This is a genomic window from Propionivibrio pelophilus DSM 12018, from assembly GCF_059569095.1.
In genome coordinates, this window is record NZ_JCANUT010000026.1 from 1 (window position 1) to 48848 (window position 48848).

Below are 48848 nucleotides of genomic sequence, written 5' to 3' on the forward strand. Positions count from 1 at the left end.
AGTACCTCATCGCCCCCTGGATCAGGATCTGGCACTGGATCAACGCCGCCCTGATCCTCACCCTCAGCGTCACCGGGCTGAGCATCCACTTCGCCGACCCGGCCCTGCCGCTCGTCGATTTCGCGCTGGCCGTGCGCATCCACAACACCGCCGGCGTCCTGTTGATTCTCGCCTACCTGTTCTTCGTCGTCGCCAACATCGTCACCGGCAACTGGTGGCAGTTCATCCCCAAGCCCCCCGGCATTTTGCAGCGCATCCTCCGGCAGGCGCGCTGGTACGGCATCGGCATCTTCCGCGGCGAACCGCATCCGCACGAACCCTCAAGGGACGAACACTTCAATGCCCTGCAGGCCGTCACCTACTGGAGCGTCATGTACCTGCTCCTGCCGGTGATTCTGCTGACCGGGTTGATCTACCTCTACCCGCAGTTCGCCCCCGACACCCTGTTCGGCTTCGACGGGCTGCTGCCGATCGCCTTGCTGCACTACCTCGCGGCGGTGGCCCTGCTGCTCTTCCTGCTCTCGCACATCTATCTGGGCACCACCGGCAAGACCGTCGGACAGATGTTCAAGATGATGATCACCGGCTGGCACGAGCACTGAGGCCGCACCGGTACCGACCAATTGACCTCATAGGAGAAACGAAATGAAAGCATCCCTGATCCTGACCGCGGCCGGCCTGTCAGCCACCTTGCTCAGCGCGCCGGTCCAGGCCGTCGATGTCGCGGCCGCGGAAGCACTGGCCAAGAAGGAGGGCTGTCTGAAGTGCCACGCCATCGACAGGAAGAAGGACGCCATCTCGCTGAAGGACATTGCCACGAAGCACGCGGGCAAGGCGGACGGCGAAGCGAAGATCCTGGCGCAGATCACCACCGGCCAGAAGGTCAAACTGGAAGACGGCACGGAGGAGGAGCATAAGACCGTCAAGTCCAAGGATCAGGCCGCCATCTCCAACATGATCCAGTGGATACTCTCGCTGAAGTAGGCCGTCTGAAGAATCCATTGTTTCTCCTGACGGGCCCCGTTTCGGCGGGGACTGTCCTTTCTCCGGGATCATTCGGGGGCGGTATCCCATCGTGGAAACACGAATTCACCTCGCCGGGGGCATGCGCTAGAATCCGCCGCTTTGAGGCATTTAAGCCAACACTGCATCGAAGGCGCCCGTGTCCAGTTCCGAGAATCCAATCAGTGTCCATTGCCAGCGCATCCGGTTGACCGGGGTTGTCCAGGGCGTCGGTTTTCGTCCGTTCGTCTGGCGCCTGGCCAAGGAATTGCGCCTCACCGGCTGGGTGCGCACCGACGCCAAGGGGCTGGAAATCGAAGTACACGGGCCGGGCGGGCAGATCGACAGCCTGGTGGACCGGCTGCGCCGCGAGGCCCCGCCGTTTTCACGCATCGACTCGGTGCAGCGGCGCCCTGCCGAACCGGACGACATCGCCGACGACTTCGCGATCATCGACAGCCTGGGCGGACGCACGGCGACGATGATCGGGCCGGATACGGCCGCCTGTCGCAATTGCCTGGCCGACATGTTCGATCCGAAAGGGCGGCGCTGGCGCTACGCCTTTACCAGCTGCACCCATTGCGGGCCCCGTTTCTCGATTTGCCACGACCTGCCGTTCGACCGCGAGCGCACCAGCTTCCGGGCGTTTCCGGTCTGCAAGAAATGCCGCGGTGAATTCGAGCGCGCCCATGACCGGCGGCTGCATACCGCGGGTATCAGCTGCCCGAAATGCGGTCCGCAACTCGCGCTGCTCGATCCGCTCGGGAAGCCCATCCACGGTGATGCGCTGGCCAACGCGCTGGCGCTGCTGCAGGAAGGGAAGATTCTGGCCGTCAAGGGCCCGGGCGGCTTCCAGCTGATGTGCGACGCGCGCAACGTGGAAGCGGTCGCCGCGCTGCGCGTGCGCAAGCGCCAGGCGGCGCGGCCGTTCGCGGTGATGTTCGCCAACGCGCTGTCGGCAACGGCCTGCGTGCACGTCAGCGTCGGCGAGCCGGGGCTGCTGAATCTGCCGGAGCGGCCGATCATCCTGTTGCGCAAGCGCCACCGCTGCGACGCCGCACTGCCGGGCGTGGCGCCCGACCTGGCCTGGCTCGGGGTGATGCTGCCGGCGTCGCCGCTGCATTACCTGCTGTTCCACGAGGCCGCAGGCCGGCCGGAGGGCACAACCTGGCTCGACCGGGCCGAGGAACTGGCCCTCGTCGTCACCAGCGGCAACCCGGCCGGCGAACCGCCGGCGATCGGCAACGCGGAGGCCCTGGAGAGGCTCGCCGGGATCGCCGACGCCTTCCTGATGCACGATCTCGAACTCGCCACCGGCGCCGAGGACAGCATCGCCTGTTCCGGGCCCGGCGGACTGCAACTGGTGCGCCGCTCACGCGGCTACGCGCCGCGTTCGGTCAAGCTGCCGTTCGCCACCGCGCCGATTCTCGCCGTCGGCGCCCACGACAAGAGCACGGTCTGCGCCACGCGGGGCAACGAAGCCTTCCTGTCAGCGCATCTGGCCAGTCTTGTCGACGTGTCCTCGACGGAGGCCATCGCCCAGGCGGCCAACCATCTGCTGCAACTGCTCGACGTTGCGCCCTCGCTGATCGCCCACGATCTCGACCCGCGGAGTCCGGCAACGCGTCTGGCTGTCGCGCTGGCGGAAGAGCGCAGCCTGCCGTTGCTGGCGGTGCAGCATCATCATGCGCACGTCGCGGCGATCCTCGCCGAGCATCACGTCGAGGGACCGGTTTATGCGCTGGCGCTCGACGGGTTCGGCGTCGGCAACGACGGGCAGCCGTGGGGCGGCGAATTGCTTCGCGTCGACGGCGCGTCGTTCGCCCGACTGGGACATCTCTCCCCGCTTCGGTTCTGTGCCGGCGACCCGGCGAATGGGCAGCCCTGGCGTCTGGCAGCAGCCGTCCTGCACGCCCTCGGACGCGGCAGCGAAATCGAGCGCCGCTTTGCCACGCAGCCCGAGGCGGCCCAGGCCGCGGCTGATCTGGCGGGCGGTGTCGGCGTGCAGCCGACGACGAGCCTGGGCCGGCTGCTCGACGCGGCGGCGGGACTGCTCGACATCTGCCCGGTGGCGCGCTTCGGCGGACAGGGCGGGCTGCTGCTCGAAGGCCTGGCCGAACGTCAGGGCGAGGTGGCGCCGCTGCCCGGCGGCTGGCGCATCGAAGCCGGCTGCCTCGATCTGCTGCCCCTGTTTGACGCGCTGGCCGACGAGAAGAACGCGCAGCACGGTGCGGCGCTGTTTCATGCGACGCTGGCCGCGGCACTCGCCGAGTGGCTACTCGCGGTCGCGCCGGTCGGCACGACCGTGGCCGCCGGGGGCGGTTGCATGCAGAACCAGGTTCTCGGACGCGGGTTGCGCGACCGCCTGGGCGAAGCCGGTTTCCATCTGATCGAGGCGCGCCGCATTCCTCCCAACGATGGCGGCATTGCCCTCGGACAGGCCTGGATCGCCCAGCACGCGCTTCACGGCGCATCCTGTCCGCCTGGATAACCGGGGTTATTCCGGTCGCTCTGTAAACAAGGTGGCGCCGGACATCCGTTCACCATCACGATGAAAGGCCAACCGCAATGCACAGCATTCCCAAGGTGATGAAAGGTGTCCAACTCATCGGACACGGCGGACTGGACAAGCTGGCGTTCCGCGAGGATATCCCGGTGCCGGTTCCGGGGCCGCGCGATGTACTGATCAGGGTCAGAGCCGCCGGGGTCAACAACACTGACCTCAACACGCGCATCGGGTGGTATTCGAAGTCGAACGGAGACAGCCGTGACGCGGGATGGACAGGCAGCGCCATTCAGCTCCCCAGGATTCAGGGCGCCGATGTCTGCGGGGAAATTGTCGCCATCGGAGAGGAGGTCGAGGCCTCGCTCCTCAACAGGAGAGTGCTCGTCGAGCCGTGCCTGCGAGAAGTCGGCGGCAAGCTGCTGGATCAACCCTGGTATTTCGGCTCGGAATGCGACGGAGGTTTTGCGGAATACACCGTCGTCGCGGCAAGGCATGCCCACCCGGTCGAGAGCGCACTCAGCGATATCGAACTCGCATCGTTCCCCTGCTCCTGCTCCACGGCGGAAAACCTTCTGACCCGGGCCGGGGTCGGTCCCGGGGACATCGTGTTGGTGACGGGGGCGTCAGGCGGCGTCGGATCCGCGGCCATCCAGCTGGCCAAGGCGAGGCGGGCCAAAGTCATTGGCGTAACCTCGACGGAGAAGGCGGCGAAACTTATGAGCCTTGGGGCCGATCGGACCGTCACAAGAAAAGATGACCTTCCACAGGTGCTCGGGAAGAACAGTGTGGATGTGGTGATCGATCTGGTGGCTGGCGAGCAGTGGCCAAGCCTGCTGGAGGTACTGAAACCTTTTGGCCGGTATGCCGTGTCGGGTGCTATCGCGGGTCCGTTCGTGCAACTGGACGTCAGGACGCTTTACCTGAAGGACCTGAGTTTTTTCGGTTGCACGGTTCTTGATGAACCAGTATTCCCGAGGCTGGTCAAGCGAATCGAGGCTGGCGAGGTTTCACCGGTGGTCGCCGGGACGTTTTCTCTACGCCAGATAGCCGAGGCGCAACAAGAATTCGAGAGGAAGCAGCACGTCGGCAAGCTGGTGATCGAGATCAGCGGGGTTAACGCGTAACAAAGGTTGGCTTGTAGCCGAGCGCCAGGCGAATCCGCTCGGCCACCCGTTCGGCGTCGCTGCGGCTGGAGTACGGGCCGAGATGGACGCGGTGGATGCCGCCATTGACCTGGATCTGGATGCCCTCGCTCAGCCAGTCGAGCTCCCGCGCCAGATGCGAACGCAGGCTCTCCGCATTGTCGGCATTGGAAAAGGCGCCCAGCTGCAGGAAGAGGCCCTTCGATCCGCCGTTGACAGTATCGGCGGGTTTTGTCGCTGCCGTTCCGTCGACAGCCAGCTGCGTCATCAATTGTTCGAAGTCGTCATGGTCCGCCGGCGGGGCCGGAGACTTTGCCGGCAGCGGCGCCTGGCGCGCGTCGGCGTAGAGCGGGGAGGTCGGTTCGGTTGGCAGCACGGCCTCGACTTCGACCTGCGTGCTTCCGTTGTTGACGTAGCCGAGTCGATGGGCCGCGGCGTAGGAGAGGTCGATGATCCGGTCGGCGTGGAACGGGCCGCGGTCGTTGACGCGCACGACCACCGACCGGCCGTTGCCGACGTTGGTGACCCTGACGTACGACGGCAGGGCCAGCGTCGGGTGTGCGGCGGTCATCGCGAACATGTCGTACGTTTCGCCGATCGAGGTCTTCTGGCCATGGAACTTCTTGCCGTACCAGCTGGCGATGCCGCGCTGGCGCACGGGCTTCAGGCGGGTGTTCGGCACGTAGGATTTGCCGAGGACTTCATAAGGGCGGTTGGCAAAGCGGTGCAGCGGTTCCAACTGTGGCTGCGCGTCGGGAATGTCGTCGAGGTGGTCGGGAATCTCGTTGCCCGGACCGTCGTCCTTGTAATAGCCTCCGCCGCGTTTCTGGACGACCGTGGACTTGCGCTCCGTCGAACGGGCCCCCGAACCTGAGTCGCTTGTTCGCGTCGGCTGTCCGCCGCATCCCGCGAGGACCAGCAGCAGGCCCACGGCGGCAATCCGCATACCCCATTGCGCGCGTTTCATCTTTCGTGCCTCACTGCCTGACCAGCATCCGGTGCGAGTGGATGCTCATCAGGATGCCGACGCCGAGGAATAGCGTCACCAGCGCCGTGCCGCCGTAGCTCATGAACGGCAGGGGCACGCCGACGACCGGCAGGATGCCGCTGACCATGCCCATGTTGACGAAGGCGTAGGTGAAGAAGCTGAGGGTGATCGAACCGGCCAGAACGCGCGCGAACAGGGTCGAGGCATTGGCGGTGATCATCAGACCACGGGCGATGAGCAGCAGGTAGAGCGCGACGAGGATGCTGTTCCCGACCAGCCCGCGCTCTTCCGAAAACACGGCAAAAATGAAGTCGGTGTGCCGTTCAGGGATAAATTCCAGGTGCGTCTGGGTGCCCTGCAGCCAGCCCTTGCCGAACGGCCCGCCGGAACCGATGGCGATGGTCGACTGAATGATGTGGTAGCCCGACCCGAGCGGGTCGGAGCTCGGGTCGATCAGTGTCATGATGCGTTTGCGCTGGTAGTCGTGCAGCATGCTCCAGATGAGGGGCGCGGCAGCGACACCGCCGGCAAACATGCCGAGGATGATTTTCCAAGGCAGTCCGGCGAAGAAGATCACGTAAAAGCCGGCGGCGCCGACAAGCAGCGCCGTACCGAGGTCCGGCTGCTTGGCGATCAGCGCGAAGGGCACAAGGAGCAGCAGCCCGGCGACGGCGTAGTGGCGCAGGCGCAGCGTAGCCTCGTATTTGTGGAAGTACCAGGCGAGCATCAGCGGCGTGGCGATCTTGAGAATCTCCGACGGCTGGATGCGGGTGATGCCGATCGATAGCCAGCGGCGGGCCCCGTTGATCTTGATCCCCATGAAGAACACCAGCACCAGCAGGACGATTCCGATCAGGTACAGCGGGACGGCGAAGCGCATCAGCTTTTGTGGTGGCAACTGCGCGATGAGCCACATGACCACGATGCCGACGCCCATGTTCATCAGCTGCCCGGCGGTCCGGTTGCTCGCGTAGGCCGTCGCGCTGTAGATGGTCGCCAGGCCGAATGCCATGATCACCAGGGTGATGGTCATCAGCGGGCCGTCGATGTTGCCGACCAGCCTCCTGTGGAAACGGCGCAGCCAGTGGTGCTGCTGCTGGATTATCGGATTAGTGTTCATCGCTCTCCAACGCCGCTTCGTCTTCCTTGGCCGCCCCGAGGGGGGATTTCCCGAGCAGGTGGTAGTCCAGCACCATGCGTGCGATCGGCGCGGCCGACTGGGAGCCAAAACCACCGTTTTCGACCAGCACCGCCAGGGCGATCGTCGGGCGATCAGCCGGGGCGAAGGCGACGAACAGCGCGTGGTCGCGCAGTTCTTCCTTCAGCTTGTGCGCCTTGTAGTCCGCACCTTTGAGGCTGAATACCTGAGCCGTTCCCGTTTTGCCGCCGGATACGTATTCCGCGCCGGCGAAGGCACGGGCGCCGGTACCTTCCTTGTTGACCCCGATCATCGCCTTCTTGATCGTTTCGATGTTCTGCTTCTTCCACGGCAGCACGCGCAGCGGCTCCGGTTCGATCAGGGTCTTTTCGCCGGTGCGGCTGTCGGTGATGTGCCTCACCAGGTGCGGCCGGAACAGCACGCCATCGTTGGCCAGCGCCGCCATGGCCTGAGCGAGCTGGATCGGCGTGTAGGCGTTGTAGCCCTGTCCTATGCCGATCGAGATGGTCTCGCCGCCGAACCACTTCTGTTGCTCGGGCTTGCGGAAGCGGCGCTTTTTCCATTCCGGCGAGGGCAGCACGCCGACCGACTCGCCCTCGATGTCGATGCCGGTCTTGCTGCCAAAGCCGATCGGGGCCATGAAGCGGGCAATGCTGTCGATCCCCATGTCATTGGCCAGCATGTAGTAATAGGTGTCGCAGGATTCCACTATCGACTTGTACATGTCGACCATGCCGTGCCCGCCCTTCTTGTCATCGCGGAAGGTATGTCCGCCGAAGGTGAAGGAACCCGGGTCTGCGATGGCCTGTGCCGGCGTGCGCTTGCCGGTTTCCAGCGCGGCCAGGGCCATGAACGGCTTGAAGGTCGATCCCGGCGGATAGGCGCCGTTCAGCGCGCGGTTGATCATCGGCCGGTTCGGCGAGTTGTTGAGCAGGTCCCAGTCTTCCGAACGGATGCCGTCGACGAACAGGTTGGGATCGAAGGTCGGCGTGGACACCAGCGCCAGGATGCCGCCGGTGGACGGCTCGATGGCGACGAGGGCGCCGCGCCGCTCGCCGAAAGCCTTCTCGGCGATTTCCTGCAGCCTGATGTCGAGCGTCAGGGTCAGATTGCTGCCCGGCGTCGGCGGCGTCCGCGACAGGTTGCGCACCGCGCGTCCGCCGGCGTCGATTTCCACCTTCTCGTAACCGGTCTGGCCATGCAGGTAAAACTCGTAGGACTTTTCCAGGCCGGTCTTGCCGATGTGATCGGTGCCCTTGTAGTTGGAGGATTCGCCTTTCTCCTCGATGGCTTCCAGGTCGTTCCTGTTGATCCGGTTGATATAGCCGATGGCGTGCGCCGCGACCGGCCCGCGCGGATACTGGCGGAACAGGCGCGCCTTGACCTCGACGCCGGGAAAACGGAAGCGGTTGGCCGCGACACGAGCCACTTCGTCGTCGGAGAGGCGGGTGCGGATCGGCAGGCTCTCGAACGAGCGGCTTTCTTCGAGCAATTTGCGGAAACGCCGCGTGTCCTTCGGCTGGATCTCGACCAGCTCGCCGAGTTTTTCGATGGTCGCATCGAGATCGTCGACCTTGGAGGGGGTGATCTCGAGCGTGAAGGCCGCATAGTTGCGCGCCAGGACGCCGCCGTTGCGGTCGGTGATGACGCCTCTGTCAGGGGGGATCGGTACGAGCGAGATCCGGTTGTCCTCGGCGCGGGTGGTGTAATACTCGTGCAGGGCAACCTGGAGGAAGGCAAAGCGTCCGATCAGCGCGCCGAACGCCAGCACGACCGCTCCGGCGGCACAAAACACGCGGAAACGGAAGCGCTGCAGGTCGCCGTCCTGGTGGGCTTGCGAGGTGGCACGAATCAACACGGAGGCAGTCCCGGAGGCGTCAGATCGGACGGTTGTCGTCGCGGTCGACCGGCCGGAACTGCGGCAGCAGCAGCACGAAGGTCAACGGCACCCACAACGCGGCGCCGACGAACGAACCGATGAAATAATCGAGCCCGGGCAGGACGATGCCCGGCATGGCCCGTGCAAGGTATTGCACGCCCTGGACGACAAGCAGCAGGGGAAGGACGTGCAGCGCCTGCTTGGCGAGCGGGAACCAGAGCACCCGTCGTCCAATGGCCGCGCCGGCGTACGCGGCGAGGACGTAGGCCAGCGCGTGCTGCCCGAGCACCCCGGCGTCGGCGACATCCATGATCAGTCCGAGCAGGAAGCCCGTACCCATGCCGACCCGGCGCGGCTCGCGGATGCTCCAGAACAGCAGGACGAGCGCGGTCCAGTCGGGCATCCAGGGCCAGGCGGAGGTCGGCAGGAAGTTCAGCAGCAGCGCGGCGAACAGGCTGAACGCGATGAACCAGGGGCGGACCGGCAGGAGAATTCGCGAGGAATAGAAGGTCGGCTGCATCCGCTCAGTCCTTTTTCAGTCGGCGCTTGGTCGTCGGCTTGGCCGGGGCCTTGCGGGCGGTGGGGGCTTTCAATTCCGACGGAATCGGCGTGACCTCGCGCGGGTCGAGGATCATCACCTCGCCGAAATGCTCCACCCACGCCAGCGGCGCGCAGTGGATGCGGGCAAAGGAGTACGCGGTATCGCGCTCGATATGCACCACCTTCGCCACGGGCAGGCCACGCGGGAAGAGGCCGTCGAGACCCGAGGTCACCAGCGTGTCGCCGTTCTGCACGTCGGCGTTGGCCGGCAGAAAACGCAGGTCGAGCTGGCCGTCGCCCAGCCCGAAGACCACCGAGCGCTGGCCGGTACGCAGGATCTGCACCGGAATGGCCTGGTCCTTGTCGGTGATCAGGGTGATTTCCGCAACGAAGGGGAAGACCCGCGTCACCTGGCCGACAACACCGGCGTCGTCGACGACCGGTTGCCCCGCCGACAGCTTGTCCTGCTGCCCCTTGTCGACAATCACCCGGCGCGAGAACGGATCGCGCGCAGCGTAGATGATCTGCGCGACCTGCCCGCTCACCTTCTGCCGTTCGCGGACGTCGAGCAATTTTCTCAGTCGCTCGTTTTCCGCTTCGAGCTGGCCGGTGCGCAGGATGGTTTCGGCGTTGACCAGTTGAGCGCGCTTGAGCTGCGCGTTTTCTTTCTCGAGACGCGACAGGCTGGAAAAATACCCGGCGGAATTCTGCAGGAATTCGACCGGCGCATGCGCCGCCTGCTGCAGGGGGTGGGTAAAGAAGGAAATGCCCTGACGCAGCAGTTCCAGCGTCTGGAAACGCGAATCGACGAACACCAGGGCCAGTGAGAGCATCGTGTAAAACGACAACTGCGCCAGCGGCGCCGGGCCGCGTTTGAAAAACGGAGGCGGCTGATGATCCATGCGATTCGGGGCCAGAAAGGCGGGCGGAGGAGAAATGAAACGGCGAGACCACGGGATTATCCCACAGTCCCGGCCGCCTTCAGCTGCGCTTCGAGAGGGCCAAGGAGGGTCAGTCCGTGGCGAAGATGCTGCCGAGCTTGTCCATGCGTTCGAGCGCCATGCCGCAGCCGCGCGCCACGCAGGTCAGCGGCTCTTCGGCGACGATCACCGGCAGGCCGGTTTCTTCCATCAGCAGCCGGTCGAGATCGCGCAGCAGGGCGCCGCCACCCGTCAGCATCATGCCCTTGTCGGCGATGTCCGCGCCGAGTTCCGGCGGCGTCTTTTCCAGCGCCGACTTGACCGCCGAGACGATGCTGTTGAGCGGCTCGGTGAGCGCTTCGAGGATTTCGTTGGAGGAAATCGTGAACTTGCGCGGGATGCCCTCGGCCTTGTTGATGCCGGAGACTTCCATCTCGCGCACCTCTGTGCCGGGGAAGGCCGAACCGATGTTTTTCTTGATCGACTCGGCGGTGTTCTCGCCGATCAGCATGCCATAGTTGCGGCTGATGTAGTTGATGATCGCCTCGTCGAGCTTGTCGCCGCCGACGCGGACGGAACCCGCATAGACCATCCCGCCGAGCGAGATGACGCCGACCTCGGTGGTGCCGCCGCCGATATCCACGACCATCGAACCGGTCGGCTCGGAAACCGGCAGTCCGGCGCCGATGGCCGCGGCCATCGGCTCCTCGATCAGGAAGACCTGGCTGGCGCCGGCACCGACCGCCGATTCGCGGATCGCCCGGCGCTCGACCTGGGTCGAGCCGGAGGGGACGCAGATGATGATGCGCGGGCTCGGCGAGAGCAGGCGCGAATCATGCACCTTGCGGATGAACTGCTTGAGCATCTGCTCGGTGACGGTGAAGTCGGCGATCACGCCGTCCTTCATCGGGCGAATCACGGTGATGGCGCCCGGCGCCTTGCCGAGCATCTCCTTGGCGCTCTGGCCGACGGCCTGAATCGTCTTGCGGGCGTTGGGCCCGCCTTCCATGCGAATGGCCACCACCGACGGCTCGTCGAGGACGATACCCTTGCCGCGCACGTAGATCAGCGTGTTGGCGGTGCCGAGGTCGATGGCCAGATCGTTGGAGAAATAACTGCGCAGAAAACTGAACATGCGTGTCTATCCTGAAAGCTCCGCCGAGGCTGCGGACTGCAAAACATTTATGATACCTTATAAGGCTTCCCGATTTCACATCTCACTGATTTCTCAGTCATGTCGCTCACTTTGGAACAAGTCCGGCGGGTTGCCCATCTGGCCCGGATTGAAATCAGCGACGCCGAGGCGGAAAGTACGCTCGGCCACCTGAATGGAATATTTTCCCTGATCGAAGAAATGCAGGCGGTCGATACCCGCGGCGTCGAGCCGATGGCGCACGCGCAGGATCTGGCGCAGCGCCTGCGCGAGGACCGGGTGACCGAGGTCGACCGTCGCGCGGCCTTCCAGTCGGTCTCGCCGGAAACGGAAGCCGGCCTGTTCCTCGTGCCGAAGGTGATCGAATGATCGAACGCAGCCTCTCTTCCCTCTCCCGGGCGCTGGCGGCCAAGGAAATTTCCAGTGTCGAGCTGACACAGCTCTATCTCGATCGCATCGCCCGGCTCAATCCGGCGATCAACGCCTACGTCACCGTCGATGCCGAAAAGAGTCTGGCGCAGGCCAAGGCTGCCGATGCGCAACGCGCCGCCGGCCAGGCCGGACCGTTGACCGGCATTCCGCTGGCGCAGAAGGACATCTTCTGCACCAAGGGATGGTTGACTACCTGCGGCTCGAAGATGCTCGGCAATTTTGTCAGTCCCTACGACGCGACGGTGATCGAACGGTGCAATGCGGCCGGTGCGGTCATCCTCGGCAAGACGAACATGGACGAATTCGCCATGGGGTCGTCGAACGAAACCTCGTACTTCGGGGCGGTGAAGAATCCGTGGGATACGGCCTGCGTTCCCGGCGGCTCGTCGGGTGGTTCGGCCGCGGCCGTGGCAGCGCGGCTGGCACCGGCGGCGACCGGCACCGATACCGGTGGCTCGATCCGCCAGCCGGCGGCGCTGTGCAACCTGACCGGTCTCAAGCCGACGTATGGCGTGGTCTCACGCTACGGCATGATCGCCTTCGCCTCTTCGCTCGACCAGGGTGGGCCGATGGCGCGCTCCGCAGAAGATTGCGGGCTGCTGCTGAATACCATGGCCGGCTTCGATGAACGCGACTCGACCAGCCTCGATCGCCCGGCGGAAGACTACTGCCGCGATCTGGAAAAGCCGCTGGCAGGCCTGAAGATCGGCCTGCCGAAGGAGTTCTTCGGCGAGGGCTGCGCGCCGGATGTGATGGCACTGGTCGAAGCGGCAATTGCCGAGTACCGCAAGCTCGGCGCCGAAACCGTCGAGGTCAGCCTGCCGAACATGAAACTCTCGGTACCCGCGTACTACGTGATCGCGCCGGCGGAGGCCAGTTCGAACCTGTCGCGCTTCGATGGCGTCCGTTACGGCTACCGCGCCCCGGAGTACACCGACCTTAACGACATGTACAGCAAGACCCGCGCGCAGGGCTTCGGCGCCGAGGTCAAGCGCCGCATCCTGATCGGCACCTACGTGCTGTCGCACGGCTATTACGACGCCTACTACCTGCAGGCGCAGCGGATCCGCCGCCTGATCGCCAACGATTTTGTCGAAGCCTTCAAGCAATGCGACGTGATCATGGGGCCGACCAGTCCGACGACGGCATTTCGTCTTGGTGAAAAAGCGGCCGACCCGGTGCAGATGTACCTCTCGGACATCTACACCATCGCGGTCAACCTCGCCGGCCTGCCGGGGATGTCGATTCCTTGCGGTTTCGCCGGCGCCCTGCCGGCGGGTTTGCAGATCATCGGTGATTATTTCAGCGAAGCACGTCTGCTGAACGTGGCGCACCGTTACCAGCAGGTGACGGATTGGCATCAGCGGCAACCTGCCGCGCTGGACTGATCCGCGTCGATGAAACGGTTTCTCGCCGTCGCTGCGCTGTTTCTGCTGACGTCCTGTGCGACGCAGGAACCGGTGTCGTCGTCCTCTGCGGAAAGCCAGCCGATTGCCGAAGCTCCGCCGGCCTCCAGGAGCACGGCGCGCAGCGACAAGCTCGAATCGCAACCGCTCAAGTATCTGGTAGGGCGTAAGCTCAAGCCGATTCCCGACAAGGAGCTCGATGTCCGTACCCGCTGCGCCTTCAAGGATGTGCAGGGCGGTCGCGGCAGCATGGATCTGCAGGTGACCAAGGCCGAGGTCAAGCGTTTCGTCGCCGAAGTGACGATCCCCAAACAAGGCGTATGCCGCTTCGACATGAAACAGTTCGAGCAGACCGCGCGGATGCCGAACGTCGTCCTGAACGACAAGGGCAGTGCCTGCACGGTGCGCATGTGGGAACAGGGAAAAGGTGTCACGGTGGCGTTCAACAGCTGCCAGGCCCGGTGCAGTGGCGATGCGTTCAGCTATCTCTGGCCGATTCTGGTCGATACGCGCAGCGGCCGCTGCGCTTGAATAGTGAGTAACAAGCGATGAAACAGTGGGAAGTGGTGATCGGCATCGAGACGCATGTGCAGCTCTCGACGCAATCCAAGATTTTCTCGGGCAGTTCGACCGCCTTCGGTGCCGAGCCGAACGTGCAGGCCAACGCCGTCGATCTGGCGCTGCCCGGCGTGCTGCCAGTGCTCAACAAGGGCGCCGTCGAGTGCGCGATCCGTTTCGGCCTGGCCGTTGATGGCAAAGTGGCACCGAAGTCTGTCTTCGCGCGCAAGAATTACTTCTACCCCGATCTTCCCAAGGGCTACCAGATCAGTCAGTACGAACTGCCCGTCGTGGTCGGCGGCAAGGTGGCGATCCCGCTCGGACAGGGCGATGCGGCAACCGAAAAGATCATCAACCTGACGCGCGCCCATCTAGAGGAAGATGCCGGCAAATCGCTGCACGAGGATTTCCAAGGCAAGACCGGGATTGACCTCAACCGTGCCGGCACGCCGTTGCTCGAAATCGTCACCGAGCCGGACATGCGTTCGTCGGCCGAGGCGGTGGCTTATGCCAAGGCATTGCACGCGCTGGTGCGCTGGATCGGCATCTGCGACGGCAACATGCAGGAAGGCTCGTTCCGTTGCGACGCCAACGTCTCGGTGCGGCCGGTCGGGCAACAGGAATTCGGCACGCGGCGCGAGATCAAGAACCTCAACTCCTTCCGCTTCATGCAGCAGGCCATCGACTATGAAGTGCAGTGGCAGATCGCGCACATCGAGGACGGCGGCCGCGTCGAACAGGCCACCGTGCTGTTCGATCCCGACACCGGGGAAACGCGCGCCATGCGCTCGAAGGAAGATGCGCACGACTACCGCTATTTTCCCGACCCCGACCTGTTGCCGCTGCTCATCGATCGCGATTGGATCGAGCGCACCCGCGCCGCGATGCCGGAACTGCCGACGGCGAAGAAGCAGCGTTTCATCGCCGATTACGGACTGTCCGCCTACGATGCGACGATGCTGACAGCCTCGCTCGAGGTGGCCGATTTCTACGAGGCGACCGTGGCTGTTGCCGGCAAGGCCGCAGCCAAGCCGTGCGCCAACTGGGTCATGGTCGACCTGGCAGCGCGTCTGAACAAGGACGGCAAGGAACTCGCCGATTCGCCGGTTTCGGCGGCACAACTGGGCGGCCTGGTGGCGCGCATCGCCGACAACACCATCTCCAACAACATCGCCAAGAAGGTGTTCGAGGCGCTGTGGAGCGGCGAAGGCCAATCAGCCGACGAGGTCATCGAGAAGCAGGGACTCAAGCAGATTACCGATACCGGGGCCATCGAGGCATTGATCGATGGCGTGCTGGCCGCCAATGCGGCGATGGTTGCCGAGTTCAAGGCGGGCAAGGAAAAGGCGTTCAACGCGCTGGTCGGTCAGGCGATGAAGGCGACCAAGGGCAAGGCCAATCCGCAGCAGGTCAACGAACTGCTGCGCAAGAAGCTGGGCTGAGTTTGCGTTGAATCGCGGCGCACGCCGCCGGGCGGGCTAGCGGACGCCCCGGCGCCGCTGCAGATCGAGGAAGCGGGCACGATCCTCGTCGTACTTGGCCTGAATGGCGCCAGTTTCCTTGTGCTTGGCCTCGATGATCGATTGCTGGGCCCGGATCTCGAATTCCGTGTCGAGCAACCCTTTCTTGACTTCCGGTGGAAGCGTCTTTTTCTTGTAGAACTCCGCTTCGTCCTCGAACTTCTTGCGCCGGACGCGGATTTCGGCGATGCGGGTTTCTGCCGCCTTGATCGACTTGCCGATCTCGTCCAGCGCGCGTTTGCGCATGGTCTCGATGTCTGCGACGTTGGCGTAGGTATTGAGCAATGCCTGATCCTGGCGCTGCTGTTCCTTCAGGCGCGCTTCCTCTTCCTTGCGCTGCGCTTCTTCTACCGCTCTTTGCGCACGCTGTTCGGCTGTCAGCGGCGCCTCGACTTCCCGCACCGTCTGTCCTGTCTGCCCCAGTTCCCGGTAGGCGCGGCCGTAACAGGCACGCGGAAGTGTATCGCCGCAAACCTGCTTGCCGGAGGCGTCCACGCAGCAAAAAAAACTGCCGCCGCTACCGGTCGCCGGCGCGCCCTCCGCCGCGGTCGCCAAGGCGACGGCGGCACAAAGGCAAAGACGCTTAACGGCTATTGGCCACACCATAGTTCTGGCGATAACGCGCGACGGCGGTTTCGTATTCGGAGAAGTCCGGGCGTTGCCGCAAGAAGGCCATCAGGTCGTCCAGCGTTGCCACGGCGACGACCGGAATGCCATAGTCCTGCTCCACTTCCTGCACGGCGGACAGTTCGCCTGTTCCGCGCTCCATCCGGTCGAGTGCGATGACGACGCCGGCCGGCTTCGCGCCGGCTGCGCGGATGATCTCCACCGATTCGCGCACCGAGGTGCCGGCGGAAATCACGTCGTCGATGATCAGGACGCGGCCGGCCAGCGGTGTGCCGATGATGTTGCCGCCCTCGCCGTGGTCCTTGGCTTCCTTGCGGTTGAACGCGAACGGCAGATTGCGGCCGTCGCGCGCCAGCGCTAGCGCGGTGACGGAAACCAGCGGAATGCCCTTGTAGGCCGGGCCGTACAGCATGTCGATGGTGATGCCGCTGGCCTGGATGGCCTTGGCGTAGAATTGCGACAGGCGGTCGAGTGCCGCGCCGTCGTTGAACAGGCCGGCGTTGAAGAAGTACGGAGAAAGCCGCCCTGCCTTTGTCTTGAATTCCCCGAAACGCAGGACGTTCTGCGCGAGGGCGAACTCGATGAATTCCTGACGAAAATCCATTGAAGAACTGCCTTGTTTATATGATTTTTGTGGCCGCGAGCGGCCCGGAGCGGCTATGGTACGCATCATTACCCTAAATCTCAACGGCATCCGCTCAGCCTGGAGCAAGGGCGTCACTCCCTGGCTGGCCGGACAGTCCGCGGATGTCGTCTGTCTGCAGGAACTGAAGGCGCAGCTCCCGGACATGTCGGGCGAGATGCGGGAGCCGGAAGGATTTCATGCCTTCTATCACTGCGCGGAAAAGAAAGGCTACAGCGGGGTCGGCCTGTGGTGCCGGAAGGAACCGGATGACGTCATCGAGGGTGTCGGCGACCGCGAGTTCGACGCCGAAGGCCGCTATCTGCGCGCCGATTTCGGCAATCTCTCGGTGATTTCGCTCTACGTTCCGTCCGGATCGAGTTCGCCGGAACGCCAGGAGGCCAAGTTTCGCTTTCTCGATCTCTTTTTCCCGCATCTCGTCGACCTGCGCGCGACCGGACGCGATATCGTCATCTGCGCCGACTGGAACATTGCCCATCAGGAGATCGACCTGAAGAACTGGCGGTCGAACCGGAAGAACTCGGGTTTCCTGCCGGAGGAGCGCGCGTGGATCGGTCAGGTGCTCGACGCCGGCTGGGTCGATGCGTACCGGGAACTGCATCCGGAGGCGACCGAAACCGCCTACACGTGGTGGTCGAACCGTGGACAGGCTTGGGCGAAAAACGTGGGCTGGCGCCTCGATTACCAGTTGGCGACGCCTTCGCTCGCGGAGAAGGCAATTGCAGCAACGGTTTTCAAGGACCGGCGTTTTTCCGACCATGCGCCGCTGACTATCGATTACGCGATCTGAGATCGATACGCGGTTGCCGTTGCAATTGCATCAGAACGACAAATGATTCTGCCTGCAAAGCCGGTTTTACATTGATTCGCGCAGCTAATTTGGATAACCTGAAAGGGCGCGATCGCCGAATGGCGCGGTCCGGTTTTTCCACATATGCGATGAGGTGTCCTATGTCCGAAGTGTCCGATTTCCCCAGCAACAGCAAAGAAAAACTCGTTTCCGACATGAAGGTCGTCGTATCGGATGCCGAGGAGATTCTGCGTGCCACGGCCGGCGTCGCCGGCGACAAGATCGGCGAACTGCGCGAGCGCATCCTGGATCGCCTGCACGACGCCAAGATCCGCCTTGCCGAAGCGGAGGAAATGCTGCTCGACCGAACCAAGGCAGCGGCTCGTGCCACCGATGATTACGTCAATGACAATCCGTGGCGCGCCGTGGGCATTGCCGCCGGTGTCGGGCTGTTGCTCGGCATTCTCATCGGCCGTCGCTAGATCGGCAGGGAATGAGAGAGAGTCAAGGCGCGGAGGCAGGCGGGCTGTTTTCCGCGCTGAGGAATATCGCGGTAACGCTGCTGGCGACCGGCCGGACGCGGCTGGAGTTGTTGTCGAATGAACTGGAGGAGGAAAAGCTCCGTGCCGTCCGGCTGCTGATGGCCGCGCAAGGGATGCTTTTCTGCTTCGGACTCGGAATTCTTCTGGTCGTTGCCTTTCTATTGGCGCTCTTCTGGGAGCAGCGGCTGGCCGTTCTCGGCGTTTTTGCGCTGCTGTTCCTTGCGCTCGGCGGGGCGTGCCTGGCCGGTCTCCGACAGGCCGCGCGCCGTCCGCAGAAACCCTTTGCCGCGAGCCTCGCCGAATTACAGGAAGACCTGCACCAACTGAGAACCATGGCCGGACATGAACCGCCAACTCGATGAACTCTTGCTCCGCCGTGGGCGCCTGATCGAACGGATCGCCAGCCAGCGCGAGGTGCTGCGGCACGATTTCGTTCCGGTAGGTCACGCGCTCGGCAAGGTCGATACGGCAGTGGCTGCCGTCCACTCCGCTGCCGCCAGTGTTCGGCGCCATCCGGTCATGGCGTCGGCGGCCGTTGCCGTGCTGTTCTGGGCCAAGGGAAAATCGTTGTTGCGCTGGGGCGGGAAGGCGTTTTCCCTGTGGCAAAGCTGGCGCCTGATTCAGGCGAGCGTTGCCGAGTGGGGCGGTCGCGTCCGCATGTGAGGATGTGAACGCGCCGAACGCCGGAGAGAAAACGGACGCGGAGAAAGCCGCCGACGGCTTCGTTGCGCGCCTGCTTGGCTCGCAGAAGCGACAGGCGAATGATCTGCTGGCGGATCTGGTGCGCATGCGCGGGTTGATGCCGCTGCTCATGAAACATCGCAACGGCGGGAGCTGGACCCGCCAGGAGAAAGCGGAGTTGCTGATGCAATTACGCATTCTGTCTCGGGTCTCGCCAGCCTTGCTGTTCCTGCTGCTGCCCGGATCGGCGCTACTGCTTCCCGTTTATGCCTGGTGGCTTGATCGCCGGCGCCGCACGCGTACGATGTCGATCGACAAGTACCGCTAAGTCATCCGTCTTTCCAGATTCCCTGGGCAAGCAGCTGTTTCGTCGCGGCCTCGGCCCAGCCGCGGTTGGCTGCGGGGCTGGCGGGACTCGGGTGCAGTACCTTGCCGATCCGGATGCCCATTCCCGCGAGCGCCACGGCCGCGCGGGCTTCCGCGAATCCGCCGATGCCGACGACCCACGCCGGTTGCAATGCGCCGACGAGCTCTCGGAGATGGCGGTCGCAGGTGGCGTAGAGCGGTTCCGTCTCGGAGGCCGGCAGTTTGTCGGGCGTGACGTTGCGTCCCTCGTCGAAGAAGGCCAGCGGACAGTAATTGGCTACGAAGTTTTCGGCAAAAAAGGCTTCAGCCGTGCCGAAGCGCTGCTGAAAGAGCCCCCACAGCCGGCGGCCGCTGACTTCCGACCGCGTACAGGCGAAACCTTCGACCGGCCGCTTCGGGTTTTCCTGCGCGGGCTTGTCGACCGGCGCGTCGATGCCCATCCAGTCGCGTGCAGCGGCGATCTCGCCGAAAGGGATGCCGCACTGCACCATGCCGAAGGGGCCGGGATTCATGCCGATGAAGACGACGTTTTTCCGCGAGTTTCCGAAGCGCTGCAGGTATTGCTCATGCGGTGCCCAGGCGTAATCGAGGGGGTTGTAGATGTGCGATACCGCGGTGGAGAAGCGCAACCGGTCGACGTCGTAGGCCAGTTTTTTTGCCGCAGCGATCAACTGGGCGGTGATCGGGTTTGCCTTGACCATCACGGGGTTCCTCTGGCGTTTTCGGAGAGTGAACGGAGCGGATTCTTCATCCACCACACCATGATGACGCCGGGCAGTGCGACGAGAATCGAGAAAAGGTAGAACGCCTGCCAGCCGATGCTTTCGGTCAAGACGCCGGCGACCGGGCTGACGTAGATGCGCCCGACGGCGGCTAGCGCGGAGAGCAGGGCGTAGTGGGTCGCGGTGAAGCGGCTGTTGCACAGCGCCATCAGCAGGGCGACCAGCGCGACGGTGCCCATGCCGCCGGTGATGTTTTCCGCGGCGACCACCGTGAGCAACAGGAAGTCGAGCGAGGCGGCCTCGCGCAGCGAAACGACGAGCCAGTCGAACGGTGGAACCGCGACGCTGCCCCAGGCGCCCTTGCCGAGTACCGCGATCAGGTAGAAACCGAAGTTCGAGATCAGCTGCAGGATGCCGAAGAGCAACAGGGCGCGGTAAAGGCGCAGGCGCAGCATCAGTGCACCGCCGACGATCGCGCCGAAAATCGTCAGCCAGATGCCGATGATCTTGTTGGCGATGCCGACTTCGGCCTGCGAGAAGGCCAGCCCCTTGATCAGGAAGGCCGTGGTCAGGCTGCCGGCGAAGGCGTCGCCGAGCTTGTAGAGGACGATCAGCAGCAGGAACAGCGCCGCGCCGGGCTGAGCGAAGTAACTGGCCAGCGAGGCATTGAGCGTCTCGAAGCGCACCAGGCGGGCGAACCACCAGGCCAGCGGCAGCGCAGCGGCGATCTCGGCGAGGACGAAGAGCAGTTGGATCCAGTGGTTGCCGCCGTCCGGGTCGAGCCCGAGGAGGAGCAAGACGCCACGGGCCAGGTAATAGCCGGCGAATACGCCGCCGAGCATGGCCAGGAAGCCGGCGATTTCCCTGCTGGCGCTGGAGGCCAGCGGCTTCGACTCGCTATGGACGGATGGCAGCAGGAACAGCGAAAGGGCGGCGGCGCCCCCCATGATCGTCCCCATCAGGGCGTACACCCGCGGCCACGACTGCCACTGGTCGGCCCAGATCAGTGCGATGCCGCCAGAGACGATCATCGCCAGGCGGTAGCCGAAAACGTGCAGCGAGGCGCCGAGACCGTGTTCGGCCTTGTCGCTGAGCACGTCCGCGCGGTAGGCGTCGACCACAACGTCCTGCGACGCGGAAAGAAAGGCCAGCAGCACCGCCCACTGGGCGAAAAGCATGGGCTGGCGGCTCGGCGAGAGGCTGGCCATGATGAACAGGACGAGTGCCAGACCACTCTGGGTCAGCACGACCCAGCCGCGCCGACGGCCCAGCCACGGCGGCTCGAAGCGGTCCATCAGCGGCGCCCAGAGGAACTTGAAGGTGTAGGGCACGCCAACGAGACCGAAGAACCCGATCGTCGCGATATTGACGCCATCGATCGCCAGCCAGGCTTGCAGCGCCTGGCCGGTCAGCGCCAACGGCAACCCGGAGGCGAAGCCCAGAAGAAGCACCGCCGCCAGGCGGTGGCTCCGGCTCAAGGCGAACATCCGCCTATGCCCGGCCGAGCCGGTAGAAGGCCAGGCTGCCGTTGAGATTCGGGTCGTCGGTGACCGGCTGGCCGAAGACGTCAAAGGCCAGGCGCTCGCGAATGACGATGCCGAGCTTGTCGCACAGCGCCTCGAAGTCGGCGATGGTGAAGAAGCGCACGTTCGGCGTGTCGTACCACTCGTAGGGCAGGTCTTCGGAGACCGGCATGTGGCCGGCGGCGATAGCTTCGCGATTCACCCGGTAAGCGAAGTTGGGGAAGCTGACGATGGCCTCGTCGGCGACGCGCAGCATCTCGTTGAGGATGCGCTCGGTGCTGTGCATCGCCTGTAGCGCCTGCGAGATGATCGCGTGGCTGAACGAACGGTCCTCGAAGCCGGACAGCCCGCCTTCGATGTCGATCTGGATTACGTCGACGCCGTTGCGGATGCAGCCGAGCACACTTTCATGGGCGATCTCGACGCCGTAGCCGGTGATCTGCTTGCTCTCGTTGAGGTAGCGCAGCAGGCGGCCGTCGCCGCAGCCGAGGTCGAGGACGTGTTCGCCCTCGGGAATCCAGTGGGCGATCACCGCAAAATCGAAGCGCTCGCGTTCCGTGGCGGTCATCGGCGTCATCGGGGTTCCGCGCGGTCTGAGGGGGGTCATACCTTGATGTTCTCCAGATAGGCGCGCAGGACCGCGTGGTAGTGCGCATCGTCGAGCAGGAAGGAATCGTGGCCTGCATCGCAATCGATCTCCGCGTAGGCAACGCGGCGACGGTTGTGCATCAGCGCGAAGACGATCTCGCGGGAACGCAGTGGCGAGAAGCGCCAGTCGGTGGTGAAGCTGGCGACCAGGAAACTGGCCCGGGCGCGGGCGAACGCCGCGGCGAGGTCGCCGCGGTAGGCGTAGGCGGGGTCGAAGTAGTCGAGCGCCTTGGTCGTCAGCAGATAGGTGTTGGCGTCGAAGAAGCCGGCAAACTTGTCGCCCTGATAGCGCAGATAGGATTCGACCTCGAAGTCGACACCGTAGCTGAAACTGTGCTCGCCGTTGCGCAGATCGCGGCCGAATTTCTCGTCCATCTGGTCATCGGAAAGATAGGTGATGTGCCCGATCATGCGCGCCAGGCGCAGGCCGCGCGTCGGCACGACACCGTGTTCGGCGTAGTGGCCGCCGTGGAAATCGGGGTCGGACAGAATGGCCTGGCGGGCGACTTCGTTGAAGGCGATATTCTGCGCCGACAGCTTCGGCGCCGACGCGATGGCGATGGCGTGGCGGATGCGCTCGGGGAATTCCAGCGACCATTCGATCGCCTGCATGCCGCCGAGACTGCCGCCGATGACTGCTGCCCAGGTGTCGATGCCGAGATCGTCGGCCAGGCAGGCTTGCGCCGCGACCCAGTCCTCGACGGTCACCAGCGGGAAGTCGGCACCGTAGCGCTTGCCCGTCTCCGGGTTGATCGACAGCGGTCCGGTCGAGCCATAGCAGCCGCCGAGATTGTTGACGCCGATGACGAAGAACCTGTTGGTGTCGAGCGGTTTGCCCGGGCCGACGAGGTTGTCCCACCAGCCGACGCTTTTCGGATTGTCGGCGTAGGTGCCGGCGACATGGTGGCTGCCGGACAGCGCGTGGCAGACCAGCACCGCGTTCGAGCGGGCGGCGTTGAGCGTGCCGTAGGTTTCATAGACGAGTTCGAACGACGGCAGCTGGCCGCCGCCTTTCAGCGCCAGTGGCGCGTTGCGGCAAAAGCGTTGCGGGGCAACGTTGCCGACGGAATTTTCGAGTGACATGACGTTCGTGCCGAAAAAACAAAAGCCCAGTCGGCTGTGAGGGGCGGACTGGGCAGTCTCCGCTTTAGCCGTATTTGTTGAGCGCCCGCAAGCTGATCGTTCAAATCGGCGCTAGTGGGAAGCGAAAGTACCGCCGCCTCCGGAAATTGTCAATTCGCTTTCGCTTCAGGCCAAGCCAAGGCAAAGCAAACCGCAGCTATGCGGCGCCAACGTCGGCAGGTGTGGCACGCGTGCGCTACTTGGCCCGCGAGAGCGGGGCAATGGCCAGCAAGACCAGGGTCTGGGCCAGGATCGCCAGCAGCGTCCGGAGCGGCAGATTGTCGTCTTCAATCAAGTCCTGCAAGGTCAGCATCGTTGCGATCCCCAAAAAACGGCACCTTATCCACCTTAGTCAGGGTACACAGTGCAATAAGTCACGCCGCGGCTTAATTGACCTTTCCGGTTAGCTGGTTTGTTGACTAGGCTTGACCAACTGAGTGAGGATTCGTTTGCCCGTTCCGGGGCATTCTTGTCGATGGAGGTGTGCGATGGGCGAAGAAGAGAAGTATGACATCCCGGCTCTTCGGGCGAAGATGCTTGCCCATCTTGGCGAGAGGGCCAAGGACTATCCAGAGGCGTTGGAACGGCGCTTCCCACGCATCCTCGCGAAGCTGGTGGAGGTGTGGGGTAAACCGGCGGCAGATACGTATCTGGACAGCCTGATGGTCTCGGATCGCCCGAATCGCCAGGGTTTTCCGTTTGATGTGGCGAGCGAGATCCTGCGCCTGTCGATGATCCACAGTACGCTGGACATCCAGAAGCCCGCGGCCGCGAAAAGCGGACAGGGTAGCTACAAAAGTGATTTCGACGACTTCGCCGAGCGGCGTTCGAGCCGCTGAGGTTAAAGGGTAATCACCTTCTGCGCGCGCGCCTTCGCCTCGACGATCCCCAGCATGTTACCGATCTCGCCGACCCGAACTGTGTCGATTAATCCGTAGTAATCGAGGCAGGTGCGGCAGACGATCAGCGGGATGCCCGCATTCGCCAGCGCCGCGAGTTCGGCGAGGCAGGGAGAGCCTTCGACGACCAGCTTGACCCCGTCCGCGTAGAAAAGGATCGCTTGCGGGTGCTGGTCGAGTTCGGCCAGCGTGCGCAGATAATTGGTCGCCAGCTTGAGGCGCAGCGCTTCGTCGGCGTGGCCGAGGCCGTACTGGTTGAAGACGAGCGCAGTGTGGGCGAAATCGTTGGTCATGGCGAGCCTCAGGCGGTGACGGTGATGACCGGCGCGCCGGCTTGCATGCGCCCGACCACGGCGGCCGAGGCGAAGCCTTGTGCGAGGAAGCGCGCCAGCACGTCGGCGGCGCATTCCGGTGCGACCGAGGCCAGCAGGCCGCCGCTGGTCTGGGCGTCAGCCATGATCCGGCGCAGCCAGTCGGGGACCTCGTCGGCGAAAGCGACGTCGGCACCGAAACTGGCCAGGTTGCGGGCGATGGCGCCGGGGCCGATGCCCTCCTGGGCGAAGCCGACGGCGGCCGGCAGCAGCGGCAGCTTGCCGGCTTCGACGAATGCGCCGAGTTGCGCGCCGCGGCACAGTTCGAGCAGGTGGCCGAGCAGGCCGAAGCCGGTGACGTCGGTCAGTGCATGCACGCCGTCGAGGGCGGCGAGTTCGGCACCGATGGTGTTGAGCTGCGTCGTGGTGTCGATCAGCTGCCGGTAACCGTCTTCGTCGAGCACGCCCTTCTTCATCGCGCTGCCGAGGATGCCGATGCCCAGTGGCTTGCCGAGGATCAGCACGTCGCCGTCGCGGGCGTGGCTGTTGCGCTTGACCTTGTCCGGATGCACCAGCCCGAGCGCGACGAGGCCGTAGATCGGCTCCGGCGCGTCGATCGAGTGGCCGCCGGCGAGCGGGATGCCGGCGCGGGCGCAGACGCTGGCGCCACCGGCCATGATCTGCTGGATGGCCTCCATCGGCAGCACGTTGATCGGCATGCCGACGATGGCCAGCGCGAGGATCGGCTTGCCGCCCATGGCGTAGATGTCGGAGATGGCGTTGGTCGCCGCGATGCAGCCGAAGTCGAACGGGTCGTCGACGATCGGCATGAAGAAATCGGTGGTGGCGACCAGTGCCTGCTCGTCGTTGAGACGATAGACGGCCGCATCGTCGGAGGTTTCGGTGCCGACCAGAAGGTCGGGGAAGCACTGCGTCTGCGGCAGCGCCTTGAGCATGTCGGCGAGCACGGCGGGGGCGATCTTGCAGCCACAGCCGCCGCCGTGGGAAAGGTGGGTCAGGCGAATGTTTTCCATGGGGGCCTCGTTTACAATCCGGCAATTATCCGACGTTTGTCCTTCCATGAAAAACCAGCTTGCCAGCCTGGCCGATATTGACCGCTTCTCCTGCATCATCGATGTGCGGACCCCCGCCGAATTTGCCGAGGACCACCTGCCCGGGGCGATCAACGCGCCGGTACTGAGCGACGAGGAGCGGGTTGTCGTCGGCACGATGTACAAGCAGGTGTCGCCGTTCGAGGCGACCAAGTACGGTGCAGCACTGGTGGCGAAGAACATCGCGCATCATCTCGAAACCCTCTTTGCCGAGAAGCCGATCAACTGGAAACCGTTGATCTATTGCTGGCGCGGCGGCAAGCGCTCGGGTTCGATGACCACCTGGTTTCGGCTGATCGGCTGGAAGGCCTGCCAGCTTCAGGGCGGGTACAAGGTCTATCGGCATCAGGTCCTGGAGCGCCTGAATGTGTTGCCTGGGCAATTCCGTTTCCTCGTGCTGGCCGGCATGACCGGCAGTGGCAAGACCCGGCTGCTGCGCGCGCTGGGCGGTCAGGGGGCGCAGATCCTCGACCTGGAAGACCTGGCCCGGCATCGCGGCTCGCTGCTCGGTTCCCTGCCGGGCGAGGCGCAGCCGAGCCAGAAGGGTTTCGACAGCCGCCTGGTGCAGGCACTGGAACAGCTTGATCCGTCACGCCCGGTTTTCGTCGAGGCGGAGAGCAAGAAGATCGGTCAGGTCCAGTTGCCGGCGTCGATGATGCTCGCGATGGCCGGTTCCGACTGCATTCGCGTCGAAGCGAGCATCGACGACCGCGTCGATTTTCTCTGCGATGACTATGCCACCTTGCTCGACGAGCCCGATCGATTCAAGGCGCTGTTGTCGTGTCTCGTCGAGTTGCATGGCAAGCAGGTGATTGCGCACTGGCACGATCTGGTCGATGCCGGGGCCAAGCCGGAGCTGTTTCGCGAGCTGATCGAGCGGCACTATGATCCCGCCTATCGGCGCAGTAGCCAGGGGTTGTTCAGGAAACTGCCGCAGGCCCGGCCGTTTCTTTTTTCCCCTGTCGCTCAATCGCTGGCGGCGGAAGCCTGTCGCTTGCTTGCCGATCTCGGCGACGTTGTCAGGTAAGTGGAGGATGTGAAATGGACACAGGAAAGATCACCCAGGTCGAAACGCGCTTGTACGCTGTTCCGCTCGCGGAAGTCCTCTCCGATGCGCGGCACGGCGATCATACCCATTTCGAACTGGTCACGGCGACGGTAACGCTGGATGACGGACGCCAGGGAACGGGCTACACGTACACGGGCGGCAAGGGCGGCCACGCAATCGCAGCAATGATCCGGCACGATCTCGCGCCGGCGCTGATCGGACGCGCTGCCGCCAACATCGACGAGTTGTTCGACTTCATGGAAGGGCATGTGCATTACGTCGGTCGCGGAGGGGTCGCGTCTTTTGCCATTTCCGCCATCGACATTGCGCTATGGGACATCCGTTGTCGCGCGCTGGAACAGCCACTGTGGCGGGTCGTCGGCGGTCATGCGAACAGCACTCGTGCGTATTGTGGCGGGATCGACCTCGGTTTCTCGACGGACAAGCTGTTGCGCAGTGTTCAGGGCTACCTCGACCGCGGCTTCAACGGCGTCAAGATCAAGGTCGGACGGGCCGAACTGGCCGACGATGTCGCGCGGGTCGCCGCCGTCCGTGAATTGATCGGGCCGGAGGTGACGTTCATGGTCGACGCCAACTATTCGATGAGCGTCGACCAGGCGATCCGGGCGGCGCAGGCCTTCAAGCCATACGGCATCTACTGGTTCGAGGAGCCGATCATTCCCGACGACTATTCCGGCTACGCGCGCATAGCGCAGGAAACAGGCATGCCTTTGGCGATGGGCGAGAACTTGCACACCCTTCACGAGTTCGGCTACGCCTTCGAACAAGCCAGGCTGGCGTATATCCAGCCCGATGCGTCGAATTGCGGCGGCATCACCGGCTGGCTGAAGGTCGCGGAACTGTCACGGCGTTATGGGCTCCCCGTTTGCACGCACGGCATGCAGGAGCTTCACGTCAGCCTGCTCTCGGCGCAACCGAACGCCGGTTGGCTCGAGGTTCACAGCTTTCCGATCGACGCCTATTCCGCCCGGCCGCTGGTCGTCGAGAACTGCCGTGCGGTGGCTCCGGACGAGCCGGGCATCGGTGTTTCATTCGATTGGGACAAACTCCAACCCCACCTCGTCAAGACGGAAGTGCTCGCTTAGGCACTGTCCGGCGTATCGGGCGGGTTTCTTCCCGAGCGGCGCTTCGGCGCCGACTTCGCCCGCTGCATGCGCGTCAGCCGGCGGCGGATCTCGTCGGAATCCATCCACACGTCGCTGCCCTTGAGGATCTTGCCGATCTCGCCTTCGGTCAGGAACGGGATGCAGATGCGTTCCATGACTTTCTGGAACCAGTTGCTGACGGCGACGATCTCGGCCTGCTGTTCGTTGCCCTTGCCGGCGAAGCTGCCGGAATAGATGTGGAACATCAGCTGGCAGTTGTCATGCACGATCAGCTTGTCGCCACAGAGGAAGATCAGCGCCGCCATTGAAAAGGCGCGTGCTTCGAGGATGGTCGCGACCCGCGCTTCGGAGGCGAGGACGTTGTTGATGATCTGCAGGCCGGTATTGAAGTCGCCGCCCGACGAATTGAGATGCAGGTAGATCAGGTCGGTGTCGCTGGCCGTGCGCAGCGTGTAGAACAATTCCGTGTAGTACTGCGGCTCGAGGATGTCGCCGCACAGGTAGTACGACACTTCGCGGATCGGCGACTGGCGCTCGTAGCGGATCAGTCCCTTGAACTGAATCACCTCGACGTCCGGTTCCTGTTCGAGGTCGTGACTGCTGACGCCCTGGCGTTTCATGATCGTCTCCCGGGATGGCTTGCTTCATTATGGGTTGCCCCGAACCGGGTTGCCAGTCGCTCAGGCCTGTGCGGCGTTTTCTGATATCTTCGTGCGGATGTCGAAACCACTTTCCGCTGCCGTCGCCGGGTTGCGCGACACGATTCCTTTGACCGTCGGGACGACGCCGTTCGCCATCATCTTCGGCACGCTGGTCGTCTCCGCCGGTTTGCCGCCCGAGGCGGCGCTGGCGTTGTCGACGATCGTTTTCGCCGGCTCGGCACAGTTCATCTCGATCACCCTGATCGGCGGCGGCGCGGCGCTGCCGGTAATCTGGCTGACCACCTTCGTGGTAAACCTCCGTCATGCCCTGTACAGCGCCACGGTGCAGCCGGTCACCAAGTCCTGGCCGCTGCCGTGGCGGGTACTCGGCGCGTTCTGGCTGACCGACGAATGCTTTGCCGTCTTCGAGCGGCGCATGCAGACGGCCGGCGCCGAGGACTCGCTGCCGTACTACCTCGGCTCGGCCGTGTCGTTCTACCTCAACTGGGTGGCGTGGACGGCGGTGGGGGCGTATCTCGGCAACCTCATTCCGGGCGTGGCGACGCTCGGCCTCGATTTCGCGATGGTCGCCACCTTCGCCGCGATCATCGCGCCGCAGCTGAAGGCGCTGACCCCGGTGTCCGTCGCGGCGACGGCCGGTGCCGTCGCGTTGCTGGCGCAGGGGCTGCCCTACAAGCTGGGATTGATGCTCGCCGCGCTGGCCGGGGTGGTCGTAGGGGTGCTGCTCGACAGCTGGCGCCGCCGACTGGCCGCGGAGGAGGCAGCATGAACGATTTCCTGTGGGCGGCCATCCTCGGCATGTTCGTGGCGACCTACGTCGTACGCGCCAGCTTCATCGTCTTCGGGCAGAAACTGCGTTTCCCGCCGGCGGTGGTGCAGGCGCTGGGGCATGTGCCGGTGGCCGTGCTGACGGCGATCGTGGTGCCGGAGGCGCTCATGCCCGGCGGCCAACTCGATGTCTCGCCGGGCAATCCCTACCTTGTCGGAACGCTGGTCGCCGGGCTGGTGGCCTGGAAAACCCGCAATATCCTCACCGCCGTGCTGGTCAGCTTCGCGGTGTTCGGCGCAATGCGCTGGTTGCTCTGACGTTCTCCGCTCAGCGACGGCGTTCGTCATCCGCTCGCTGTTTCCGCTCGTGGCGATCGTCGCGTTGCTCCTGCTTTTCCCTTTTTTCGCGTGGCTCTTGCCGTTCGGGGCGGCGCTCTTCCCGCTGTGCCTGTACGCGGGCAGGGTTCGCTTCGCGTGATTCCATCGGCTTCGCCACGGTTTTCTCGCGGCTCGGCTCACGGGACGGCCGGCGCTCTTCCATTCGTTGCCGCGGAACTTCCTGCACCACCGGGCGGGGCGTGCGCACGACAACGGCCGGCGCGGACTGACGATGCTCAACCTGTCGTGAGCGGTCCTCTTCCCGGCGGGCGTCGCGGGTTCGCGGTTCCGGCCGCTCATGGCGGAATGTGCGCGACGGAGCGACGCTGACCGCCCGAGGTTCGTCGCGATGGATGAAACGGGTGTGGCGCACGACCTCGTGCGGTCGGACGACGATGTCGTCGAGGTTGCGGATGGCGCGCACGTGCGGTTCATTGACGTGCCGGACATGGGCGCGGCTGCTCCGGTAGAACGGAACGTAGACCTCGCGTGGCGCCAGCGGGAACCAGCGTACCGGCGGCGTGCCGATGCTCAGGGAAAAACTACCGCCAGACGTGCCCATCCAGACGACCAGCGCCGGCGCGAATGCCGGGCGGGCTACGCGGTTTCCCGGCACCCAGGCCCAGGCGCCGTGGATGCGTACCCAGCGCCCGTAGTGGAAGGGAGCAAAGCCCCACGGTTCGTTGCCGACCCAGGTCCAGCCCCACGGCGCAACCCACGCCCAGTGACCGTCGCGGTAGGGTGCCCAGTCGGCCGCCACGGTCCGCGGGAACCACACGGCCCCGTAATCGGGGGTTTCGGACCAGTCGCCCCAGCGATCGAGATCCTGTGCGCCGGTCATTTCCGGCGAGACGTAGCGGGCGGTGGCCGAGGCGCGCTGCTGTTGGTCGCGGGCGGCGCTCCACTGGGTGAATTCGTCGCTGCGCCCTTGCATCATCCGATAGGCGAAGCGTCCGGCGTCGTCAGCCCACACGCGGGCGGCCTCGCCGGCCCCGATGTCGATCGCCGCGTCCCGGCCGTCGGCGCGCAGCGTGCCGAAGTACGGGGTGGCTACCGTGCCGCGGTGGTCCTGGTCGAAGCGGTAGAGGCCCGTATCGCGCGCACGGAAGCGGGCGTGCGGCGTGTCGAGCAGGAAATCGCGGCGGGTATCGTCGGTCGGTAGTTTGGCGATCAGCCCGCCGTCGTCGAGGCGAACATGGACGCTTTCGTCGTCAATGCGGTCGAGTACGATCCGGCTGCCGGAATCGAGCCGGAGCGTCATTGCGCCGATCTGGAGCTCGGCGCGGGCGCCGGGCGCGGTGGACACGATGTCGCCACTGGTCAGCGGCTGGTTGAGCGGCGCCGCGCCGAGTTCGCCGGTCTGCGGGTTGTTCAGATAGACGTCGCCCGACGTCCAGGCGATGCGGCCGACACGCCCGGGCGGGTCGTTCTGGGCGAGGGCCGGCAGGGCGAGCAGCGCGGCCAGGGCAGCCAGCAGGAGGGAGCGGCCGCGGTGGAGAAGGGTCGGGAGAGTGAGCATGTGCGCATCCTGTTGAGAGAGCCTGAACAGGATAACGGCGCAGGAAGGGATTGGCCTACCGGGGAAACACTTTGTTGCACCTCTAAAAAAACGGCGCCGCAGCGCCGTTTCGTGTGGCGTCGGGGGTGACGTATTACTCGTCGATCACCACGCTGGTATAGACCTCCTGCACGTCGTCCAGGTTCTCCAGGACGTCGAGCAGTTTCTGCATCTTGACGGCATCGTCGCCGGTGACTTCGGTCTCGTTCTCGGCCTTCATCGTGACCTGCCCGAATTCGGCGGTGAAGCCGCCGGCTTCCAGCGCTTCCTTGACCGTCATGTAGTCGGCGGGCGGGGTGATGACCTCGATCGAGCCGTCGTCGTTGGTGATCACGTCCTCGGCGCCAGCCTCGATCGCGGCATCCATCAGCGCCCCCTCATCGGTGCCGGGGGCGAAGATCAGCTGGCCGCAGTGCTTGAACTGGAAGGCCACGCAGCCGTCGGTGCCCATGTTGCCGCCGTGCTTGGCGAAGGCGTGGCGGACTTCGGCGACCGTACGCGTCTTGTTGTCGGTCAGGCAGTCAACCATGATTGCCGCGCCGCCGATGCCGTAGCCTTCGTAGCGTACCTCGATGTAATCGACGCCTTCCAGTTCGCCCGTGCCCTTCTTGATCGCGGTGTCGATCTTGTCCTTCGGCATGTTGACGGCCTTGGCCTTGTCGATCGAGGCGCGCAGGCGCGGGTTGAACGACGGGTCGCCGCCGCCCATCTTGGCGGCGACGGTGATTTCCTTGGCGACCTTGGAGAAGGCGGCGCCGCGCTTTTCATCCTGGCGCCCCTTGCGGTGCTGGATGTTGGCCCATTTGCTGTGTCCGGCCATGTCTTACCTCGTCTGAATTCTGGGCGTACGCGCGGTTGCGATGACGATCGGAAGCAACGGCGCACGCTGCAAAGTGTTGATAAAGGGTTGATAATAAAAGCCGCGCATTTTATCACTTCCCGTTGGTTCTTCCTGAGGAGTTGCAATGCTTGATCCGCTCATCGTCGCCCGCAATCAACACGCCGAACCGGGCCTGCTGCCGGCGCTGGCCAACCGCCACGGCCTGATCACCGGCGCTACAGGCACCGGCAAGACGATTACCCTGCAGGTGCTCGCCGAACGTTTCTCCAGCATTGGCGTGCCGGTGTTCATGGCCGACGTGAAAGGTGATCTTTCCGGCCTCGCGGCGCCGGGCGCCGCGTCGTCAAAACTACAGCAGCGCCTGCAGATGCTCGGCATTTCCGACTGGACGCCGGGCGGGTTCCCGACGGCCTTCTGGGACGTGAACGGCGAACAGGGGCATCCGGTGCGGGCAACGATTTCCGACATGGGGCCGCTGCTGCTGGCTCGCTTGCTGAACCTCAACGACACGCAGGCCGGCGTGTTACAGCTGGTGTTCAAGATCGCCGACGACAGCGGCCTGCTGTTGCTCGATCTCAAGGACCTGAGGGCGATGGTGCAGTACGTCGGCGAGAACGCCAAGTCATTCACCACGGAGTACGGCAACGTCTCGGCGGCGTCGATCGGCGCGATCCAGCGCGGCCTGCTGACGCTCGAACAGGACGGCGGCGACGTGTTTTTCGGCGAGCCGATGCTCGACATCAACGACCTGCTCCAGACCGATGGTGGCAAGGGCATCATCAACATCCTCGCCGCCGACAGACTGATGGCTTCGCCGCGCCTGTACTCGACCTTCCTGCTCTGGCTGCTCGCCGAACTGTTCGAACAGTTGCCGGAAGTCGGCGACATGGAGAAGCCGAAGCTGGTCTTCTTCTTCGACGAGGCGCACCTGCTGTTCAGCGAGGCGCCGGCGCCGTTGCTGGAGAAGATCGAACAGGTCGTGCGCCTGATCCGCTCGAAGGGTGTCGGCGTCTATTTCGTCACCCAGAACCCGCTCGACGTTCCGGACAAGGTCCTCGGCCAGCTCGGCAACCGCGTCCAGCACGCGCTGCGCGCCTTCACCCCGCGCGACCAGAAGGCCGTGGCGACGGCCGCCGAGACATTGCGGCCGAATCCGGCATTCGACGCCGCGGCGGCGATCACCGAGCTCGGTGTCGGCGAGGCGCTGGTTTCGTTCCTCGACGAGAAGGGGCGGCCAACTGTCGTCGAGCGCGCCTTCATCCTGCCGCCTGCGTCGCGCATCGGGCCGCTGGCAGCCAACGAGCGGCAGACCGTGATCCAGTCGTCGCTGGTCTATGGCGTTTATGAGAAAGTGCTCGACCGCGAGTCGGCCTACGAGAAGCTGCGGCAGTCGGTTGCCGAGCCAGAGCCGGCACCGGAGGACGTTCCAGGGTCCCGGCGCACTGCGCCTGCTCCGCAGCAGCCGGTCCCCTCGTCGGGCGGAGGCTTGTTTGGCGGGTTGGGCGGATTGGGCGGACTCGGCGACCTGCTCGGCGGGACGGTCGGGCCACGTGGCGGGCGCCGCGAAGGCGTGGCCGAGGCGCTGGCCAAGTCGGCGGCGCGGGCGATCGGCTCGCAGGTCGGCCGCGAGATCATCCGCGGCGTGCTTGGGTCGATCCTCGGCGGCGCGCGGCGGCGTTAGTTGGTTAGTTGTCCCGCAGGTAGGCGACGAACTCGTCGCCCGTCAGCGGTTTGGCGAACAGGTAGCCTTGTCCGTCGGTGCACCCCAGCGTCAGCACGCGTTGCCGCTGCTCCTCGGTTTCGATGCCCTCGGCAATCGTCTTCAGGCCGAGCTGCGCCGCGAGTTGCAGCACGACGCCGGCGATGCTGAGGCCGCCTTCCCGGCTTTCCTTGCCGCTGATGAACGAGCGGTCGATCTTCAGGCGGTCGACGTTGAGCTGGCGGACGATGTTCAGCGACGAGTAGCCGGTACCGAAATCGTCGATCGAGACGGCAATGCCGGCATTGCGCACGGCGGCGAGCTTCTGCTCGATCAGTTCGATGTTGTCGATGGCCACCGATTCGGTCAGCTCGATTTCCAGCGTTCCGGGCGGTGTGCCGAATTCCCGCGTGGCCGCAGCCAGCTTCTCGACGAAGTCGGGTTCGCGGAACTGCACGTGCGAGACATTGATTGCCATGCGCAGGCCGGCGTGTCCGAGATCGGCCAGGTGCCGCTGGAACTGCAGGGCGCTGCGGGTGACCCAGTCGCCGATCGGCACCATCAGCCCGGATTGTTCGGCCAGCGGGATGAAGGTGTCCGGCGGGATGAATTCGCCCTGTTCGGTGCGCCAGCGCAGCAGCGCCTCGGCGCCGACGACGCGCCCGCTGACCAGCTCGACGAGCGGCTGGTAGACGAGGAACAGGCGCTCCGCCGAGAAGGCGAGGCGCAGCCGGTTGAGCAGCTGCATGCGCGCGCGGGCCGAGGCGGCATGCGCGGCTTCGAAATAGAGGGCCTTGCCGCGGTTGAAGGATTTTGCCTGTTTCAGGGCGACGCTGGCGTTCTTCAGCAGCTCGACAGCCTTCTCCGGTCCGTCGTCCAGGCGCAGCAGGCCGGTGGTTGCGGACAGGCGCAGGTTTTCGCCGGCAACCTCGTAGGGTGAGGCGAAGACGGCTTCGATGGTGTCGGTATTGACTTCGTCGTGCGCACCGAGAACGCCGAATACGTCGCTGCCGATCCGGGCGACGTCCACCGCCGGCGAGAAGCTCTGCCTCAGGCGCCGGGCTACGGCTTGGAGTACCGCGTCGCCGAACTCCTGGTCAAGGACGCTGTTGATGTCGGCGAAGCCGTCGATGTCGATCAGCGCCAGTCTGTCCGAGGCCGCGGGGCGCTGGTCAACGCGGGCGACGAAGCTGTTGCGGTTCGGCAGCTTCAGCAGCGAATCCTCGTAGGCGAGGTCGGAAATCCGCCCGAGCAGCACGGTGTTGTCGAAGGCGACGGCGATGTTGCTGCAGAACAGTTCCAGCAGCTCGAGGTCGATCGCTCCCAGCTGGTGGTCGACGTCGACGAAGGCGGCGATCGAGACGCCGCCGGGGGCGCTGAAAAACAGCCGGGTGGTCTGGCCAAAGTGGTGACAACGGTCGGTCAACGATTTTTCCAGCTCGATCCGTACCCGGGGATCAGGGATGGTCTTGAGCGACAGCCCGATCCATTCAGAATAGCGGCCGGCGGCGGCGAGGATGTAGGGGTGGTGGTCCGACGGTGCGTCGCCCGGGCTGGCGGCGGCGCAGACGACGCCTTCCTCCGGAACCGAGAGCAACGCGCACAGTTGCGTGACGATGCCTTCGGCGAAGCGGCGCAAGCCTTTCGGCTGGCTCAGGTCGGTGCTGGCCGCGACGATCATTTCCAGCCCGCGGCGGTTGGCCTCGAGCTGGTGAATCTGCCAGTACGAGCGGACGGCGACGGTCAGGCTGGTGAACAGGCGGACGCGGGTGAGTTCCGATTTCGTCTTGTAGTCGTTGATGTCGTAGGTGCGGATGGTGTCGATTTCCGGGGCGTAGCCCGGCTGCCCGGTGCGCAGGATGACGCGCAGCGCATGATTGCCGAGTTCTTCCCTCACGTGGCGGACCAGTTGCAGGCCGGCGTCCGGCGTTTCCATCACCACGTCGAGCAGCATCACCGCCAGGTCGTCGTGTTCCGCGAGGCGGCTGCGTGCCTCCTGCGCCGAGTAGGCATGGACGAAGTCGACGCTCCGGCCCTCGATCAGCACCCCGCTCAGGGCGAGTTCGGTGGCCTGATGGACGTCCGGCTCATCGTCGACGATGAGCACGCGCCAGGCCGGTTTCGCCCCGCTGGCTGCGTCCTCGTCCTCGTTGAGGAAGGACATCATTTCGTCAGTGTTCGCAGGAACCATCCGATGTTTCTCCGTAACTCCCCGGTTGGAGGGGGGCGTTTGTATTCTGGCCTATTGTTGCGGGCGATCCAAATCGCTGCGCTGTTCCGGCGCGACGAGCGGGAGGTCTGCGATGAAACGTGTTCCCTCGCCAGCGTTCGACTCGACCCGGATATGGCCGCCGAGGACGCCGGTGACGAGGTTGTAGACGATGCTCAGGCCGAGCCCGGAACCGCCCGTGCCGAGCCGGGTGGTATAGAACGGATCGAAAATGCGCGCCAGATTCGCGGCGGCGATCCCGTTGCCGTCGTCGGCGACGACGATGCGGGCGCTGCTGTCGAGAATTTCGGCCGAAATGGCAATGGTGCAGGACTGGCGGCCTTCCGCGCCGTGAACGACCGCGTTGTCGATCAGATTGGTGAGTACCTGTTCCAGGGCGCCCGGATAGCTGTCCAGGGCGATGCCCGCGGGAACGGCCATTTCGAAACGGACCGGCGCGTGCTTGTGGCGGAGCCTGACCGCCGCCATCATCTCCTCCAGCGTCTCGCGCAGCCCGAATTCGCGTCGCCGCGCGCTGGTCTGGTCCACCGCCACCTGCTTGAAATCATGAACCAGCCGTGCCGCGCGCTGCAGGGCGCTTTGCGCCAGAGCGCCGGCCTGCGCGATGTCGTCGAGCATGGCGTCGAGCTGCGAGCGGCGGATGCCGGTTTCGATCTGTCGGCGCAGCTCGACGCACTTGTCGCAGATCGTGCTGACGACGGTGACACCGGTGCCGATCGGCGTGTTCAGCTCGTGCGCGACGCCGGCGACCAGCGATCCGAGCGAGGCCAGTTTTTCAGACTGGACAAGGTGGGTCTGCATGCGTTGCAGTTCTTCCAGCGTCGACTGCAGGCGGGCGTTCACCGCCTTCAGCGCATGGGTGCGCTCCTCGACCTGTTCCTCCAGGGAATCGACCGACTCGGCGAGGGTCTGGCGCATGCTGTCGAGGCGCTCGGCGAGGTTGCCGAACTCGTCGCGGCCGACGTTGGCGACGGGCGTCTGCAGGTCACCGCCAGCGATGCGTTCCGCACTTTTTCCGAGTGTGCGCAGGGGGCGCAACACGCGCCGGGATAGCCAGAGACCGAGCAGGGCCAGCGAGGCCAGAAGCTGGATGGCGATGATGATGACCAGACGCCACGACGCCCGCCAGACTTCGTCCATGGCGGCCTGGGTCGAATAGCGGAGGGTGATCTCTCCGAGCCGCTCGCCGTTGTGGCGGATCGTGCGCGAAACGACGATCGGTTCCGCTCCCGGAGCGGTGCCGTTGCGATGGCTGAGCACTGTTCTCTGCGCGGGATCGGTCACGTCGATCGCGATGGCCGACGGATCGGCCGCTACGGCGGCGATCAGTGGCGCGGCAGTCTCCGGGGCCATGTCCCAGAGAGGCCGCTCCAGCCCCGCTTGCAGCAGGTCGGCGAGTTTTTCGCTGCGTGCACGTGCATCACTGGCGATGCTCTGCTGCAGGTTCAGATAGATCAGGATCAGACCCGCGGCGATGCCGGGCACGGCCAGCGAAAAAATGACCGCGAATACCAGCGCCCGGCGCAATCCGCTTCGTTTCGTGGCCGAGCCGAGTCTGCCCGGGGGGGCGGTGGGCGGCGTCTTGGCGATCATGGCCGAGCACCTTGTGGTGTGTCGGTTTCCGCGGACTCGCGAAAGATCAGGTCCATCAACTGGTATTCGCTCAGAAAATCGTCGAATTTTCCGCTGGCCTTCAGCGCCGTCAGGCCGCGATTGAACCGCTCCATAACAGCCTCACTGTCAGGGTTCTTTCGTGTCAAGGCCAGACTGATCGACGTCCGGCTGAGGCTGCGTGGATGGTAGGTGATCTGCTCGGCGTGGTGTGGCGAAAGTAACGTACGTAGCAGAAAGAGTCCGACGTCGAGGTCCATGGCGACGGCGTCCAGGCGTTTTTCTGCGAGTTTTCGGAGATTCTGTTCGTCCGATGTGACGGTTTCCACGCGGATGACGCCGTTCCGGACAGCTTCGTCCCACTCTTCGCCATACGAATAGCCGGCCGTGGCGCCCAGCCGCCAGCGCTTGAGATCCTCGACCCGGAGCCAGCCAATCGGCTCAGATTTGCGGTAGAACAGCACCTTGTCGACATGGATCATCGGTCTGCTCATGACGAAATCCTTCAGGTGAGCTTCGTTTCTGGCCCAGCCGACGGAGCCGTCCCAGGCGCCGCTGCGGGCATATTCATAAGCTCGTTTCCACGGGAAATACCCGTACTCGACCGTGATGCCCGATAGTCCGAATGCTTCGGAAACAATGTGCGACAAAGGGCCGCCGTGATGCAGGTTTTGCGAGGTGAATGGCGGCCATTCCCCGTTGGTGATGCGCAGCGTCTCCGCCCCCGCTGGGTGGCCGGCGAAGAGGAGGGGCAGTGAGGCGATAAGCGCGAGTAGGTGAGAACGCATGGCCGAGGCTGTCTGGCTCAGAGTGTCGGTGAACACGACACTATAGATCAGGAGCCCTGCCCGCGCCCGGCCTAGCTGTAGCGCGCGTTTTGGCTCAGGCGGGTCTCGCTGCGTTCGAGCCAGCCAAGTACGGGTGCTGGCGGTGCCATGCCGGCCGAGTCGTTCAACGCCTCGCTCATCCGCCGGTAGGCCTCGTGGATGATGTCCGTCAGTTGCCAGCGTGTCTCGCCGATCAGGATGTTCAGTTCGACCAGGGCTTCAGGGTCTTCGCTCACGGCATCGGCCACGGCCTCCGCGTGGTCGAGGTCGAAGCCCGAGTCGGACAGTGTCCGCCGGAGTTCGGCGAGCCGTTCGTCGATGATCAGGCTGATCAGTGGCGTCGGCGTATTCTGAGAATTCTGCAGGAACGTGCGGAACGTTTCGCTCCAGTCGTTGAAGACGTGTGACAACTCGTCGAGCCGTGGCGGCAACCGCGACAGGTTGGCGAAGGCGGTCGACGGGTCGTCGCCTTCCTGTTGGCCGGTCTGCATGGCGCTGACGAGGGCGATCAGCCGATTGCCCAGCTCGCGGTTGAATTTCTTGTGGTTCAGCCGGAGGAGGACCGACAGCTTGGCCAGGTTCTGTGACTGCGGACTGCTCTCGAAGACCGTGTTGGCCACCTCGGCGAGCATCAGGATCTGTGCGTCGCGTGAGATTTCGGCGTCTTTCAGTCCGCGCGGATAGCCGCTGCCGTCGAGCCGCTCGTGATGCTCGAAGACGGTCCGGCTGATCTCCGGGTGGTACTCGGCATATTGGCGCAGGATCAGGTAACCCGAAATCGGGTGAGCGTACAGGTGGTGCCGCTCGGATTTCTGCAGGCGACGTCCGGGACTGAGCAGGTCGGGCGGGATGTGCAGGATGCCGATGTCGTGCAGCAGCGCGGCGGCGGCGAGGTTGGCGAGTTCCTTCTGGGAGAGGAAGAAACTCTTCATCGCGAGGTGCAGTGCGACCAGGGCGACGCGCAGCGAGTGGTCGTAAACCTCCGGGCGCTGGCTGGCCGCGACGGTCAGCTTGAAGGCGATCGGCGGCGTCAGGGGAATTTCGTTGATGGCTCGGAGCGTCCGGCTGAGCAGCCCCGGATCGGCGCGCAATACGGCGAGGGCCGGGTCATCGTCGAGCAGTTTCTCCGCGTCTTCGCGCAGCATCTGTCGGGTCACGCCGTTCTCGACATCGAGGCATTCATCGATCTTGGGGATCAGCTTGTGGGCGACGAGACGGTCGAACAGCGCCGAGTCGACCCGTGCCCCCTGGTTGACCAGCTTGATCCGGTTGCGGGTAAAGATCGGCTGGTTGGTGACGACCGCGCGTTCGTCGCCCATGCGGGTGACTGCCCGCACGTAGTGTTCGTCGTGGAGCCTGTCCATGTTTTTTGCGCTCAGGCGGCGACGAGAGAACCGGCCACCTTGCCGAGCAGTCTGTCGCTGGTGCGGATGTGCCGGAGCAGCCATTCACATAGAAACGCGCTGCTTCTCTCCGACAGGGCGATTTCTCCGCGATGGAAGCTCCGTTGCAACTTGGCAATATCCGAGAGCAAACCGTCGTGCTGGCTTTTGTGGGCGGCGAAATCGAGGTATCCGATGCGCTGCATCAGCCGTTCCTCGCGCGCGAAATGCGCCGTGGTGAACGTGAGCAGTTCGCCCAGGATTCTGCCGGGTTCCGCCCGCGCTTCCCCGGCGGAGAGCGCCTCTGCGAGTTGGTTGACCAATGCGACGAGATGTTTGTGGTCACTGTCGATCATCGGGTTGCCTACGTCCAGATCGTCGGACCATGCGAGCATTGCCAAGATATTCCCCACGTTTCCCTGAACCGCCGGCATCGTAGCACCGTTCGTTCTGCCGCATAAGGCGCCTGAAGGTGATTGTTGCGCATTGCCATCCGCCGTTCCGGCGCGCATCATTCGCGTTTTGTCCGCTGCGTCCGGGCGATTTTGCCCAATGCCCATGAACTGGAAACACTGGTCTCCGGACCGTCTTGGCGTCGTGCTCGCCATCCTCGCCGCCTTTGGCTTTTCCTTCAAGGCGATCCTCATCAAGCTGGCCTATGCGGTGCCGATGGCCGTTCCGGTGCATCCGGTGACCCTGCTTTCCCTGCGCATGACGCTCTCGCTGCCGGCCTTCGTCTGGGTCGCGTGGCGTGCCGGGCGTTCGGCGCCGCCGCTGAGCCGGCGCGACTGGGTGGCGCTGCTGGTGCTCGGGCTGGTCGGCTACTACGGCGCCAGCCTGTTCGATTTTCTCGGGCTGCAGTACATCTCGGCCGGGTTCGAGCGGCTGATCCTGTTCACCTATCCGACGCTGACCATCCTGATCGGCGTGCTGTTTCTTGGCAAGACGCTGCGGCGCAACGAGGTGCTGGCGCTGCTGCTCTCGTACGTCGGGATCGGCCTGGCCTTCGCCCACGATCTCGAGTTCTCCGGCGAGAGCCGTGCCGTTCTGGTCGGCGGCCTGCTGGTCTTCGCCTCGTCGCTGACCTACGCGCTTTATCTTTCCGGCAGCGCGCCGATGATCAAGCGCCTCGGTTCGGCGCGTTTCACCGCGCTGGTGATGATCGTCGCGACGCTCGCCGCGCAGGCGCACTTTTTCGTCAGCCAGCCGCTCGAAGCGTACCTGCTGCCGGCCCGGACCTGCGCCTATGTCGCGGCCATCGTGGTTTTTTCGACGGTCATGCCGATGTTCATGCAGTCGGCGTCGATCGCCCGGATCGGCCCGGCGCGCTCGGTGCTGATCGGTACCATCGGCCCGGTGCTGACGATTTTCTTCGGCTGGTGGATCCTGGGCGAACCGATGTCGCTTGCCCAGATGGCCGGCACCGGCCTGGTGCTCGTCGGCGTGCTGCTGGTCAGCCGGCGGCGTTGACGGCCGGCGGGGCTTCGACGGTGACGGTGACGCACTGCCGTTCCGCGTCGGCATAGAGCACCATCGTTCGCGCCTTGACGTCGACGACGCGGACGATGTCGGCCCATTCCTTCGCTTCAGGGAGGAGGCGGGGCAGCCGGTTGGGCTGGCGCCGGATCGCCTTTTCGTTGATCCGGTTGCCTTCCGCGTTCGGGAAAAGGGCGAAATAGAGCATGTCGGCCTCGACGAGCTCGTTGATGAAGTGCGTGCCGAGCGAGACGTCGGGCGTCAGCGAATCGTGCATGGCGACGATCTCGCACAGCGCGGTGACGTTGTTGATGTCCGAGAAGGCGACCGGGATGCCGAGCCACAGGTCGCGCGAGCCCCAGCGGCCGGGACCGAGCAGGAGGACCGTCTTTCCGGCGCTGGCCTGGTTGAGCTTGCCGATGATCCGGGCGATGGCCAGGCGCTCGCTCTGGCCGAGCTGGCCGTAACTGCTTGGGGTGACGTAGATGATCCGGTCCGGACGGATGACGCGGCTGGGGCCGATGACGGCGCCCTGGGCCGCCACCAGGCTGGGCGCAAAGGCGGGAGGCTCGGCGCGGACTTCGCCGTTGGTTCCGCGCACCTGCATCGGCCGGCATTGCAGCAGGTTGATCCGGTAGGTGATGTCGGACAGCACGTTGAGCGTGAACTCGATCTCCACCGGATGGCGGTAAGCTGCCTGAAGGTTGTCCAGCAGCGTGCGCAGGGTGTCGACGAACGAGGTCTTCTTGAGCAGGCCGTCGAAGGTCAGGAAGGGCGGTCGGTCCGGTTGCTCCCGCGTGGTGAACAGTTCAAGCGGGAAGTCCTCCTCGCCCTCGGTGAGTTCGGCGAACGGGCCGGTGATGACGCGATTCTGTTCGAGGTCGATGGCGTCCATCCGCCGTTGCGCGTGCCGGGCGATCGCGCCGAAGTTGGTCTCGGGGCGCAGTTCCGGCGCGTTCAGGGCAATGAGCCGGGTGTAATCGTCGTCGGCGCGGTCGACGGCGCGGGTGCCGAGGCCGGCGACCAGACGGACGACGCCGGCCTGCATGTCGATGCGCGGATTCCAGCGATACGGATTGAACGACAGGCCGACCCCGGCGGCGTGCGGGTGAAAGTGGCGGTGCCCGGCGGTTCCCGAAACCCGCATGATCAGCAGCGCCATCTGTTCGTGCGCGTCGAGCAATCCACGGCGCTGGCGATAGCGCAGCGCCTTTTCGGCAAGGGTGCTGGCGTAGACCTGGCGCACCGCGTTCAGCAGGTCGTCGAGGCGTTTCTCGCGCGGTCCGCGGTTGGCGCAGAACACGCTGTCGTACTGGCCGGCGAAGGCGTTGCCGTACTGGTCTTCGAGCCGCGAACTGGAGCGTACGATGAACGGCCATTCACCGAAATAGTCGAGCATCCCTTCGAACTGATGCAGCGTCGACGCGGTGAAGGAGCCGCGCATGATGCGCTCATGCGCCTCGTCGATCTGGTTGAGGAACGTCGCCGGATCGCGTTGTTGCCGGCGGATCCACCAGAGGCCGTTGCGCACGAGGAAGGTGTCGAAGACTTCGGTACCGACGAAGAACGAGTCGTGCGCTTCGAGTTGCGCGTGCAGCGCCGGGGCGTCCTGGCGCAGGATGGCGCGGGCGAGGAGCATGCCCAGCGCCTTGCCGCCGACGCTGCCGATGCCGATCATGCGCTCGCGGATGGCGAGCAGGTCGTCGAGGGTCAGGTAGCGCCGGATCAACGGCGCCATGCCCGGGTCGGCCGGGAAGAGCAGCTTCGCCAGGCAGTCGAACCAGAACGTCTCGCCGCCGGGGTCGGGCGTGCCGGCGCGCCGCTTTTCGGCGACGGCGCGGGCGGCGGCGAAATGGCGCCGCCAGTGGCTGACGATCCGGTTGTCGTCGAGTCCGCGCCAGCCTGAGCCGGCGAGGATTTCCGAGACCGTGCCGCTGTCGGTGACCGGCCGGAAGATGTCTCCCGCTTCCCAGGCGTGGATCAGGTTCATCGCCGCCGCCGAGCGGTGCTGAACCTTGAGCGGCCGGATGTAGAGCCGGTCGTGGCAGCGGAAGACGTCGAGCAGGAACTGCGTTGTCTCGGTGATCATCTGCAGCGCGCCGGCGGCATGGGTGTTCCGCAGGATGGCGAAGTAGGTCACCGTGTCGAGGTCGAACAGCCGCGGGCAGGTCAGGCGGAAAAAGTTGCCCATCATCCGGTCCGATTGCCAGGCTTCCGCGAGGTCCGAGAGACAGTCGAAGACGTACATGGTCTCCGGACCGGTCGCCTCGATCACGGAGTGCACCTGATCGACGAAGGCGTCGAAGCCATCCGCGGGGCGCGGGTGGTGAATCTCCGCGCCGGAGTCGTCGTCGAGCAGCGGCCAGTGCTCGGCGAAGCGGAAATAGATCAGTCGCCGCTTCTGCACCTTGGCGGCTTCCGCATAGCGCGTCACCAGCGAGCAGTATTCGTCGAGCGACTGGATCTGCCAGACGATGTTGTCGCCGCGTTGCACGCCGCGCAGCACGGCGTCGAGGCCGGGCAGGCCGGTGGTGGGGGTGAATGAGTTGAGACCGGGCATGTTGGGCAGGAATTCAACGGGTATCGATGGAGGATCGGGTGAAGGATAGCGCGAACTGGCGTGCTCGCACGGAATGGATGCTGCGACAGGCGAAGTGGCGTGGTTGAACGGAAATGCGCACCGTAATGGTGCATAAAACCGGATTGTTTGAGACCTTATTCCTTGTTCGTGTGGCGATAAGGCAACATTGTTCGAAAAACGGCACAACATGTGTGCATTTAGAACAATAATGCCCTTATATGAGGCAGAATCGTGGCTCCGAAAATTTTGTCTTAGTTTTTATGGGGGATGTGAAATGAAGTACAAGTCATTCGATGATTTCATGAGTGGGGTTCGCCAGGGCAGCGACCACCAGCCGGAATACCTGCAGGCCGTGACCGAGGTCATGGAAAGTCTCTGGCCGTTCGTCCAGAAGAACCCGCACTACGCCGAGCAGTCGCTCCTCGAGCGCCTGATGATGCCCGAGCGGATCATCGTCTGCCGCGTCGCCTGGGTCGACGACAAGGGCGAGGTGCAGGTCAACCGCGGCTATCGCGTCCAGCACAGCTCGGCGATCGGCCCGTACAAGGGGGGCATGCGATTCCATCCGTCGGTCAACCTGTCGATCATGAAGTTCCTGGCGCTGGAGCAGACCTTCAAGAATTCGCTGACGATGCTGCCGATGGGTGGCGGCAAGGGCGGCTCGAACTTCGATCCGAAGGGCAAGAGCGACGGCGAAATCATGCGTTTCTGCCAGGCCTTCATGGCCGAAATGTTCCGCCACATCGGCTCGGATACCGACGTGCCGGCGGGCGATATCGGCGTCGGCGCACGCGAGATCGGCTTCATGGCCGGGATGATGAAGAAGCTCAGCAACAAGACCGATTGCGTGTTCACCGGCAAGGGCCTGTCCTACGGCGGCTCGCTGATTCGTCCGGAGGCGACCGGCTACGGCGTGGTCTACTTCGCGCAGGAAATGCTGCTGCAGCGCGGACGCAGCTTCGACGGCTTGCGGGTGTCGGTCTCCGGCTCAGGCAACGTCGCCCAGTTCGCCATCGAGAAAGCTATCGCGCTGGGTGCCAAAGTGGTGACGGTGTCCGATTCGGGCGGCACGGTCGTCGACGAGAAGGGCTTCACCACCGAGAAGCTGGCCGAGTTGATGCGCATCAAGAACGTCGAGTACGGCCGCGTCAGCGAATACGCCAACCGGGTCGGCGCCGAATACTATCCCGGCATCCGTCCGTGGGCCGTGCCTGTCGATCTGGCGCTGCCCTGTGCCACGCAGAACGAAATCGACGAGAGCGACGCCGCGACGCTGATCAAGAACGGTGTCGTCGCCGTCTGCGAAGGCTCCAACATGCCGAGCACGATCGAGGCGACCAAGCTGTTCGAGCACAACAATGTCCTGTTCGCCCCGGGCAAGGCCAGCAATGCCGGCGGCGTGGCAACCTCCGGCCTGGAAATGAGCCAGAACGCCATGCGCCTGTCGTGGACGCGCGATGAGGTCGATGGGCGCCTGCACGGCATCATGCACAAGATCCACGAAGAGTGTCTGTTGCACGGTCGTCGTCCGGATGGTTCGGTCAGCTACCTGCACGGCGCCAACATCGCCGGCTTCGTCAAGGTGGCCGACGCGATGATCGCCCAAGGCATCGTGTAAGCGGCGGCAGACGTTGTCTCAGACCGGGGGCGGTGCCTGCCCCCGGAGCATTTCCCGCCGTAAAGGCGTTGTTCTGGCCAGCTATCGTGATCCGCTGGCCTCGGTCAATCGATCGTGAAGGAGAGTCGCATGGATTCGATATCGCTCCCGTCCGGGACAGCCCACGTCAAGTTCTCCGTCATCACCCATCTTTTTGCTGCCGCCATGTGCCCGCCGCCGGATGAAAACGGCATTCGCCCGGGCTACGATGCGGCGCGCAACGTCGTGGATCGCAAGCTCTCCCGAGCGGTCGAAGTGGGCGACCTTTCGGCCAGGGATCCGCTGACCCTGGCACCGCACCGCTATCCGGTCGGCGCTGCCCTGCGCGAAGCGGTGGTTGGCATTGATGAGTTGCGTCAATATGCCGCTCGTCACGGACTGCCGGCGATCAGTCAGGTCGTTCCGGCAAGCAGCCAGCCCGCCGGTGTGTCGCTCGAAAGGGCTGTTTAGCTCATCTGGATAGCTTGTGACGCCACTTTTTGTGGCGTCCGAAAAAATCAGGCGAGGGGGGCGTGTGCGATGCTCGTTCCTGTCACGGGGATTTTCGCCCCCCGAGGAAAGTTCTCGCCAAAGCCAGCAGCAGCCACAGCAGGCCGAGCGGAATGATCAGCGTCTCGAGCAGGAAGATGACCATCAGCCGAATGATCTGCTCGGGCCATTTTTCGGCCGCCTTCAGCAATCGGTCAATCTTTCCAGCCGGATTGAGATCCTGCGGAGACAGGCTCTTCACCTTGTCCCAGAACCCCGGAGTTTCCGGTGGAGAAGTCTGAGGAATCGATTTTTTCACCTCACTTGTGCTGGCCTCGATGAGGGAGTGGGTGGCTGCATACTCCCGTGCCAGGAAGTTCTGGAAGAGAACGTCCGTGCCGACGGTGACTGCGGGGGTGGCAAAACGCAGAACGACGGTAACAACCAGGCACATTGTGGCCCAGCGCGGAATGGGTGCACGGCGAAGATAAAAAATGCACCAGAGCAAGGTTGCCGCAGTCAGAAACGCAGAAAGCAGCCAATGCCCCCCGATGCCGATCAGCACGTGCTGAATGCCGAACGAAACGCTCGCGATCAGCATCAGATTGGAAAAGCTCTCGATCATGTCGTTGATGGGGTCAAGCGCTTCTCCCGGGGCCAGGGTGACCCCGATCCCGGCCGGCTCTACCGCAACGCTCGTCCCTTGCAGAACCGAGATGGCCGCGTTGAGCGCTCTGGCGGTGGCGAAACTGACCAAAGCACGTTTCAAGCCTGCGTCGACCTTCTCGGTGGCCACCGAATCGAACGGACTGAGCCATGAGCAGGCAACGAGGGCGACGAGAAACAGGGGCAGTAGCGATTTCTTGATCCAGTCCATTTCTGTCCTTTCGATGCGGGTGAACGGTGACGATCGACGTCAATAGCATCAAGTTTTTCGCGCATGCAGTGTCTGGTCGGCATGTTATCCCGAAGTTGTTTCTTTCGCAGAAGCAGAAGCGACATGCGTGACGGGGGATCGCTGGAATCAATTCGCTCGCTTCGTGTCCATCATTGGCAGAATCGGATGAGGAGGATCGGTCGATGGAAACTGCAACCTTGGGCGGTGGATGTTTCTGGTGTCTGCATGCGGTGTTTGCGGAGGTCGTCGGCGTTGCGCGCGTGCGCTCGGGCTATGCCGGCGGGCAATTGCCGCAGCCAGACTACGAGGCCGTTTGCCGTGGCGATACCGGTCATGCCGAAGTGGTCGAGATTCGCTTCGATCCCGCGCAGATCAGCTTCCGCCAGCTGCTGGAGGTGTTCTTCGCGATTCACGATCCGACAACGCCGAATCGGCAAGGGGCGGACGTCGGAACCCAGTATCGTTCGGTGATCTTCACCCATTCGGCGGAACAGGCCGAGATTGCGCAGGCGGTGATTGCGGAGATCGCCGGCGACTTGCCTGCACCAGTCGTCACCGAGGTGCTGCCGGCGCCGGAGTTCTTCGCCGCCGAGGATTATCACCAGGAGTACTACCGCAAGCATCCCGGCCAAGGGTATTGCGGCTTCGTGATCGCGCCCAAGCTGGACAAGTTCCGGCAGAAGTTCGCCGACCTGAAGCGTTGAGTTGCCCTGCTATTGCTTCGGCCCGATGAAGTAGAAAGTTGCCGTCATGCCGGCGAAAGCCGGTATCCAGTGTCGGAGAGCGATCGCCGAATGGACCCCGGCTTTCGCCGGGGTGACGAATTCAGACTTCTTGGGGCCTCATCAATAATACGACAACGCCGAAGCCCGGCACTTGTCGCAGACGTCCCAGGGCAGGCAGTCGCAAACACGCGGTTGTGGGGCGTAGTTGCTCCCTGTGATCGGGGTGCTTGCGCTCTGCGCCCGGCTGGGCGGAGAGGCCTTCGTCTTCGGGGCACTTTCCGAAAGAGAGTCCGTTCCCGCGCTCGGCATCCACTTGGAAAACGGCGCCGTATCCGCGACGTTCTCGATATACCAGACCTTCCTTGCGGGATCCCACCGGGCGCCCAGTCGCTTGGCCTCATCCTTTTCCGCATAGGGAACCCGCAAGTTTGTTCTCATCTCATCGTCCTGTGATGATTGGCCAAAGGGAAACGGCGTGTCCTCTCCGAATCCTTCAAATCCCCAGCCGCTTGCAGATCTCCTGCGTTAGCGCGGATTGGTTCATTGAGTAGAAGTGCAGGCCGGGCGCGCCGCCATCGAGTAGCCGTTGACACAGTTCGGTGACGACGTCGAGGCCGAAAGCGCGGATCGAATCCGCGTCGTCGCCAAAGCTCTCGAACTTGCGGCGCATCCAGCGCGGGAGCTCGGCGCCGCAGGCGTCGGAGAAGCGCGCCAGCTTGGAGAAGCTGGCGATCGGCATGATGCCGGGAATGATCGGGATGTCGACGCTGGCCGCGCGTACTTCATTGACGAAATGGAAGTAGGCGTCGGCGTTGTAGAAGTACTGGGTGATCGCCGAATCGGCGCCGGCGCGGGCTTTCCGCACGAAGGCGGCGAGGTCGTCGGCCGGGGTGCGCGCCTGCGGGTGCCATTCGGGATAGGCGGCGACTTCGAGCCGGAAGTGGTCGCCGGTTTCGGCGCGGATGAATTCGACGAGTTCGTTGGCGTAGCGGAACTCGCCGGCCTCGGCCATGCCGGACGGCAGGTCGCCGCGCAGGGCGACGATGCGATGGATGCCGGCTTTCTTGTAGTCGTCGAGGATTTCGCGGATGTTCTCGCGCGTCGAGCCGATGCACGACAGGTGCGGCGCCGCTTCGTGGCCGGCAGCGGCGATTTCCTTGACGACGGCGAAGGTCCGCTCGCGCGTCGAGCCGCCGGCGCCAAAGGTCACTGAGAAATACTCGGGGGAAAGCACGGCGAGTTCTTCGCGGACCCGGCGCAATTTTTCGACGCCCTCGGGGGTTTGCGGCGGGAAAAACTCGATCGATATTTTTGTTTTCACGGGGGTGTCCTCGAAAAGTGTCCTTCCGGATTTTTCCGGAAGGACGGGGCGGTTTTTAGGGATGTGCTGATTCATGGAAGATTCGTCATTCCGGCGAAGGCCAATGGGATGGACTCCTCCCTTCCACCGGCATCGATGTGCCAGACTGGAGTTGTCACCAACCAGTCAAACGAAGGAAGGAGTCCAAGATGAACCTTACGCGCGTTGGAGTGGATTTGGCAAAGCAAGTATTTCAGGTGCATGGCGTGGATCGGCACGAAGCGGTGCAGGTCAAGCGAACGCTCTCGCGCCGGCAAGTGCGCAGCTATTTTGCCGGGCAAGCGCCCTGCCTGATTGGCATGGAAGCGTGCGCCAGCGCCCATTACTGGGCGCGCGAACTGAGCCAGTTGGGACACACGGT

At 64.3% G+C, this 48848-nt stretch carries 50 protein-coding genes and 1 pseudogene; 24 read left to right on the forward strand and 27 right to left on the reverse strand.

Going from position 1 to position 48848, the window contains the following annotated elements; translation table 11 throughout:
• From BO74_RS11715 to BO74_RS11730, 4 genes are all read left to right on the forward strand, one after another.
• Positions 1-602, forward strand: a 602-nt coding sequence (locus BO74_RS11715; protein ID WP_496442550.1) for a cytochrome b/b6 domain-containing protein, incomplete at its 5' end; no start/stop codon positions are given.
• Between the two features lie 43 nt (positions 603-645).
• Complete coding sequence (locus BO74_RS11720) at positions 646-984, forward strand: c-type cytochrome (protein WP_496442551.1); 339 nt, start codon at positions 646-648, stop codon at positions 982-984.
• Positions 985-1162: 178 nt separating this feature from the next.
• Entirely contained in the window at positions 1163-3493 is a 2331-nt protein-coding gene (hypF, locus tag BO74_RS11725; protein ID WP_496442552.1) for a carbamoyltransferase HypF, read from the forward strand.
• 77 nt (positions 3494-3570) lie between these two features.
• Positions 3571-4632: an alcohol dehydrogenase family protein gene (locus BO74_RS11730; protein ID WP_496442553.1), complete on the forward strand. Its 1062-nt coding sequence runs from the start codon at positions 3571-3573 to the stop codon at positions 4630-4632.
• Here BO74_RS11730 and BO74_RS11735 read toward each other — a convergent pair.
• The 6 genes from BO74_RS11735 to BO74_RS11760 all read right to left on the reverse strand — a co-directional run bounded on the left by BO74_RS11735 (position 4622) and on the right by BO74_RS11760 (position 11271).
• Positions 4622-5617, reverse strand: coding sequence for a septal ring lytic transglycosylase RlpA family protein (locus BO74_RS11735; RefSeq protein WP_496442554.1), 996 nt, complete (start codon positions 5615-5617; stop codon positions 4622-4624). The genes BO74_RS11730 and BO74_RS11735 overlap by 11 nt on opposite strands.
• 10 nt (positions 5618-5627) lie before the next feature.
• On the reverse strand, positions 5628-6758 hold the full coding sequence (gene rodA, locus BO74_RS11740; RefSeq protein ID WP_496442555.1) for a rod shape-determining protein RodA: 1131 nt from the start codon (positions 6756-6758) through the stop codon (positions 5628-5630).
• Positions 6748-8649, reverse strand: a complete 1902-nt coding sequence (mrdA, locus tag BO74_RS11745) for a penicillin-binding protein 2 (protein WP_496442598.1) — start codon at positions 8647-8649, stop codon at positions 6748-6750. Before mrdA ends, rodA begins: the two co-directional genes overlap by 11 nt.
• A 25-nt stretch (positions 8650-8674) precedes the next feature.
• Entirely contained in the window at positions 8675-9196 is a 522-nt protein-coding gene (gene mreD, locus BO74_RS11750; protein ID WP_496442556.1) for a rod shape-determining protein MreD, read from the reverse strand.
• 4 nt (positions 9197-9200) lie between these two features.
• Positions 9201-10118 (reverse strand): rod shape-determining protein MreC, encoded by a 918-nt coding sequence (gene mreC / locus BO74_RS11755; RefSeq protein ID WP_496442557.1) that lies wholly within the window; start codon positions 10116-10118, stop codon positions 9201-9203.
• A gap of 109 nt (positions 10119-10227) precedes the next feature.
• Positions 10228-11271, reverse strand: a complete 1044-nt coding sequence (locus tag BO74_RS11760) for a rod shape-determining protein (RefSeq protein ID WP_496442558.1) — start codon at positions 11269-11271, stop codon at positions 10228-10230.
• A gap of 99 nt (positions 11272-11370) precedes the next feature.
• On the opposite strand from BO74_RS11760, the gene gatC reads away from it, so the two are divergent.
• From gatC to gatB, 4 genes are read left to right on the forward strand one after another with little or no spacing between them, the layout of a single operon-like run.
• The gene (gene gatC / locus BO74_RS11765; RefSeq protein ID WP_496442559.1) at positions 11371-11658 is read left to right on the forward strand and encodes an Asp-tRNA(Asn)/Glu-tRNA(Gln) amidotransferase subunit GatC; all 288 of its coding nucleotides are present in this window, start codon (positions 11371-11373) and stop codon (positions 11656-11658) included.
• Positions 11655-13109, forward strand: coding sequence for an Asp-tRNA(Asn)/Glu-tRNA(Gln) amidotransferase subunit GatA (gene gatA / locus BO74_RS11770; protein WP_496442560.1), 1455 nt, complete (start codon positions 11655-11657; stop codon positions 13107-13109). Before gatC ends, gatA begins: the two co-directional genes overlap by 4 nt.
• Before the next feature lie 9 nt (positions 13110-13118).
• Entirely contained in the window at positions 13119-13658 is a 540-nt protein-coding gene (locus BO74_RS11775) for a hypothetical protein (RefSeq protein ID WP_496442561.1), read from the forward strand.
• A gap of 17 nt (positions 13659-13675) precedes the next feature.
• Positions 13676-15127: an Asp-tRNA(Asn)/Glu-tRNA(Gln) amidotransferase subunit GatB gene (gatB, locus tag BO74_RS11780; RefSeq protein ID WP_496442562.1), complete on the forward strand. Its 1452-nt coding sequence runs from the start codon at positions 13676-13678 to the stop codon at positions 15125-15127.
• Between the two features lie 36 nt (positions 15128-15163).
• On the opposite strand, the gene BO74_RS11785 is transcribed toward gatB, so the two are convergent.
• The gene (locus tag BO74_RS11785; protein ID WP_496442563.1) at positions 15164-15760 is read right to left on the reverse strand and encodes a hypothetical protein; all 597 of its coding nucleotides are present in this window, start codon (positions 15758-15760) and stop codon (positions 15164-15166) included.
• 28 nt (positions 15761-15788) lie between these two features.
• On the reverse strand, positions 15789-16436 hold the full coding sequence (pyrE, locus tag BO74_RS11790) for an orotate phosphoribosyltransferase (RefSeq protein ID WP_496442564.1): 648 nt from the start codon (positions 16434-16436) through the stop codon (positions 15789-15791).
• Between the two features lie 55 nt (positions 16437-16491).
• On the opposite strand from pyrE, the gene BO74_RS11795 reads away from it, so the two are divergent.
• The 5 genes from BO74_RS11795 (at position 16492) to BO74_RS11815 (ending at position 18816) form a co-directional block, all read left to right on the forward strand.
• Positions 16492-17265 carry an exodeoxyribonuclease III gene (locus BO74_RS11795; RefSeq protein ID WP_496442565.1) on the forward strand — a complete coding sequence of 258 codons (774 nt, stop codon included), beginning with the start codon at positions 16492-16494 and terminating at the stop codon, positions 17263-17265.
• Positions 17266-17426: 161 nt separating this feature from the next.
• Complete coding sequence (locus BO74_RS11800; RefSeq protein WP_496442566.1) at positions 17427-17747, forward strand: ElaB/YgaM/YqjD family protein; 321 nt, start codon at positions 17427-17429, stop codon at positions 17745-17747.
• An 11-nt stretch (positions 17748-17758) separates the two neighbouring features.
• Positions 17759-18169 carry a phage holin family protein gene (locus tag BO74_RS11805; protein WP_496442567.1) on the forward strand — a complete coding sequence of 137 codons (411 nt, stop codon included), beginning with the start codon at positions 17759-17761 and terminating at the stop codon, positions 18167-18169.
• Positions 18150-18470 carry a YqjK family protein gene (locus BO74_RS11810; protein WP_496442568.1) on the forward strand — a complete coding sequence of 107 codons (321 nt, stop codon included), beginning with the start codon at positions 18150-18152 and terminating at the stop codon, positions 18468-18470. Before BO74_RS11805 ends, BO74_RS11810 begins: the two co-directional genes overlap by 20 nt.
• A 4-nt stretch (positions 18471-18474) precedes the next feature.
• Positions 18475-18816 carry a hypothetical protein gene (locus BO74_RS11815; RefSeq protein ID WP_496442569.1) on the forward strand — a complete coding sequence of 114 codons (342 nt, stop codon included), beginning with the start codon at positions 18475-18477 and terminating at the stop codon, positions 18814-18816.
• Position 18817: 1 nt separating this feature from the next.
• Here BO74_RS11815 and BO74_RS11820 read toward each other — a convergent pair whose 3' ends face one another.
• The 5 genes from BO74_RS11820 to BO74_RS11840 form a co-directional block, all read right to left on the reverse strand.
• Positions 18818-19555, reverse strand: coding sequence for a uracil-DNA glycosylase family protein (locus BO74_RS11820; protein ID WP_496442570.1), 738 nt, complete (start codon positions 19553-19555; stop codon positions 18818-18820).
• Complete coding sequence (locus tag BO74_RS11825; RefSeq protein ID WP_496442571.1) at positions 19555-21063, reverse strand: AmpG family muropeptide MFS transporter; 1509 nt, start codon at positions 21061-21063, stop codon at positions 19555-19557. The genes BO74_RS11820 and BO74_RS11825 overlap by 1 nt, the downstream gene beginning before the upstream one ends.
• Positions 21064-21067: 4 nt before the next feature.
• Positions 21068-21706 (reverse strand): methionine biosynthesis protein MetW, encoded by a 639-nt coding sequence (gene metW / locus BO74_RS11830; RefSeq protein WP_496442572.1) that lies wholly within the window; start codon positions 21704-21706, stop codon positions 21068-21070.
• A complete protein-coding gene (metX, locus tag BO74_RS11835) occupies positions 21703-22830 on the reverse strand; it encodes a homoserine O-succinyltransferase MetX (RefSeq protein WP_496442573.1) in 1128 nt (375 codons plus the stop codon). Before metX ends, metW begins: the two co-directional genes overlap by 4 nt.
• Positions 22831-23065: 235 nt before the next feature.
• Positions 23066-23197, reverse strand: coding sequence for a hypothetical protein (locus BO74_RS11840; protein WP_496442574.1), 132 nt, complete (start codon positions 23195-23197; stop codon positions 23066-23068).
• Between the two features lie 160 nt (positions 23198-23357).
• Between BO74_RS11840 and BO74_RS11845 the strand changes: the two genes are divergently transcribed.
• On the forward strand, positions 23358-23708 hold the full coding sequence (locus BO74_RS11845; protein WP_496442575.1) for a hypothetical protein: 351 nt from the start codon (positions 23358-23360) through the stop codon (positions 23706-23708).
• Positions 23709-23710: 2 nt separating this feature from the next.
• Here BO74_RS11845 and BO74_RS11850 read toward each other — a convergent pair whose 3' ends face one another.
• Together BO74_RS11850 and selD are read right to left on the reverse strand one after the other, a co-directional pair.
• Complete coding sequence (locus BO74_RS11850) at positions 23711-24061, reverse strand: DsrE family protein (protein ID WP_496442576.1); 351 nt, start codon at positions 24059-24061, stop codon at positions 23711-23713.
• Positions 24062-24069: 8 nt separating this feature from the next.
• Positions 24070-25113 (reverse strand): selenide, water dikinase SelD, encoded by a 1044-nt coding sequence (gene selD / locus BO74_RS11855; protein ID WP_496442577.1) that lies wholly within the window; start codon positions 25111-25113, stop codon positions 24070-24072.
• Positions 25114-25159: 46 nt separating this feature from the next.
• On the opposite strand from selD, the gene mnmH reads away from it, so the two are divergent.
• Both mnmH and BO74_RS11865 read left to right on the forward strand, forming a co-directional pair.
• Positions 25160-26218, forward strand: coding sequence for a tRNA 2-selenouridine(34) synthase MnmH (gene mnmH, locus BO74_RS11860; protein WP_496442578.1), 1059 nt, complete (start codon positions 25160-25162; stop codon positions 26216-26218).
• A 14-nt stretch (positions 26219-26232) separates the two neighbouring features.
• The gene (locus BO74_RS11865; protein ID WP_496442579.1) at positions 26233-27345 is read left to right on the forward strand and encodes a mandelate racemase/muconate lactonizing enzyme family protein; all 1113 of its coding nucleotides are present in this window, start codon (positions 26233-26235) and stop codon (positions 27343-27345) included.
• On the opposite strand, the gene BO74_RS11870 is transcribed toward BO74_RS11865, so the two are convergent.
• Positions 27342-27986 (reverse strand): Clp protease ClpP, encoded by a 645-nt coding sequence (locus BO74_RS11870; RefSeq protein WP_496442580.1) that lies wholly within the window; start codon positions 27984-27986, stop codon positions 27342-27344. The two genes, BO74_RS11865 and BO74_RS11870, sit on opposite strands and share 4 nt — an antisense overlap.
• Positions 27987-28083: 97 nt before the next feature.
• Between BO74_RS11870 and BO74_RS11875 the strand changes: the two genes are divergently transcribed.
• Together BO74_RS11875 and BO74_RS11880 are read left to right on the forward strand one after the other, a co-directional pair.
• Entirely contained in the window at positions 28084-28797 is a 714-nt protein-coding gene (locus BO74_RS11875) for an AzlC family ABC transporter permease (protein ID WP_496442581.1), read from the forward strand.
• Positions 28794-29114, forward strand: coding sequence for an AzlD domain-containing protein (locus BO74_RS11880; protein WP_496442582.1), 321 nt, complete (start codon positions 28794-28796; stop codon positions 29112-29114). Before BO74_RS11875 ends, BO74_RS11880 begins: the two co-directional genes overlap by 4 nt.
• Positions 29115-29124: 10 nt before the next feature.
• Here the strand turns inward: BO74_RS11880 and BO74_RS11885 are convergent, their stop codons facing one another.
• Complete coding sequence (locus BO74_RS11885; RefSeq protein ID WP_496442583.1) at positions 29125-30693, reverse strand: DUF6600 domain-containing protein; 1569 nt, start codon at positions 30691-30693, stop codon at positions 29125-29127.
• 133 nt (positions 30694-30826) lie between these two features.
• Positions 30827-31552: a YebC/PmpR family DNA-binding transcriptional regulator gene (locus tag BO74_RS11890; protein ID WP_496442584.1), complete on the reverse strand. Its 726-nt coding sequence runs from the start codon at positions 31550-31552 to the stop codon at positions 30827-30829.
• Between the two features lie 145 nt (positions 31553-31697).
• Between BO74_RS11890 and BO74_RS11895 the strand changes: the two genes are divergently transcribed.
• Positions 31698-33254, forward strand: a complete 1557-nt coding sequence (locus BO74_RS11895; protein ID WP_496442585.1) for a helicase HerA-like domain-containing protein — start codon at positions 31698-31700, stop codon at positions 33252-33254.
• A 4-nt stretch (positions 33255-33258) separates the two neighbouring features.
• Here the strand turns inward: BO74_RS11895 and BO74_RS11900 are convergent, their stop codons facing one another.
• Genes BO74_RS11900 through BO74_RS11920 form a run of 5 tightly spaced genes read right to left on the reverse strand, consistent with a single transcriptional unit; the run spans position 33259 to position 39717 of the window.
• A complete protein-coding gene (locus BO74_RS11900; protein ID WP_496442586.1) occupies positions 33259-35463 on the reverse strand; it encodes a GGDEF/EAL domain-containing response regulator in 2205 nt (734 codons plus the stop codon).
• A 51-nt stretch (positions 35464-35514) separates the two neighbouring features.
• Positions 35515-37095: a sensor histidine kinase gene (locus tag BO74_RS11905; protein WP_496442587.1), complete on the reverse strand. Its 1581-nt coding sequence runs from the start codon at positions 37093-37095 to the stop codon at positions 35515-35517.
• Positions 37092-37937 carry a substrate-binding periplasmic protein gene (locus tag BO74_RS11910; RefSeq protein ID WP_496442588.1) on the reverse strand — a complete coding sequence of 282 codons (846 nt, stop codon included), beginning with the start codon at positions 37935-37937 and terminating at the stop codon, positions 37092-37094. The genes BO74_RS11905 and BO74_RS11910 overlap by 4 nt, the downstream gene beginning before the upstream one ends.
• Before the next feature lie 35 nt (positions 37938-37972).
• The gene (locus tag BO74_RS11915; protein ID WP_496442589.1) at positions 37973-39304 is read right to left on the reverse strand and encodes an HD-GYP domain-containing protein; all 1332 of its coding nucleotides are present in this window, start codon (positions 39302-39304) and stop codon (positions 37973-37975) included.
• An 11-nt stretch (positions 39305-39315) separates the two neighbouring features.
• Positions 39316-39717: a bacteriohemerythrin gene (locus BO74_RS11920; RefSeq protein ID WP_496442599.1), complete on the reverse strand. Its 402-nt coding sequence runs from the start codon at positions 39715-39717 to the stop codon at positions 39316-39318.
• Between the two features lie 163 nt (positions 39718-39880).
• Here BO74_RS11920 and BO74_RS11925 point away from each other — a divergent pair, with 163 nt between their 5' ends.
• Positions 39881-40792 (forward strand): DMT family transporter, encoded by a 912-nt coding sequence (locus BO74_RS11925; protein ID WP_496442590.1) that lies wholly within the window; start codon positions 39881-39883, stop codon positions 40790-40792.
• On the opposite strand, the gene BO74_RS11930 is transcribed toward BO74_RS11925, so the two are convergent.
• A complete protein-coding gene (locus BO74_RS11930; protein ID WP_496442591.1) occupies positions 40776-43358 on the reverse strand; it encodes a PEP/pyruvate-binding domain-containing protein in 2583 nt (860 codons plus the stop codon). The two genes, BO74_RS11925 and BO74_RS11930, sit on opposite strands and share 17 nt — an antisense overlap.
• Positions 43359-43653: 295 nt before the next feature.
• On the opposite strand from BO74_RS11930, the gene gdhA reads away from it, so the two are divergent.
• Positions 43654-44997: an NADP-specific glutamate dehydrogenase gene (gene gdhA, locus BO74_RS11935; RefSeq protein WP_496442592.1), complete on the forward strand. Its 1344-nt coding sequence runs from the start codon at positions 43654-43656 to the stop codon at positions 44995-44997.
• A gap of 129 nt (positions 44998-45126) precedes the next feature.
• Positions 45127-45486, forward strand: coding sequence for a hypothetical protein (locus BO74_RS11940; RefSeq protein ID WP_496442593.1), 360 nt, complete (start codon positions 45127-45129; stop codon positions 45484-45486).
• Positions 45487-45568: 82 nt separating this feature from the next.
• On the opposite strand, the gene BO74_RS11945 is transcribed toward BO74_RS11940, so the two are convergent.
• Positions 45569-46300: a hypothetical protein gene (locus BO74_RS11945; RefSeq protein ID WP_496442594.1), complete on the reverse strand. Its 732-nt coding sequence runs from the start codon at positions 46298-46300 to the stop codon at positions 45569-45571.
• 284 nt (positions 46301-46584) lie between these two features.
• Between BO74_RS11945 and msrA the strand changes: the two genes are divergently transcribed.
• Positions 46585-47106 carry a peptide-methionine (S)-S-oxide reductase MsrA gene (gene msrA, locus BO74_RS11950; protein ID WP_496442595.1) on the forward strand — a complete coding sequence of 174 codons (522 nt, stop codon included), beginning with the start codon at positions 46585-46587 and terminating at the stop codon, positions 47104-47106.
• A 141-nt stretch (positions 47107-47247) separates the two neighbouring features.
• On the opposite strand, the gene BO74_RS11955 is transcribed toward msrA, so the two are convergent.
• Positions 47248-47565 carry a DUF5710 domain-containing protein gene (locus BO74_RS11955; RefSeq protein WP_496442596.1) on the reverse strand — a complete coding sequence of 106 codons (318 nt, stop codon included), beginning with the start codon at positions 47563-47565 and terminating at the stop codon, positions 47248-47250.
• Positions 47566-47620: 55 nt separating this feature from the next.
• Positions 47621-48448 (reverse strand): methylenetetrahydrofolate reductase [NAD(P)H], encoded by an 828-nt coding sequence (gene metF, locus BO74_RS11960; RefSeq protein WP_496442597.1) that lies wholly within the window; start codon positions 48446-48448, stop codon positions 47621-47623.
• A gap of 188 nt (positions 48449-48636) precedes the next feature.
• Between metF and BO74_RS11965 the strand changes: the two are divergent.
• Positions 48637-48848 (forward strand): annotated as a pseudogene (locus BO74_RS11965) (IS110 family transposase); the annotation flags it as partial.

Excerpts from the sequence above, each read along its gene's own strand:
- BO74_RS11720 (WP_496442551.1), top strand. The coding sequence starts at position 646 with ATGAAAGCATCCCTGATCCTGACCGCGGCCGGCCTGTCAGCCACCTTG.
- BO74_RS11730 (WP_496442553.1), top strand. The coding sequence starts at position 3,571 with ATGCACAGCATTCCCAAGGTGATGAAAGGTGTCCAACTCATCGGACAC.
- BO74_RS11735 (WP_496442554.1), bottom strand. The coding sequence starts at position 5,617 with ATGAAACGCGCGCAATGGGGTATGCGGATTGCCGCCGTGGGCCTGCTG.
- rodA (WP_496442555.1), bottom strand. The coding sequence starts at position 6,758 with ATGAACACTAATCCGATAATCCAGCAGCAGCACCACTGGCTGCGCCGT.
- mreD (WP_496442556.1), bottom strand. The coding sequence starts at position 9,196 with ATGCAGCCGACCTTCTATTCCTCGCGAATTCTCCTGCCGGTCCGCCCC.
- mreC (WP_496442557.1), bottom strand. The coding sequence starts at position 10,118 with ATGGATCATCAGCCGCCTCCGTTTTTCAAACGCGGCCCGGCGCCGCTG.
- BO74_RS11760 (WP_496442558.1), bottom strand. The coding sequence starts at position 11,271 with ATGTTCAGTTTTCTGCGCAGTTATTTCTCCAACGATCTGGCCATCGAC.
- gatC (WP_496442559.1), top strand. The coding sequence starts at position 11,371 with ATGTCGCTCACTTTGGAACAAGTCCGGCGGGTTGCCCATCTGGCCCGG.
- gatA (WP_496442560.1), top strand. The coding sequence starts at position 11,655 with ATGATCGAACGCAGCCTCTCTTCCCTCTCCCGGGCGCTGGCGGCCAAG.
- BO74_RS11775 (WP_496442561.1), top strand. The coding sequence starts at position 13,119 with ATGAAACGGTTTCTCGCCGTCGCTGCGCTGTTTCTGCTGACGTCCTGT.
- gatB (WP_496442562.1), top strand. The coding sequence starts at position 13,676 with ATGAAACAGTGGGAAGTGGTGATCGGCATCGAGACGCATGTGCAGCTC.
- pyrE (WP_496442564.1), bottom strand. The coding sequence starts at position 16,436 with ATGGATTTTCGTCAGGAATTCATCGAGTTCGCCCTCGCGCAGAACGTC.
- BO74_RS11795 (WP_496442565.1), top strand. The coding sequence starts at position 16,492 with ATGGTACGCATCATTACCCTAAATCTCAACGGCATCCGCTCAGCCTGG.
- BO74_RS11800 (WP_496442566.1), top strand. The coding sequence starts at position 17,427 with ATGTCCGAAGTGTCCGATTTCCCCAGCAACAGCAAAGAAAAACTCGTT.
- BO74_RS11805 (WP_496442567.1), top strand. The coding sequence starts at position 17,759 with ATGAGAGAGAGTCAAGGCGCGGAGGCAGGCGGGCTGTTTTCCGCGCTG.
- BO74_RS11810 (WP_496442568.1), top strand. The coding sequence starts at position 18,150 with ATGAACCGCCAACTCGATGAACTCTTGCTCCGCCGTGGGCGCCTGATC.
- BO74_RS11820 (WP_496442570.1), bottom strand. The coding sequence starts at position 19,555 with ATGGTCAAGGCAAACCCGATCACCGCCCAGTTGATCGCTGCGGCAAAA.
- BO74_RS11825 (WP_496442571.1), bottom strand. The coding sequence starts at position 21,063 with ATGTTCGCCTTGAGCCGGAGCCACCGCCTGGCGGCGGTGCTTCTTCTG.
- metW (WP_496442572.1), bottom strand. The coding sequence starts at position 21,706 with ATGACCCCCCTCAGACCGCGCGGAACCCCGATGACGCCGATGACCGCC.
- metX (WP_496442573.1), bottom strand. The coding sequence starts at position 22,830 with ATGTCACTCGAAAATTCCGTCGGCAACGTTGCCCCGCAACGCTTTTGC.
- BO74_RS11845 (WP_496442575.1), top strand. The coding sequence starts at position 23,358 with ATGGGCGAAGAAGAGAAGTATGACATCCCGGCTCTTCGGGCGAAGATG.
- BO74_RS11850 (WP_496442576.1), bottom strand. The coding sequence starts at position 24,061 with ATGACCAACGATTTCGCCCACACTGCGCTCGTCTTCAACCAGTACGGC.
- selD (WP_496442577.1), bottom strand. The coding sequence starts at position 25,113 with ATGGAAAACATTCGCCTGACCCACCTTTCCCACGGCGGCGGCTGTGGC.
- mnmH (WP_496442578.1), top strand. The coding sequence starts at position 25,160 with ATGAAAAACCAGCTTGCCAGCCTGGCCGATATTGACCGCTTCTCCTGC.
- BO74_RS11865 (WP_496442579.1), top strand. The coding sequence starts at position 26,233 with ATGGACACAGGAAAGATCACCCAGGTCGAAACGCGCTTGTACGCTGTT.
- BO74_RS11870 (WP_496442580.1), bottom strand. The coding sequence starts at position 27,986 with ATGAAACGCCAGGGCGTCAGCAGTCACGACCTCGAACAGGAACCGGAC.
- BO74_RS11875 (WP_496442581.1), top strand. The coding sequence starts at position 28,084 with ATGTCGAAACCACTTTCCGCTGCCGTCGCCGGGTTGCGCGACACGATT.
- BO74_RS11880 (WP_496442582.1), top strand. The coding sequence starts at position 28,794 with ATGAACGATTTCCTGTGGGCGGCCATCCTCGGCATGTTCGTGGCGACC.
- BO74_RS11885 (WP_496442583.1), bottom strand. The coding sequence starts at position 30,693 with ATGCTCACTCTCCCGACCCTTCTCCACCGCGGCCGCTCCCTCCTGCTG.
- BO74_RS11890 (WP_496442584.1), bottom strand. The coding sequence starts at position 31,552 with ATGGCCGGACACAGCAAATGGGCCAACATCCAGCACCGCAAGGGGCGC.
- BO74_RS11895 (WP_496442585.1), top strand. The coding sequence starts at position 31,698 with ATGCTTGATCCGCTCATCGTCGCCCGCAATCAACACGCCGAACCGGGC.
- BO74_RS11900 (WP_496442586.1), bottom strand. The coding sequence starts at position 35,463 with ATGGTTCCTGCGAACACTGACGAAATGATGTCCTTCCTCAACGAGGAC.
- BO74_RS11905 (WP_496442587.1), bottom strand. The coding sequence starts at position 37,095 with ATGATCGCCAAGACGCCGCCCACCGCCCCCCCGGGCAGACTCGGCTCG.
- BO74_RS11915 (WP_496442589.1), bottom strand. The coding sequence starts at position 39,304 with ATGGACAGGCTCCACGACGAACACTACGTGCGGGCAGTCACCCGCATG.
- BO74_RS11920 (WP_496442599.1), bottom strand. The coding sequence starts at position 39,717 with ATGCTCGCATGGTCCGACGATCTGGACGTAGGCAACCCGATGATCGAC.
- BO74_RS11925 (WP_496442590.1), top strand. The coding sequence starts at position 39,881 with ATGAACTGGAAACACTGGTCTCCGGACCGTCTTGGCGTCGTGCTCGCC.
- BO74_RS11930 (WP_496442591.1), bottom strand. The coding sequence starts at position 43,358 with ATGCCCGGTCTCAACTCATTCACCCCCACCACCGGCCTGCCCGGCCTC.
- gdhA (WP_496442592.1), top strand. The coding sequence starts at position 43,654 with ATGAAGTACAAGTCATTCGATGATTTCATGAGTGGGGTTCGCCAGGGC.
- BO74_RS11940 (WP_496442593.1), top strand. The coding sequence starts at position 45,127 with ATGGATTCGATATCGCTCCCGTCCGGGACAGCCCACGTCAAGTTCTCC.
- msrA (WP_496442595.1), top strand. The coding sequence starts at position 46,585 with ATGGAAACTGCAACCTTGGGCGGTGGATGTTTCTGGTGTCTGCATGCG.
- BO74_RS11955 (WP_496442596.1), bottom strand. The coding sequence starts at position 47,565 with ATGAGAACAAACTTGCGGGTTCCCTATGCGGAAAAGGATGAGGCCAAG.